At 53.1% G+C, this 55,094-nt stretch carries 53 protein-coding genes, 1 tRNA gene, 2 other RNA genes and 1 other annotated feature (1 of these 57 cut by a window edge); of the genes, 20 read left to right on the top strand and 36 right to left on the bottom strand.

Features of this window, described 5'->3' with window-relative positions; genetic code table 11:
• The 3 genes in view from HMPREF1144_RS19600 to HMPREF1144_RS19610 are tightly spaced (at most 59 nt apart) and all read right to left on the bottom strand, a layout consistent with a single transcriptional unit that may run on beyond the window.
• Positions 1-495: the beginning of a fimbria/pilus outer membrane usher protein gene (locus HMPREF1144_RS19600; RefSeq protein WP_042928093.1), read on the bottom strand. 2,043 nt of this gene lie to the left of the window's left edge; the window shows 495 of its 2,538 coding nt (coding positions 1-495); it begins with the start codon at positions 493-495; its stop codon lies off the left edge, out of view.
• A gap of 44 nt (positions 496-539) precedes the next feature.
• Positions 540-1,217 (bottom strand): molecular chaperone, encoded by a 678-nt coding sequence (locus tag HMPREF1144_RS19605; protein WP_009653728.1) that lies wholly within the window; start codon positions 1,215-1,217, stop codon positions 540-542.
• Positions 1,218-1,276: 59 nt separating this feature from the next.
• A complete protein-coding gene (locus HMPREF1144_RS19610) occupies positions 1,277-1,807 on the bottom strand; it encodes a fimbrial protein (RefSeq protein ID WP_004851756.1) in 531 nt (176 codons plus the stop codon).
• Between the two features lie 434 nt (positions 1,808-2,241).
• On the opposite strand from HMPREF1144_RS19610, the gene HMPREF1144_RS19615 reads away from it, so the two are divergent.
• Together HMPREF1144_RS19615 and HMPREF1144_RS19620 are read left to right on the top strand one after the other, a co-directional pair.
• The gene (locus HMPREF1144_RS19615; protein ID WP_004851758.1) at positions 2,242-2,901 is read left to right on the top strand and encodes a winged helix-turn-helix transcriptional regulator; all 660 of its coding nucleotides are present in this window, start codon (positions 2,242-2,244) and stop codon (positions 2,899-2,901) included.
• A 78-nt stretch (positions 2,902-2,979) separates the two neighbouring features.
• On the top strand, positions 2,980-3,609 hold the full coding sequence (locus tag HMPREF1144_RS19620; RefSeq protein ID WP_004851761.1) for a helix-turn-helix domain-containing protein: 630 nt from the start codon (positions 2,980-2,982) through the stop codon (positions 3,607-3,609).
• Between the two features lie 532 nt (positions 3,610-4,141).
• On the opposite strand, the gene HMPREF1144_RS19625 is transcribed toward HMPREF1144_RS19620, so the two are convergent.
• From HMPREF1144_RS19625 to HMPREF1144_RS19635, 3 genes are all read right to left on the bottom strand, one after another.
• The gene (locus tag HMPREF1144_RS19625) at positions 4,142-4,390 is read right to left on the bottom strand and encodes a GlsB/YeaQ/YmgE family stress response membrane protein (protein ID WP_004851762.1); all 249 of its coding nucleotides are present in this window, start codon (positions 4,388-4,390) and stop codon (positions 4,142-4,144) included.
• 289 nt (positions 4,391-4,679) lie between these two features.
• The gene (gene menI, locus HMPREF1144_RS19630; protein WP_004851764.1) at positions 4,680-5,090 is read right to left on the bottom strand and encodes a 1,4-dihydroxy-2-naphthoyl-CoA hydrolase; all 411 of its coding nucleotides are present in this window, start codon (positions 5,088-5,090) and stop codon (positions 4,680-4,682) included.
• Positions 5,087-8,143, bottom strand: a complete 3,057-nt coding sequence (locus HMPREF1144_RS19635; RefSeq protein WP_042928095.1) for an FAD-binding and (Fe-S)-binding domain-containing protein — start codon at positions 8,141-8,143, stop codon at positions 5,087-5,089. Before HMPREF1144_RS19635 ends, menI begins: the two co-directional genes overlap by 4 nt.
• Before the next feature lie 203 nt (positions 8,144-8,346).
• Here HMPREF1144_RS19635 and ydiK point away from each other — a divergent pair, with 203 nt between their 5' ends.
• On the top strand, positions 8,347-9,468 hold the full coding sequence (ydiK, locus tag HMPREF1144_RS19640; RefSeq protein ID WP_009653741.1) for an AI-2E family transporter YdiK: 1,122 nt from the start codon (positions 8,347-8,349) through the stop codon (positions 9,466-9,468).
• A 213-nt stretch (positions 9,469-9,681) separates the two neighbouring features.
• An RNA gene (gene rprA, locus HMPREF1144_RS31775) (antisense sRNA RprA) lies at positions 9,682-9,789 on the top strand.
• An 82-nt stretch (positions 9,790-9,871) separates the two neighbouring features.
• Here the strand turns inward: rprA and ppsA are convergent.
• Positions 9,872-12,250, bottom strand: a complete 2,379-nt coding sequence (gene ppsA, locus HMPREF1144_RS19645) for a phosphoenolpyruvate synthase (protein ID WP_009653737.1) — start codon at positions 12,248-12,250, stop codon at positions 9,872-9,874.
• A gap of 342 nt (positions 12,251-12,592) precedes the next feature.
• Between ppsA and HMPREF1144_RS19650 the strand changes: the two genes are divergently transcribed.
• The 3 genes from HMPREF1144_RS19650 (at position 12,593) to hemP (ending at position 14,968) form a co-directional block, all read left to right on the top strand.
• Positions 12,593-13,426 (top strand): pyruvate, water dikinase regulatory protein, encoded by an 834-nt coding sequence (locus HMPREF1144_RS19650; protein WP_004851771.1) that lies wholly within the window; start codon positions 12,593-12,595, stop codon positions 13,424-13,426.
• A 153-nt stretch (positions 13,427-13,579) separates the two neighbouring features.
• A complete protein-coding gene (aroH, locus tag HMPREF1144_RS19655) occupies positions 13,580-14,626 on the top strand; it encodes a 3-deoxy-7-phosphoheptulonate synthase AroH (RefSeq protein WP_004851774.1) in 1,047 nt (348 codons plus the stop codon).
• A gap of 162 nt (positions 14,627-14,788) precedes the next feature.
• Positions 14,789-14,968 carry a hemin uptake protein HemP gene (hemP, locus tag HMPREF1144_RS19660; RefSeq protein ID WP_160741222.1) on the top strand — a complete coding sequence of 60 codons (180 nt, stop codon included), beginning with the start codon at positions 14,789-14,791 and terminating at the stop codon, positions 14,966-14,968.
• Positions 14,969-15,002: 34 nt separating this feature from the next.
• Here hemP and selO read toward each other — a convergent pair whose 3' ends face one another.
• The 4 genes from selO to HMPREF1144_RS19680 all read right to left on the bottom strand — a co-directional run bounded on the left by selO (position 15,003) and on the right by HMPREF1144_RS19680 (position 18,453).
• Positions 15,003-16,445, bottom strand: a complete 1,443-nt coding sequence (gene selO / locus HMPREF1144_RS19665) for a protein adenylyltransferase SelO (RefSeq protein WP_009653765.1) — start codon at positions 16,443-16,445, stop codon at positions 15,003-15,005.
• A 161-nt stretch (positions 16,446-16,606) separates the two neighbouring features.
• The gene (locus tag HMPREF1144_RS19670) at positions 16,607-17,071 is read right to left on the bottom strand and encodes an NlpC/P60 family protein (protein ID WP_004851780.1); all 465 of its coding nucleotides are present in this window, start codon (positions 17,069-17,071) and stop codon (positions 16,607-16,609) included.
• An 81-nt stretch (positions 17,072-17,152) separates the two neighbouring features.
• Positions 17,153-17,902: a vitamin B12 ABC transporter ATP-binding protein BtuD gene (gene btuD, locus HMPREF1144_RS19675; RefSeq protein WP_004851782.1), complete on the bottom strand. Its 750-nt coding sequence runs from the start codon at positions 17,900-17,902 to the stop codon at positions 17,153-17,155.
• The gene (locus HMPREF1144_RS19680) at positions 17,902-18,453 is read right to left on the bottom strand and encodes a glutathione peroxidase (RefSeq protein ID WP_009653761.1); all 552 of its coding nucleotides are present in this window, start codon (positions 18,451-18,453) and stop codon (positions 17,902-17,904) included. Before HMPREF1144_RS19680 ends, btuD begins: the two co-directional genes overlap by 1 nt.
• A 224-nt stretch (positions 18,454-18,677) precedes the next feature.
• Here HMPREF1144_RS19680 and HMPREF1144_RS19685 point away from each other — a divergent pair, with 224 nt between their 5' ends.
• Positions 18,678-19,478 carry a MetQ/NlpA family ABC transporter substrate-binding protein gene (locus HMPREF1144_RS19685; protein WP_004851786.1) on the top strand — a complete coding sequence of 267 codons (801 nt, stop codon included), beginning with the start codon at positions 18,678-18,680 and terminating at the stop codon, positions 19,476-19,478.
• A 26-nt stretch (positions 19,479-19,504) separates the two neighbouring features.
• Here HMPREF1144_RS19685 and btuC read toward each other — a convergent pair whose 3' ends face one another.
• The 11 genes from btuC to HMPREF1144_RS19735 all read right to left on the bottom strand — a co-directional run bounded on the left by btuC (position 19,505) and on the right by HMPREF1144_RS19735 (position 29,567).
• Positions 19,505-20,491, bottom strand: a complete 987-nt coding sequence (gene btuC / locus HMPREF1144_RS19690; RefSeq protein WP_009653750.1) for a vitamin B12 ABC transporter permease BtuC — start codon at positions 20,489-20,491, stop codon at positions 19,505-19,507.
• A 100-nt stretch (positions 20,492-20,591) separates the two neighbouring features.
• Positions 20,592-20,891, bottom strand: coding sequence for an integration host factor subunit alpha (gene ihfA, locus HMPREF1144_RS19695; RefSeq protein ID WP_004851790.1), 300 nt, complete (start codon positions 20,889-20,891; stop codon positions 20,592-20,594).
• 4 nt (positions 20,892-20,895) lie between these two features.
• Positions 20,896-23,283, bottom strand: a complete 2,388-nt coding sequence (gene pheT, locus HMPREF1144_RS19700) for a phenylalanine--tRNA ligase subunit beta (RefSeq protein WP_004851792.1) — start codon at positions 23,281-23,283, stop codon at positions 20,896-20,898.
• Between the two features lie 15 nt (positions 23,284-23,298).
• Positions 23,299-24,282 (bottom strand): phenylalanine--tRNA ligase subunit alpha, encoded by a 984-nt coding sequence (gene pheS / locus HMPREF1144_RS19705; protein WP_004851795.1) that lies wholly within the window; start codon positions 24,280-24,282, stop codon positions 23,299-23,301.
• 153 nt (positions 24,283-24,435) lie between these two features.
• Positions 24,436-24,561: a sequence feature (Phe leader region), on the bottom strand.
• Complete coding sequence (pheM, locus tag HMPREF1144_RS33055; RefSeq protein ID WP_001386830.1) at positions 24,512-24,556, bottom strand: pheST operon leader peptide PheM; 45 nt, start codon at positions 24,554-24,556, stop codon at positions 24,512-24,514. Its footprint overlaps the feature before it by 45 nt.
• Before the next feature lie 118 nt (positions 24,562-24,679).
• Positions 24,680-25,036 (bottom strand): 50S ribosomal protein L20, encoded by a 357-nt coding sequence (rplT, locus tag HMPREF1144_RS19710; protein WP_004102963.1) that lies wholly within the window; start codon positions 25,034-25,036, stop codon positions 24,680-24,682.
• Between the two features lie 50 nt (positions 25,037-25,086).
• Entirely contained in the window at positions 25,087-25,284 is a 198-nt protein-coding gene (gene rpmI, locus HMPREF1144_RS19715) for a 50S ribosomal protein L35 (protein WP_001124225.1), read from the bottom strand.
• A 96-nt stretch (positions 25,285-25,380) separates the two neighbouring features.
• Positions 25,381-25,923 (bottom strand): translation initiation factor IF-3, encoded by a 543-nt coding sequence (gene infC / locus HMPREF1144_RS19720; protein WP_052746887.1) that lies wholly within the window; start codon positions 25,921-25,923, stop codon positions 25,381-25,383.
• A 3-nt stretch (positions 25,924-25,926) separates the two neighbouring features.
• Complete coding sequence (thrS, locus tag HMPREF1144_RS19725; protein WP_004102966.1) at positions 25,927-27,855, bottom strand: threonine--tRNA ligase; 1,929 nt, start codon at positions 27,853-27,855, stop codon at positions 25,927-25,929.
• Positions 27,856-28,304: 449 nt separating this feature from the next.
• Positions 28,305-28,538, bottom strand: a complete 234-nt coding sequence (locus HMPREF1144_RS19730; protein ID WP_009653767.1) for a hypothetical protein — start codon at positions 28,536-28,538, stop codon at positions 28,305-28,307.
• Positions 28,539-28,808: 270 nt separating this feature from the next.
• Entirely contained in the window at positions 28,809-29,567 is a 759-nt protein-coding gene (locus tag HMPREF1144_RS19735) for a YdiY family protein (protein ID WP_042928099.1), read from the bottom strand.
• A 289-nt stretch (positions 29,568-29,856) separates the two neighbouring features.
• Here HMPREF1144_RS19735 and pfkB point away from each other — a divergent pair, with 289 nt between their 5' ends.
• From pfkB to HMPREF1144_RS19750, 3 genes are all read left to right on the top strand, one after another.
• Positions 29,857-30,786: a 6-phosphofructokinase II gene (gene pfkB, locus HMPREF1144_RS19740; RefSeq protein WP_004851804.1), complete on the top strand. Its 930-nt coding sequence runs from the start codon at positions 29,857-29,859 to the stop codon at positions 30,784-30,786.
• Between the two features lie 94 nt (positions 30,787-30,880).
• Positions 30,881-31,165 (top strand): type V toxin-antitoxin system endoribonuclease antitoxin GhoS, encoded by a 285-nt coding sequence (ghoS, locus tag HMPREF1144_RS19745; RefSeq protein ID WP_009653733.1) that lies wholly within the window; start codon positions 30,881-30,883, stop codon positions 31,163-31,165.
• A gap of 106 nt (positions 31,166-31,271) precedes the next feature.
• A complete protein-coding gene (locus HMPREF1144_RS19750; protein WP_004851808.1) occupies positions 31,272-32,144 on the top strand; it encodes a fructosamine kinase family protein in 873 nt (290 codons plus the stop codon).
• A gap of 19 nt (positions 32,145-32,163) precedes the next feature.
• Here HMPREF1144_RS19750 and tonB read toward each other — a convergent pair whose 3' ends face one another.
• Entirely contained in the window at positions 32,164-32,901 is a 738-nt protein-coding gene (gene tonB, locus HMPREF1144_RS19755; protein ID WP_009653770.1) for a TonB system transport protein TonB, read from the bottom strand.
• A gap of 211 nt (positions 32,902-33,112) precedes the next feature.
• Between tonB and HMPREF1144_RS19760 the strand changes: the two genes are divergently transcribed.
• Entirely contained in the window at positions 33,113-33,409 is a 297-nt protein-coding gene (locus HMPREF1144_RS19760; protein ID WP_004103089.1) for a YciI family protein, read from the top strand.
• Positions 33,410-33,621: 212 nt separating this feature from the next.
• Here the strand turns inward: HMPREF1144_RS19760 and HMPREF1144_RS19765 are convergent, their stop codons facing one another.
• Together HMPREF1144_RS19765 and HMPREF1144_RS33060 are read right to left on the bottom strand one after the other, a co-directional pair.
• On the bottom strand, positions 33,622-34,722 hold the full coding sequence (locus tag HMPREF1144_RS19765) for an NADH:flavin oxidoreductase/NADH oxidase (RefSeq protein WP_004851814.1): 1,101 nt from the start codon (positions 34,720-34,722) through the stop codon (positions 33,622-33,624).
• Positions 34,723-35,004: 282 nt separating this feature from the next.
• Positions 35,005-35,178: a YciY family protein gene (locus HMPREF1144_RS33060; RefSeq protein ID WP_004851815.1), complete on the bottom strand. Its 174-nt coding sequence runs from the start codon at positions 35,176-35,178 to the stop codon at positions 35,005-35,007.
• 143 nt (positions 35,179-35,321) lie between these two features.
• On the opposite strand from HMPREF1144_RS33060, the gene cls reads away from it, so the two are divergent.
• The gene (cls, locus tag HMPREF1144_RS19775; protein WP_009653730.1) at positions 35,322-36,782 is read left to right on the top strand and encodes a cardiolipin synthase; all 1,461 of its coding nucleotides are present in this window, start codon (positions 35,322-35,324) and stop codon (positions 36,780-36,782) included.
• Positions 36,783-36,816: 34 nt separating this feature from the next.
• Positions 36,817-37,146: an HI1450 family dsDNA-mimic protein gene (locus tag HMPREF1144_RS19780; protein WP_004103097.1), complete on the top strand. Its 330-nt coding sequence runs from the start codon at positions 36,817-36,819 to the stop codon at positions 37,144-37,146.
• A 73-nt stretch (positions 37,147-37,219) separates the two neighbouring features.
• Here the strand turns inward: HMPREF1144_RS19780 and HMPREF1144_RS19785 are convergent, their stop codons facing one another.
• The 7 genes from HMPREF1144_RS19785 to HMPREF1144_RS19815 all read right to left on the bottom strand — a co-directional run bounded on the left by HMPREF1144_RS19785 (position 37,220) and on the right by HMPREF1144_RS19815 (position 45,080).
• On the bottom strand, positions 37,220-38,056 hold the full coding sequence (locus HMPREF1144_RS19785) for an ion transporter (protein WP_004851820.1): 837 nt from the start codon (positions 38,054-38,056) through the stop codon (positions 37,220-37,222).
• Between the two features lie 44 nt (positions 38,057-38,100).
• Complete coding sequence (oppF, locus tag HMPREF1144_RS19790) at positions 38,101-39,105, bottom strand: murein tripeptide/oligopeptide ABC transporter ATP-binding protein OppF (protein ID WP_009653716.1); 1,005 nt, start codon at positions 39,103-39,105, stop codon at positions 38,101-38,103.
• Positions 39,102-40,115: an ABC transporter ATP-binding protein gene (locus tag HMPREF1144_RS19795; RefSeq protein ID WP_004851823.1), complete on the bottom strand. Its 1,014-nt coding sequence runs from the start codon at positions 40,113-40,115 to the stop codon at positions 39,102-39,104. Before HMPREF1144_RS19795 ends, oppF begins: the two co-directional genes overlap by 4 nt.
• Before the next feature lie 11 nt (positions 40,116-40,126).
• Positions 40,127-41,035, bottom strand: coding sequence for an oligopeptide ABC transporter permease OppC (gene oppC, locus HMPREF1144_RS19800; RefSeq protein WP_004121697.1), 909 nt, complete (start codon positions 41,033-41,035; stop codon positions 40,127-40,129).
• Positions 41,036-41,049: 14 nt separating this feature from the next.
• Entirely contained in the window at positions 41,050-41,970 is a 921-nt protein-coding gene (gene oppB / locus HMPREF1144_RS19805; RefSeq protein WP_004851825.1) for an oligopeptide ABC transporter permease OppB, read from the bottom strand.
• An 88-nt stretch (positions 41,971-42,058) separates the two neighbouring features.
• Positions 42,059-43,690 carry an oligopeptide ABC transporter substrate-binding protein OppA gene (oppA, locus tag HMPREF1144_RS19810; RefSeq protein WP_004851828.1) on the bottom strand — a complete coding sequence of 544 codons (1,632 nt, stop codon included), beginning with the start codon at positions 43,688-43,690 and terminating at the stop codon, positions 42,059-42,061.
• A 742-nt stretch (positions 43,691-44,432) separates the two neighbouring features.
• Entirely contained in the window at positions 44,433-45,080 is a 648-nt protein-coding gene (locus HMPREF1144_RS19815) for a YchE family NAAT transporter (protein ID WP_004851832.1), read from the bottom strand.
• A gap of 480 nt (positions 45,081-45,560) precedes the next feature.
• Here HMPREF1144_RS19815 and adhE point away from each other — a divergent pair, with 480 nt between their 5' ends.
• Positions 45,561-48,236: a bifunctional acetaldehyde-CoA/alcohol dehydrogenase gene (adhE, locus tag HMPREF1144_RS19820; RefSeq protein ID WP_004132197.1), complete on the top strand. Its 2,676-nt coding sequence runs from the start codon at positions 45,561-45,563 to the stop codon at positions 48,234-48,236.
• Between the two features lie 178 nt (positions 48,237-48,414).
• On the opposite strand, the gene tdk is transcribed toward adhE, so the two are convergent.
• On the bottom strand, positions 48,415-49,032 hold the full coding sequence (gene tdk, locus HMPREF1144_RS19825; RefSeq protein WP_014229739.1) for a thymidine kinase: 618 nt from the start codon (positions 49,030-49,032) through the stop codon (positions 48,415-48,417).
• A 557-nt stretch (positions 49,033-49,589) separates the two neighbouring features.
• Here tdk and hns point away from each other — a divergent pair.
• The gene (hns, locus tag HMPREF1144_RS19830) at positions 49,590-49,997 is read left to right on the top strand and encodes a histone-like nucleoid-structuring protein H-NS (RefSeq protein WP_004121719.1); all 408 of its coding nucleotides are present in this window, start codon (positions 49,590-49,592) and stop codon (positions 49,995-49,997) included.
• Positions 49,998-50,131: 134 nt separating this feature from the next.
• On the opposite strand, the gene galU is transcribed toward hns, so the two are convergent.
• The 3 genes from galU to rssA all read right to left on the bottom strand — a co-directional run bounded on the left by galU (position 50,132) and on the right by rssA (position 53,234).
• On the bottom strand, positions 50,132-51,034 hold the full coding sequence (galU, locus tag HMPREF1144_RS19835; RefSeq protein ID WP_004851836.1) for a UTP--glucose-1-phosphate uridylyltransferase GalU: 903 nt from the start codon (positions 51,032-51,034) through the stop codon (positions 50,132-50,134).
• A 197-nt stretch (positions 51,035-51,231) separates the two neighbouring features.
• Complete coding sequence (rssB, locus tag HMPREF1144_RS19840; RefSeq protein WP_004851838.1) at positions 51,232-52,245, bottom strand: two-component system response regulator RssB; 1,014 nt, start codon at positions 52,243-52,245, stop codon at positions 51,232-51,234.
• A gap of 80 nt (positions 52,246-52,325) precedes the next feature.
• Positions 52,326-53,234, bottom strand: coding sequence for a patatin-like phospholipase RssA (gene rssA, locus HMPREF1144_RS19845; protein WP_009653720.1), 909 nt, complete (start codon positions 53,232-53,234; stop codon positions 52,326-52,328).
• Between the two features lie 112 nt (positions 53,235-53,346).
• On the opposite strand from rssA, the gene HMPREF1144_RS19850 reads away from it, so the two are divergent.
• From HMPREF1144_RS19850 to HMPREF1144_RS30760, 4 genes are all read left to right on the top strand, one after another.
• Positions 53,347-53,805, top strand: coding sequence for a YchJ family protein (locus HMPREF1144_RS19850; RefSeq protein WP_004851842.1), 459 nt, complete (start codon positions 53,347-53,349; stop codon positions 53,803-53,805).
• Between the two features lie 42 nt (positions 53,806-53,847).
• Complete coding sequence (purU, locus tag HMPREF1144_RS19855; protein ID WP_004121732.1) at positions 53,848-54,690, top strand: formyltetrahydrofolate deformylase; 843 nt, start codon at positions 53,848-53,850, stop codon at positions 54,688-54,690.
• 156 nt (positions 54,691-54,846) lie between these two features.
• Positions 54,847-54,931: transfer RNA gene (locus tag HMPREF1144_RS19860), tRNA-Tyr, on the top strand.
• A gap of 43 nt (positions 54,932-54,974) precedes the next feature.
• Positions 54,975-55,094, top strand: a non-coding RNA gene (locus tag HMPREF1144_RS30760) — RtT sRNA; the annotation flags it as partial.

Here is a 55,094-nt window from a genome sequence, read left to right on the forward strand (position 1 = left end):
CCACATTTCTGGCGGTACATAGTCCCTCGCAGGCAGGTCGATCGCCGCCTGGGGAATACTGATGACCAGCCGCTGGGCGCCAAACTGAAAATCAGCGCTGGCCTGTGGAATAGCCTGGAGATGGGCGCAATCACTATTTTCTACCGACAGCTGGGGAAAAAGTTCGGTTTTCACTCCCCACTGTTTTAATTGTTCCACGCTCAGACAGGGCTGTAATACCTCATTGCCACCCCCGGTCTTTGCCATCGCAAAAGGAATATCCCGGGTGTCCATTAACTGATCATCAAGAATAATATCCACATGGTATGTTCCCGGCGCCTGAGAGCCCGATTCAAAAGCCGATAAATCCGCTTTGCCCACGCCGGGATTATCCAGCTCTACCAGGGCCGTATTAAACGAATCACTGGCATACAGTTCCGTAGAGAAACCGGTCAACACTATGGCGATAAGCGTAGCCAGGCGAGCAGGTCGCAACTTATTATTTTTTATTATCATCGCTATTAACCTATTTAACGCTGGTTTTGCCATTTACTCAGAGATTACAAACTGGCTTGATGTGACGGACCGGGGCTACCGTAGTCATTAATGATTTTAAAAGTCAGGGCATTGCCGGAGGCCCCGTCCGGCAAGCGGAATCGGGCGGTCGACCCCGGCATGACGTAGGTCACCTGGGCAAGCATTTTTCCTCCCACGGTAATTTCATTGAAATTAATGACGTAAGCCGTTGGGTTATTAACCTGAAGTTCATTGCCGCTTCTTTGCCAGGTGAGTTTATTCGCCTGTTCCTCCGGCGCTGAGGCACGAAGCGTAGCGGGACGATAAATCAGCTTGATACGCGTTTTTACAGCAATTTGCAGGGAGTTCATCTGCTTTGATGCTGAGGGAATCGCTTTAATATTCACCCAAAATAAACTTTCTTGCGTTTGAGGCAGTGAACCTGTCGCGACAATTCGTTCAATATTCTTTTGTCCGCTGTCGAGGCGATACATCGGTGGTGTAATAATAAAAGGTGCTTTACCAGAACCCCCTTCCTGCTCATCTATCCATGACTGAATTAAATAAGGCGTCGCATCAGGATTATTAACGCTGATTGACGCTTCTTTTTTTGCACCATCGAAAATGATCCGCGTGCCGCCAATAATTACCCCGGCAGTGGCGGTTGCCTGCACCAGCGTAAACATTGTTATCGCCAGGCCAATTGTTCTGATAAAACGCATTTAATACCTCTTAAAACAAAGGGGCCGGGCCGGCCCCCCTACTGATTACTGCAAAAGACTTAGTTGTAAACTACGGAGAAATTCGCCACCGAGTTAGCTGGGCCGGCAACCACCGTCGAAGTGGTCGACACATACTGAGCATAGAAATTCAGCGTATTATCAGCGGTGCTGCTGAGCGGGTAGGAGTAACCGTTGCTGCCGTGCAGAGGCAGATCGGCTTTATCCGCCGTCATCAGATTAATCGCGACACCGGTTGCTGCGCCAGCGACCGACGAGTCAATGGCCAGCAGGCTGGCGTTGCTTAAATCAGGCGTACCATCAAAGCGGACCTTGGCATTGGTAACCGTCACCGGACAGTTCTTCAAAATAATATCGAATTTCGTCGCAGCGGTTCTCGAACCGGCCGCTGGAAATTCAGTTTTATAATAATCGCCCAAAACAACCACCTGGTCCTTTGACGCGACATCGATATCGCAGGCGGCATCTAAAATATTGCCATTAAAATTAACGGTACCCGCTGCTGCGAAAGCCTGAGTCATTGATAATGCAGAACCTGCTGCAAGCATCGCAATAACAATTTTCTTTTTCATAACGATACATCCTGTTTTATTTTATTTACATTCAGGCAAAATATTTAATAAACGCATTTTGCCATTGCTTTAATATATTGCCGGGAATCAGTGGCATATATCACACCACCGTTTCATTTTATTAAAACCGGATTACCCCTGCCGACGAGACAAAATTTATACAACATTTTTTCAGCGCACAATCTATTTCGCGGTCTAAATGTAGACTCGAAATTAACAAAAATAAAACATTCAAATTGAGATATTACTTAATCACACAAACCCCGGTCTACTTTTGGACTCGTGGTATAAAATAAATAAAATCAATAAATTACATACATAACCCACCCGGGTCTATTATTAGACCCGGCGCGAATGTTCCCTGACATGCTGTTTTTTAAGATAATTCCCAACATCGATCAAAAAAACGATCGCATAAGTTAGTGAGGTATCTTATGAATACGAGAATTATTCCTGAACTCGGCAACGAGCCAGCAGAAGTACTTGAGATAAAACCCTTTAAGCACATTGAGAAATTAATTGATAATGTCCTGCCGTACGCCGAGAGGCGAATAGTCTCGAAAGGAGACATTGTTCATTATTACGATAATGACGTTCGTCAGTGTTTTTTACTTATCCAGGGCAGCGTCGCGCTGCATCGTCGCGGGGACGGTATTGTTTTAAACTCAGAGTCATCGCCCTTTCTTCTCGGCGTATGTAGTCAGTTTTCTTCTGAACGTCTTTACGTCAGGGTACTGGAAACGTCGGAAATTGCGGCCGTTTCGCTGGAAACGTTTAATCGCGTGGTAGCGCAACAGAATTTATGGGAGCATTTTTCAAAGCTGCTGATCTATACCGCATCGCGGGTTTATGAGCACTGCTCCCAGATATCACAAATGTCCGCCTATGATATTATCCGTTTTCAACTTGTTGAATTAATGCAAGAGCCCGAAGCTATCCGGCAAAATATCACCGCGGCGGCCTATATCAAAAGTCGAACCTATCTTTCCCGCAGCGGCGTTATGCGCATCCTCGCAGAGCTACGAACGGGTAAATACATTACCATGGAGCGCGGAGTGCTGATTGACATCCACCACCTGCCGCGAAAGTATTGATTGTTCATGTATCTTCGGAGTGGCAAGAGATACGCGTGAGGTTATAATAATTCCGATCTCCTTAAGGATGTTCTGACTATGTCATCGGCTAATCAACCCTTCCGCGGCTCCCCTTACGCACAGGAATTTATTTCTCATTTGCAGCCCTACTGCACGACGTACCGAACGGGCCGCGGCGAGCAGTTTGATCTTCAGGTTAACGGTCAAGGGATGTGTTATCTCCTTCTTGAGGGGACGATAGCGATATACCGAAGAAGTGACAACATGATGCTTTCCACGGCGCTCAGTCCCGCTCTTTTCGGCCTCGCTAACCTGACGGATATTTACTTTGATGACTATTTTAAAACCGTCACGCCGTGTCAGATTGGCGTACTCACGGCCCGTCGCGTCGAGGAAATCATTAAAGAGAAGGCGCTATGGGGACTGCTCTCTAAACAACTGATGTTTGTCTATAACCGCCTCTATCATAACGTCATGCCCCAGGGCACGCCAACGGCATACGAGATGATTCGCCAGCAGCTGATCAAACTCATGGAGGAAGAAGTGGATTATCGCCACAGCGTGACGGCGGAAAAATATATCAGAGAGAAAACCCGGCTTTCCCGCAGCGGCGTAATGCGTATTCTGGCCGCTCTGAAAACCGGCGGTTTTATCGAAATGGAAGAGGGAAAACTCATAAAAATCAACAAACTTCCTGCTAAGTACTGATTATGCGGATTGGGCTTTCGGCTCTTTCGCGGTCCGGCCTGCGCGCCTGAATGCATTCATGCAACAAATTCTATTCGTTTTCATTATAAGTATTGTCATTTCACAGAAATAAAGATTTATTCACTGCTGACTGGCTCATGTAGAATGCGCTGCTAAATTTCCTTCATCTTTTATGCAATGTCGCCATGGCGACCGTTCGGGAACCTGTGTAGTACTGGATTATGGATATAGAAACAGATGTTATGTCGATGTGTATGGTCGTGTTGTTAATTATTAGCGTGTTGCTCGATTAACCTCTTCCCCCGTAAAATCAGTACGCCTCGCCGTCGCCGGAAAGGCCAGCCTATTCGCTACGAACCCGATCCGAATCGAAATCGTACCGTTCCCCCGCGCGGCCTGACCTGCCAGCGTATTCCGGGATAAGCGTTCAGAGAGGCGATATTGCCCTGTCGGGCATAGTGCGAATATAAAAAGGCTGCCAACGATGGTGGCAGCCTCTTCACTTTATGGCATTGCTGATGCGAAGAGCGAGTTAGCTCTTGATCTTCCTGTAGATAAACAGGACAACCAGCGCACCGATCACCGCCACGACAAAGCTGCCGAAATTAAAACCGTCTACACGGCCAAAGCCGAAGAAAGTACTAATCCAACCCCCGACAACTGCACCGATGACACCCAGAATTACGGTAACGATAAATCCGCCGCCGTCTTTCCCCGGCATAATCCACTTGGCTAAAATACCGGCAATAAGCCCAAAAATGATCCATGAAATGATACCCATAGCTAACTCCGTCCTCTTGTTACCTTGTAAATCTCTGGTATAGAAAGATTAGCATAAATATTAATGATGTTTCATAAATTAATATTTAATATACATATACTTGTCAGCACGAAGATAATGGTCTACGCCCTGAACGCGTACCGCACAAATAATCAGCAGGCGGAAGTATCGCGTCGCGGATAATTAAAACCTCGGGAGAGGCAGCGATAAGCCAGGATTTTTCTTATTAAAAGTGAAACTGGAAGCGGAATACAAAAGCAGCAAGGGGGACATTTCCCCCCTTGCTAACTTAGATGACTGCGGTTGTCAGCCGCGACGAACAGCAAAGGCGCCCCTGTTCATCAGTGATGTCGATTTGCCACACCTGATGACGGGAGCCGACGTGCAGCGCCCGGCACACGCCGCGAACCCTCCCGCTGCGCACCGAACGGATATGGTTGGCATTGACCTCCAGCCCCACCACCTTCTGCTCACCTTCGCTGCACAGATAGCCGGCCACCGAGCCTAAGGTTTCCGCTAACACCACCGACGCGCCGCCATGCAGCAGCCCAAACGGCTGATGGGTGCGGCTATCTACCGGCATGGTGGCCTCGATGGCGTCGTCGGTAAGGGCCTCGAAGCGAATATCCAGCAGGCCGACCATATTCCCGTCGCCCATGGTGTTCAGCTGTTCCAGGGTGCTCTGACGTTTCCAAATCATCCCATAATCTCCAGTAGCGCCTGCAGCGGATGGCGTACGCCGCTGCCTTCAATACGCTTCACCTGGCTACGACAGGAGTAGCCGGTAACCAGACAACGATTACGCGGCAGGCGCTGCATCGCCTGCTCCCAGGAGAGCGCGTAGATAGCCAGCGAGTTGGCGTGGTTCTTCACTTCATGACCGTAGGTACCGGCCATGCCGCAGCAGCCCACGTTAACGTTTTCCAGCTTCGCGCCAAAACGCGCGAAGATATCCGCCCACTGTTTGGTGGAAGCGGGAAGCGCCGTGACCTCGGTACAGTGGCCAAACAGATACCAGGACTCGCCGCCCTGCTCCTGCGCAGCGGTTGCCGACAGCGCCTGCGGCAGCCACTCATGCACCAGCATCACGCGGAAGTCGCCGCGCTTGTCGCCGAGCACCTGGTTGTATTCATCGCGATAGCAGAGCACCAGCGCCGGATCCACCCCCACCATCGGCATGCCGAGTTGGGCCACCCGGTTCAGGAAATCGGCGGTTTTCTGCGCGGTACGCGCGAATCGCGTCAGGAAGCCCTTAATATGCTGGGCTTTACCGTTTGGTGAAAATGGCAGCAGTACCGGCTGGTAGCCTAGCTTTTCGACCAGATGAACAAAATCGGCAACCACCTGCGCATCGTAATAGCTGGTGAACGGATCCTGAACCACCAGCACCCTTTTCGCTTTCTGCTCTGCGCTCAGCGCTTCCAGCTGCTCCAGCGTGGTATTCGCCGAACGATGGCCGACCATCTGCTGCTTCAGCGACGGGACGGAAAGCAGCGGGAGATCGACCATACCGATATGCTTTTCCGACAGCTTGCGCATCCACGGCTGATTAATAAAGAAGTTGAACGTCTTCGGCGCATGCGCCATCAGCGGCGCGTAGGATTCAACCGCCGCCACCAGATGATCGCGTACCGGCCGCAGGTAGCGGCTGTGGTAAAGCTGGAGGAAACGCGACCGGAACTCCGGAACGTCGATCTTAATCGGGCACTGGGTCGAGCAGGCTTTACAGGCCAGGCAGCCGGACATCGCCTCCTTAACCTCATGCGAGAAATCGTACTCTCCATTACGCGCGTGCCAGCTATTGCGGGTGCGCTCCACCAGGGTACGCAGGCTGGCGCGTTTTTCCGGCAGATCTTTTTCCAGCTGATTGGGGTCGATGCCGCGATCCGCCAGCAGGCGCAGCCATTCTCGCACCAGCGTTGCCCGCCCCTTCGGCGAGTGAATACGGTGGTTGCTGACCTTCATCGACGGACACATCGGGCTTTTGGCATCAAAGTTGAAGCACAGACCGTTGCCATTACACTCCATCGCGCCGCGCCACGAGCTGCGCACGGCAATGGGGATCTGCCGATCGAAGGTCCCGCGCTTAACCGCATCTACCTTCATCATTGGCGCATCCACGCCTTCCGGCGGGCATATTTTACCGGGGTTCAGGCGGTTATCCGGGTCAAACGCGGCTTTAATCTTGCGCAGCTCGCCAAACAGTTCTGCCCCAAAGAACGCCGGGCTATATTCGGCGCGAAAGCCTTTCCCGTGTTCCCCCCACAGAAGGCCGCCATACTTAGCGGTTAAGGCTACGACGTCATCGGAGATGCGTTTCATCAGCATCTCTTGCTGCGGATCGCACATATCCAGCGCCGGACGCACGTGCAGCACGCCGGCATCCACATGGCCAAACATGCCGTAGCTCAGGCCATGACCGTCAAGCAGCGCGCGAAATTCCACAATATAGTCAGCCAGATGCTCCGGCGGCACGCAGGTATCTTCGGCGAAGGGTATCGGTTTAGCGGCTCCTTTGGCATTCCCCAGCAGGCCAACGGCTTTTTTCCGCATCGCGTAGATGCGCTCAACGCCGTCCAGATCGTGGCAAACCTGCCAGCCGATAACGCCCGCTTCGCCGCGCGCCATCAGCTCATCCAGGCGCTGGCACAGGGTTGTCACCTGGCCGTCGATCAGTTCGGCGTCATCACCGGCGAACTCAACGATATTCAGCCCCAGCATCTCTTTATCCGCAACGTCGGTAATGAGCTCGCTGACCGAATGCCAGACAATATCTTCCCGCGCCAGATTAAGCACTTTTGAGTCGACGGTTTCGACCGACAGCGCCTTCGCGTCTACCATAAACGGCGCGTTACGCAGCGCGGAGTTAAAGGAATCGTACTTAACGTTAACCAGGCGGCGTACTTTCGGTAAGCGGGTAATATCCAGCCGCGCTTCGGTAATAAACGCCAGCGTTCCTTCTGAACCGGTCAGGATGCGGGTCAGATCGAATTCGCTCATCTCGTCATTAAAGACGTGGCGTAAATCGTAGCCCGTCAGGAAGCGGTTAAGTTTGGGGAATTTATCGATAACCAGCTGCCGCTGCGCTTTGCAGCGCTGATAGACCGTGCGGTAAATACGCCCAATCGCCGACTGTTCTGCGCCCAGCGTTTCAGCCAGCGCCGCCGGAATCGGCTGCGTATCCAGAATGTCGCCGCCGATCAGCACCGAGCGCACGCCGAGCACGTGATCGGAGGTTTTCCCGTAGACCAGCGAGCCCTGCCCGGAAGCATCGGTGTTGATCATCCCGCCAAGCGTGGCGCGGTTGCTGGTCGACAGTTCCGGCGCAAAAAAGTAGCCGTACGGTTTAAGGAACTGATTGAGCTGATCTTTAATGACCCCGGCTTCCACCCGCACCCACCCTTCTTCGGGGTTGATTTCAATAATGCGGTTCATATAGCGGGACATATCGACGATGATCCCGGCGTTGAGCGCCTGGCCGTTGGTGCCGGTACCGCCCCCGCGCGGGGTAAAGATCAGTGATTTAAAACGTTCTTCCGCCGCCAGTCTTGCCAGCAGAGCGACGTCTGCCGTGGAGCGGGGGAATAAAATCGCATCTGGCAACAGTTGATATACACTGTTATCAGTCGCCATCGTTAGCCTGTCGGCGTAGCTGGTGGCGGTATCGCCGGTAAAACCTTGTTGCTCCAGTACCTGCAAAAAATTCAGCACCAGTTGAACGACACCTGGCGCTTGAGAAATCTGTGGGATCATGACGCTCGACCCTGCCTGACTATGTTGTGTTGTAAGTGATTAAACGTTTGCGTAGTGCACACAACTTTTTATCACATTTTTTTCATATGCGCCCGCCAGAATTAAGGGCAAAATCAGGCACGCGAAGATATTGATATTATTATCAGTACATGGAATTACGCTGCGTCAGCCTTGTGACGCGACTGCAAAGGTAAAACTTTATCATGATTAACCCCAATCAGCCCCGGGACATACCGCAAGTTCTGCTGTCGGTGCTGTTTTTGTCCCTGATTATTATTTCCTGCCTGTGGGTCGTTCAGCCATTTATCCTGTCATTTGCCTGGGCCGGTACCGTGGTTATCGCCACCTGGCCGGTGCTTTTGCGCCTGCAGCGCCTGCTGTTCGGCAAGCGCGCGCTGGCGGTGCTGGTGATGACGCTGCTGCTCTTTTTACTGTTCGTTATCCCTATTGCACTGCTGGTCAACAGCCTGGTGGATAACAGCACGCCATTAATAAAAGTGATTACCAGCGGTAACTTTACGCCGCCGGATCTGGCGTGGCTAAATAGCGTTCCGCTGATTGGCGATAAGCTGTATACCGGCTGGCACAATTTACTGGAGATGGGGGGAACGGCGATTATGGTCAAAATTCGCCCCTATCTCGGCACCACCACCACGTGGTTTGTTGGCCAGGCGGCGCACATCGGCAAGCTGCTGGTCTATTGCGGACTCATGCTGCTGTTTAGCGCCCTGCTGTACTGGCGAGGCGAACAGGTTGCCTATGGCTTCCGTCACTTCGCCACACGCCTGGCGGCCAAACGCGGCGATGCGGCGGTGATCCTCGCCGGACAGGCGATTCGCGCTGTGGCGCTGGGGGTGGTCGTCACCGCGCTGGCCCAGGCGGTGCTTGGCGGTATTGGCCTTGCGGTCAGCGGCGTGCCCTACGCCGCGCTGCTCACCGTGGTGATGATCTTCACCTGCCTCGTGCAGCTGGGCCCCCTGCTGGTCCTGGTACCGTCAATTATCTGGCTGTACTGGAGCGGCGATACCACCTGGGGCACCGTGCTGCTGGTCTGGAGCTGCGTTGTCGGCACCATGGATAACTTTATCCGGCCGCTGCTGATTCGCATGGGTGCCGACCTGCCGATGATTCTGATCCTTTCCGGCGTTATCGGCGGCCTGGTGGCGTTCGGCATGATAGGACTGTTTATCGGTCCGGTACTGCTGGCGGTCTCCTGGCGGCTGTATGATGCGTGGGTTAACGAGGCGCCGCCGCCGCCGAAAGACCCCGATCTGGTGCTTGAGGAACTGAGCGAGCTGAATACGCGAGCCTCGCAGGATAAGTAAGCGAAAAGGCGGGGAAACCCGCCTTTCCCCATTACGCCCCTGATTACCGTCGGGCGGGACAATCTAAAATATTAAGAAATACTAATCTATCCCTCACCACATCCCGCATTCCTCTGCCTACTAACCCTATTTGCTGCACAGATTCTTTACCGTAATTTAACTATTGAGAGGAATCCGATCGACGCAAAAAGCCTCAGTGCCTAGTATTAGCACACGGTTATAAATCAACGCATTGATTTATAAGCATGGAAATCCCCTGAGTGAAACAACGAATTGCTGTGTGTAGTCTTTGCCCATCTCCCACGATGGGCTTTTTTTTGTCCGCTTTCTGTTCCCAAAAACAAAAAATCCCCGCCACTGCTGAGCTGACGGGGAGTATCCAGTTGCCTGTTTTAGCGAGAACTTACTTATTCAGCTCCGCCAGGCCGAGCCAGGTTTGCACGACCGTATCCGGGTTCAGGGACAGGCTATCGATCCCCTCTTCCATCAGCCAGGCGGCAAAATCTTCGTGGTCAGACGGACCCTGTCCGCAGATACCGACGTACTTGCCCTGCTTCTTCGCCGCGCGGATGGCCATCGACAGCAGCGCTTTCACCGCGTCGTTACGCTCATCGAACAGCTCGGAGACCACGCCGGAGTCGCGATCCAGCCCCAGGGCCAGCTGCGTCATATCGTTAGAACCAATAGAGAAGCCGTCGAAGTATTCGAGGAACTGTTCAGCCAGCAGCGCATTCGATGGAATTTCACACATCATAATCAGCTTCAGGCCGTTTTCGCCGCGCTTGAGGCCCTGGCGTTCCAGCTCTTCAACCACCGCTTTCGCCTGCGCAACGGTGCGGACAAACGGCACCATGATTTCGACGTTGGTCAGGCCCATGTCGTTACGCACCCGTTTAACCGCTTCACACTCCAGCGCGAAGCAATCGCGGAAGCTTTCGGACACATAGCGACCGGCCCCGCGGAAGCCCAGCATCGGGTTCTCTTCTTCCGGCTCGTAACGTTCGCCGCCGACCAGGTTGGCGTATTCGTTAGACTTAAAGTCGGAAAGACGCACAATCACCCGTTTCGGGAAAAATGCCGCGCCAAGGGTGGAGATCCCTTCGGTCAGGCGACCGACGTAGAACTCTTTCGGCGAGTCGTAGCCTTTCATCAGCTCGCGGATTTCATTCTGCAGCCCCGGCTCCTGATCGTCGAACTCCAGCAGCGCGCGCGGGTGGACGCCAATCATACGGTTGATAATGAACTCCAGACGCGCCAGGCCCACGCCTTCGTTCGGCAGGCAGGCAAAGTCGAAGGCGCGGTCCGGGTTACCGACGTTCATCATGATCTTCAGCGGCAGATCCGGCATATCGCCAACGGTGGAGCTCTTAACGCTGAAGTCGAGGATTTCGGCATACACGTAGCCGGTATCGCCCTCGGCACAAGAGACGGTCACGTTCTGGTTTTCCTGGATTCGATCGGTGGCGTTGCCGCAGCCCACTACCGCCGGTATCCCCAGCTCACGCGCGATAATCGCCGCATGACAGGTACGCCCGCCGCGGTTGGTGACGATCGCCGCCGCCTTTTTCATGATCGGCTCCCAGTCCGGGTCGGTCATGTCGGTCACCAGCACGTCGCCGGGCTCGATGCGGTTCATTTCGCTGATATCGTGAATGACCTTCACCGGACCCGCGCCGATGCGATGGCCGATCGCGCGCCCTTCGGAAATAATCTGTCCTTGCGCATGGAGGGTATAGCGCTCCATCACCTGGCCGCGGGAACGGACGGTTTCCGGACGGGCCTGCACGATAAATAGCTTACCGGTGTGACCATCCTTCGCCCACTCGATATCCATCGGGCGGTTGTAGTGCTTCTCGATTTGAACCGCTTGCTGCGCCAGCTCCTGCACTTCCGCGTCGGTTAACGAGAAGACGTCGCGCTGCGCCTGCGGCACGTCTTCGATACGCACCTGCTTGCCATGCTCCTGGGTGGGGGCATACACCATGCGGATCTTTTTCGACCCCATGGTGCGGCGTACGATTGCCGGCCGGCCCGCTTCCAGCGTTGGTTTATGGACGTAGAACTCATCGGGGTTCACCGCCCCCTGCACCACCATCTCGCCGAGCCCCCAGGCGGAGGTGATAAATACCACCTGATCAAAACCGGATTCGGTATCGATGGAGAACATCACGCCGGACGAGGCCAGATCGGAGCGCACCATCCTCTGCACCCCGGCGGAGAGCGCCACCCCGCGGTGATCGTACCCTTGATGCACGCGGTAGGAGATGGCGCGATCGTTAAACAGCGAAGCAAACACGTGCTTCACCGCGACGAGCACGGCGTCAAAGCCCTGCACGTTAAGGAATGTCTCCTGCTGACCGGCGAAAGAGGCGTCCGGCATATCTTCCGCTGTCGCGGAGGAGCGCACGGCAAAGGAGGCCTCAGCGTCATCGGCGGACAGCTGGGTATAGGCATCGCGAATCGCATTTTCCAGTTCGCTCTGGAACGGCGTATCAATGATCCACTGACGGATCTGTGCGCCCGCTTTCGCTAACGCGGAAACGTCGTCAATGTCGGTTTCATCCAGCAGTTCATAAATGCGCTGGTTAACACCGCTTTGGTCCAAAAACTGATTAAAGGCTTCAGCGGTGGTGGCAAACCCGTTCGGTACGGACACGCCCATACCCGACAGATTTGTAATCATTTCACCAAGGGAGGCATTTTTGCCCCCAACCCTGTCTACATCATTCATGCCGAGTTGGTTATACCAAAGCACCAGCGGTGACGAGCCATTGTTGGACATCGAGACAATCCTTTTGTGATTTAATACCAGTGATAAATAATTCACGATCGACTACGAGATTTATCCTGACATATTTATCCAGCTGAAAGAAACGGTGAATCGTTCAAGCAAATTATTTTTTCGTTTTTAGGATTCTTTGCCAGATATAGCTAAGCTAATGATTCTTCAGAAATCTGATGAAATTTGATACAAAAGATACGCAGTTGCGAAAAATGAACGCACCTTTTCATTAAAAATAAAAATAGCGTTTCATTTTTTTAATATGAGACAAAGCCTGGAGCGTTATGCTTAAATTTAATATCAGCTTTCAGACAATTAAACTCATTATACCGGATGGTCAAAATGGAAAGTGCTGTAGATCGCCACGTATTTTATATTTCCGACGGTACCGCTATTACGGCGGAAGTTCTGGGTCATGCGGTCATGTCGCAATTCCCGGTCGCCACCAGCAGCGTAACCCTGCCGTTTGTCGAAAATATTAGCCGCGCGCGCGCCGTGAAGGAGCAAATCGACGCGATTTTCCAGCAGACCGGCATTCGACCGCTGGTGTTCTATTCCATCGTGCTGCCGGAAATCCGCGACATCATCCTACAAAGCGAAGGCTTTTGTCAGGATATCGTCCAGGCGCTGGTGGCCCCCCTGCAGCAGGAGCTGCGCCTCGATCCAACGCCAATCGCTCACCGCACCCACGGCCTGACGCCCGGTAACCTGAACAAATACGACGCGCGTATCGCCGCTATCGACTACACCCTTGCCCACGATGACGGAATTTCTCTGCGTAATCTCGATCAGGCCCAGGTGATCCTCCTCGGCGTTTCGCGCTGCGGGAAAACCCCCACCAGCCTGTATCTGGCGATGCAGTACGGTATTCGCGCCGCCAACTACCCGTTTATCGCCGATGACATGGACAATCTGATTCTTCCGGCTTCACTTAAGCCGCTACAGCACAAACTCTTCGGCTTAACAATCAATCCGGAGCGCCTGGCGGCCATCCGCGAAGAGCGGCGGGAAAACAGCCGCTATGCTTCCATGCGCCAGTGCCGGATGGAAGTGACCGAAGTCGAGGCACTTTACCGCAAAAACAAGATACCTTGCCTGAACAGTACCAACTATTCCGTGGAAGAGATCGCCACCAAAATCATGGATATTATGGGGTTAAGCCGCAGAATGTACTAACACACTAGTACATTATTAAAAATTTGTTTATGCTATCACCTGAGCCCTATACAGGATCATGCCCTGCTCTTGCAATAAGCGGGGATTGGTTTATCGTGATGCGCATCACTTCCCGGCATTTTCGCCGCGGAAGAAACAGATTTTGAGACCCCAATGAATAAAACAGACGAATTGCGTACCGCGCGCATTGAAAGCCTGGTAACGCCTGCGGAACTGGCTCAGCGGCATCCAGTGTCTGCCGACGTTGCCGCACACGTTTCCGCCTCACGCCGCCGAATCGAGAAAATCCTCAATGGTGAAGATCGCCGCCTGCTGGTGGTGATCGGTCCCTGTTCCATTCACGATATTGATGCGGCGATGGAGTATGCGCGCCGCCTGCAGGGTATGCGCGAACGTTACCAGCCGCAGCTGGAAATCGTGATGCGTACCTATTTTGAGAAGCCGCGCACGGTGGTTGGCTGGAAGGGGCTGATCTCCGACCCCGACCTGAACGGCAGCTATCGGGTGAATCACGGCCTTGAGCTGGCGCGTAGCCTGCTGCTGCAGGTCAATGAACTGGGCGTACCGACCGCCACCGAGTTTCTCGATATGGTGACCGGGCAGTTTATTGCCGACCTGATAAGCTGGGGCGCTATCGGCGCGCGTACGACCGAGAGCCAGATCCACCGCGAAATGGCCTCGGCGCTCTCGTGCCCGGTAGGCTTTAAGAACGGTACCGATGGCAATACCCGTATCGCCGTTGATGCGATCCGCGCTTCCCGCGCCAGCCATATGTTCCTGTCGCCGGATAAGCAGGGACAGATGACCATCTACCAGACCAGCGGCAATCCGTACGGCCATATCATTATGCGCGGCGGTAAAAAGCCGAATTACCACGCCGCCGATATCGCCGCCGCCGGGGAAGCGCTGGCGGAGTTCGACCTGCCGGAACAGCTGGTAGTGGATTTTAGCCACGGCAATTGCCAGAAACAGCACCGCCGTCAGCTGGACGTTTGCGCCGATATCTGCCAGCAGATCCGCGCCGGCTCGACCGCCATCGCCGGGATCATGGCCGAGAGTTTCCTTCAGGAAGGCACGCAGAAGGTCGTCGCGGGCCAGCCGCTGACCTGGGGACAATCGATTACCGATCCCTGCCTGAGCTGGGACGATAGCGAACGGCTGCTGGATGAATTAGCCGCCGCCATCGCCACCCGCCTGTAGTTCCCTTCCCCGCCGAAACAGCGGCGGGGGTATTTCTCGACCTTCCTACCGCACACCCGCTAAATCTGGTATTTCGATAAATAATGCTTGCCGGGAAAAACAACATTATTGATAATGATTATCATTGTTACCTTGATTTTTATTTTTAGTGCTATGACGCGTATGGATAACACTGCCACAGCAGAAAAAACAACAGACAATGCCCCGTATCCGGTTCCGACGGACAAAGAGATAAGCAGCCGGACATTATTGGGCAGCGAGGGACGGGTGGTGATTGAACATCGCGGTCAGCGCTACCTGCTGCGTCAGACCCATTCGGGCAAGCTGATCCTGACCAAATAATTATCCCCGCCGATAAAGGCAGGGATAACGATCGCTAGCTGGAACAGCTTACTTCAAGACGCCTTCCCCAGTCCGGTGGACGCTGAATATATTCATCCGTCCGATCGGCAAAGGGGTGAGAGAGTGCGCTATGCAGGCTCTCCAGCTCGCTCATATCCCCCTGCTCCGCCTGTTCAATGGCACGCTGAGCCAGCCAGTTACGCAGCACGATCGCCGGGTTCACGCTGCGCATCCGCGCCTGCCTTTGCGCATCCTCAACCTGTTCATCGCGCAGGCGCGCGCGGTAAGCGGTAAACCAGCTATCGAACGTCTCGCGGTCGATAAACTCATCGCGTAGCGGCGAGGCGGCGCTCTCCTGCTCGCTGGCGCTGAGCATCCGGAAAGTCCGCGTATAGTCGCTGCCCTCGCGTTCCATCAGCGCAAACAGGCCGTCCAGCAGCTCGTTATCCCCTTTTTGCTGGGTAAACAATCCGAGCTTGTCGCGCATGCGGCGGCCATACGCCGTCAGCAGCGCTTGCTGGTAACTATCCAGCGCGCCGTTCAGCGCCTCAGCGCTGATAAACGGCGAGAGCGTCTGCGCCAGCCGTTGCAGGTTCCATAGCCCTACCGCCGGCTGATTATCAAAGCGGTAGCGCCCCTGATAATCGGAGTGGTTACAGATAAAGCCAGGCTGGAAATCATCAAGGAAACCGTACGGACCGTAGTCCATCGTCAGGCCGAGAATCGACATATTGTCGGTATTCATCACCCCGTGGGCAAAGCCCACCGTTTGCCAGCAGGCAATCATCTCCGCGGTTCGGGTGACAACGTCACTGAACCACAGAAGGTACCTATCCGCTTCATTTTGCAGATGCGGCCAGTGGTGACGAATCACGTAATCCGCCAGCTGCTGCACTTTCAAAGGCTCGCGACGGTAGTAAAAATGCTCAAAATGGCCGAAACGAACGTGGCTTTCCGCCAGCCGCATCAGCATTGCCCCGCGCTCGACGGTTTCGCGGTATACCGGCGTATCGCTGGCCACTATCGCCAGCGCGCGGGTGGTGGGAATGCCCAACGCATGCATCGCTTCCGAGGCCAGCGCCTCGCGGATCGTCGAGCGCAGCACCGCCCGCCCGTCGCCCATTCGCGAATAGGGAGTGAGCCCGGCGCCTTTAAGGTGCCAGTCAAAGCGACGACCATCAGCGAGCTGCTGTTCGCCGAGCAGAATACCGCGCCCGTCGCCGAGTTGCCCGGCCCAGGCGCCGAACTGGTGGCCGCTGTAAACCTGCGCCAGCGGCGACATTCCCGGCAGCAGCGTTTCGCCGCCCCATACGCCAGCGCCCTTCTGCGGGCTGAATAACGACGCGTCAACGCCCAACGTTCGCCCCAGCGGAGCGTTATGCCAGACAAGCCGCGCATTCTCCAGCGGCGTAGGGGTTAAAGCGGTATAAAAATCCGGCAGTTCATCACGCCAGTGGCTAGTAAAAGACAGGGTCATGGTTCCTCCTGCCTTCAGTGTAGTGCTTTCAACAAATTATTAACACGGAGGAATGGATGGGTTATTGCGATAAAAGACTAGACGGGCGTTGTGGCGCTGCCCGGTAAGGCGTTACCGCCGCCGGGCAAGAAAACGCCACGCTACGCTTTGACGTATCGAGGCTAGATCCTTCGCGCCTGCCAGAATTTTTTATGCCAGTAGACATTATCCAGCGACGAGCGCGTCACGCCCTGGCTGGTGGAGGCGTGGATAAACTGGTTATCCGTGTCGTAAATACCGACGTGCAGACCGCTCTCTCCGGAACCGGTCTTGAAGAAGACCAGATCGCCGGGCAGCAGTTCGCTCTTATCGATTTTTGTGCCAATCTCCGCCTGTTCACGCGTTTCGCGCGGCAGCTGCAAGGCGAACTTATCGCGGAAGGTCATCAGCACAAACCCGGAACAATCAACGCCGCGCGGCGACATACCGCCGTAGCGATACGGCGCTCCCCGCCAGTTCCTTAGCTGCTCATTCAGGTTAGCAACAACGGTAATCGAATCAGCAAGCCGTGGATTGGGCGGCGGCGCCCGATGGCTGCTACAACCCGCCAGAAATAACGCAATACACAAAACGAGCCAAAAACGCATCTCAGACGAATCCTCTATTCCCTATCCTGATAGCAGGATAATTTACCTTGTTTATCAATTCGCTGGCAAGCTGACTGCGTGCTACTGTGACGCAACGAGCATAAGATGACCCGCCACTTCGACCCGCTGGAAGTCGATGGCATACGCGGCGGTTAAATTTTCTTCGCTTAATACCTCGGCGGTGCTGCCGCAGGCGATCGTCTCCCCCCGGCAGATAAGCCAGGAGCGATGGGCGTGTCGGAGGGTATGATTCAGGTCGTGGCTGCTCATCACGACGGCAATCCCCGAGGCGCAGAGTTCGCTTAACAGTCGGTCCAGCGCGGCCTGCTGCGCCACGTCCAGGCTGTTCATCGGTTCATCCAGCAATAGCAACTGTCCGGACGTGTTAGCCTGACGATGAATCTGCAGTATTACCGCCGCCAGGCGCACGCGTTGCCACTCCCCGCCGGAGATGTGATTCACCTGGCGCCCAAGCTTGTCGCCTAAGCCCAGCTTCTCCGCGATGGTCGTCAGTAGCCCATTTTGCGCGTCGTCCTGGAGATGCAGCGACAGATAATGCCAGACCGGCATGGCGAAAGGCGGCATCTGGTGCTGGCTTAAATAGGCCCGATGACGCGCCAGCTCCTGCGCCAGCCAGTCATTCAGCGGGCGTCCATTCAGTTTTACCTGGCCCGGGCCGGTAGAGAGCCCCGCCATACGCGCCAGCAACGTGCTTTTCCCCGCCCCGTTTGGCCCCACCAGATGAACGATCTCTCCCGGCCTGATATCGGCTGAAAACGGCGCCAGCCGCCCCGCCTCTTCTACATCCTGTAGCTGCATCAAAAACGGCATTATTTGGCTAAAGCTCCTTTAATAGCGGCCACCAGCTGCGGATCATCCGGCGTCATATCCGGTGAGAAACGGCCGATGACCTGACCATCGCGGCCGATGAGGAATTTTTCAAAATTCCACAGAATATCATCCACGTACAGCGGCGCTCTTCCTTTGCTGGCCATGCGCTCATAAAAACCGCTGCCTTCCGGGGCGATAGCCTGCGGGGCGGCCTCAACCAGCTTCTGGTACAGAGGCGCGCGATGTTCACCGTTGACGTCAATTTTGCTGAACATCGGGAAAGTCACGCCGTAAGTCGTGCTACAGAACGTTTTAATCTCTTCTTCGCTACCCGGCTCCTGACCCAAAAACTGGTTGCACGGAAAGCCCAGTACGCTAAAACCTTCGCTTTCTAAATCTTTTTGCAGCGCCTCCAGCTGCTCATACTGCGGCGTCAGGCCGCATTTTGACGCGACGTTGACAATCAAAAGGACGTTGCCTGCCCACGGGGTGAGCGTTGTTTTCTCACCATCGATGGTGGTGACTTCAGTATTGAGAATATTGTGTTGCATAGCCTTCCCTCAGTGAATATACCGGTTACTGCTTCAGGTGATCCCTATCTACTGTAGCGGATTCAGACTGGGTCATTCTACTTTGAATCCCCCGGGAGTGTCTCTTGATGTAACAGGCAGCACAACATGAATTCATCTCAACACCGGGAGCGCCCAATTCAGTGTACAGTGGTGGATGGATGTAATAGCATTTCGTTACTTGTTAATTTAAGAGAGTTTTATTGATGAAGAAGATGTTTAGCGCGGTGTTAATCGCGGCCTCCGTTGCGCTGCTTTCGGCATGCTCGCCGGATGAAGATAATAAGATTAAAGTCGCCATTAATACCGGGCCGGATGAGGCTATCTGGAAAGTCGTAGAACAGGTGGCCAAAGAGAAATACAACCTCGACGTTGAGGTAATCTCATTTAATGATTACGTTCTGCCGAACGAAGCCCTGAACAATAAAGACGTCGATGCTAACGCCTTCCAGACGCTGCCTTACCTTGAGGCACAATCAAAAGAGCGCGGCTATAAGTTTGCCATTGTCGGTAAAACCTTCGTCTTCCCGATCGCCGCCTACTCGAAGAAAATCAAAAATATCAGCGAACTGCCTGACGGCGCGACGATTTCCATCTCTAACGAAACCACAACCCTGGGCCGCAGCCTGCTGCTGCTGCAGGCGCAAGGTTTAATCAAGCTGAAAGAGGGTACAGGCTACCTGCCGACGACGCTGGACATTATCGACAATCCTAAGCAGCTGAAAATCGTGGAAGTCGACACGCCGCAGCTGACCCGTACGCTTGATGACCCGAACGTCGCCTTGTCGATCATCAACACCAACTTCTCCGCTCAGGCCGGTCTCTCGGCTGCCCGCGATGGGCTATTTATGGAAGGCCCGGACTCGCCGTACGTCAACGCCATTGTTGCGCGCGAAGATAATAAAGACAGCAAAAAAGTCCAGGAGCTGAAAGAGGCCTTCCAGACTCAGCAGGTTGCCGACAAGGCAGCGGAAGTTTACAAAGGCGATGCGATTAAGGGCTGGTAATACTATCAACCGCTTACGGCCGCCCCTCACTGCGGGCGGCCTGATTTCAGCAATAACCAGATAAACACCGGCGCGCCCAGAGTGGCGGTGACCACGCCAATCGGCAATTCCGCCGCCGAAAGCGCCAGACGCGCGATAATATCCGCGCCCAGCAGCGCGCTGGCCCCCGCTAACAAACAGGCCGGAAGCAGCGCGCGGTGATCGCTTAAACCACATAAGCGCAGAATATGCGGGATAACCAGACCAATAAAGCCGATCGCGCCGGCCAGCGCCACGCTGACGCCCACCAGCCAGCCGGTGGCCACCACCAGCACTTTACGCCATAGCCACAGCGGTAGCCCCAGCTGGCGTGCGGAAACCTCCCCCAGCGCTAACAGATTAAGAGGCTGCGATTGCAGGCACACCCAGGCCAGCACCGGCAGCAGGGCCAGCATCAGCCACAGCTGCTGCCAGTCCACGCCGCCAAAGCCGCCCATCATCCAGTACATCAGCTGGCGGAGATCGAAAGAGGTTGAGAAGTAGACCGCCCAGGTCATCAGCGCGCTGCATATGATACCGAGCGCCACGCCCGCCAGCAGCAGACGGCTGGTCGAGAGATGCCGCCTGGCAAAACGCAGCAAAATAAAGGTAATGACCAGCGCGCCAGCGATGGCGCACAGCCCCAGCGCCCAGCCCGGAAGCAGCCCTTTTCCCAGCAACACGGCGGCTATCAGGCCAACCCCAGCGCCGTTTGATACCCCCAGCAGCCCGGGCTCCGCCAGCGGGTTTTCAAACAGTGCCTGCATAATCGCGCCGGACAGGGCCAGCGCCGCGCCCACCAGCAGGACGGCCAGGGTGCGCGGCAAACGAATCTGCCAGATAAACAGCTCGCCTTTGGCGCTAAACCATTCACCGGGGCCAATCCACTGGTCGCCCGCGCACAGGCTGATGGTCGACGTAACCAGCAGCAGCAACGTTAATACCGCAAGCCAGCGCCGGTTGCGGCGCCGTTGAGTTTGAGCAAAGGTCAGCATAGATTTCTGAGTTGAGAAAAAGGATGTGATTGATTTTACGATATTCGGCCAGGAAAAGAAAAAAGGCCGCATAGCGGCCTTTTTGATTAGTCAGTCCAGATCATTTCTCTCTGGGTGAAGCGTTTTCGACACGGCTTTTTAACTTCTGTCCGGGTCTGAAGGTCACCACACGCCGGGCTGTAATAGGAATATCCTCTCCCGTTTTCGGGTTACGGCCCGGGCGTTGGTTCTTATCTCGCAAATCGAAGTTGCCGAACCCGGAGAGTTTTACCTGCTCTCCGTTTTCCAGAGCGCGACGGACTTCTTCGAAAAACAACTCTACCAGCTCTTTGGCATCCCGCTTGCTAAGCCCAAGCTTATCAAACAGATATTCTGACATTTCAGCTTTTGTAAGCGCCATAGGTTCAATCCCTCAATGATGCCTGGAATCGCTCTTTCAATGCCTCTACACATTTGGCGACGGTAGCGGCAATCTCCTCTTCTTCGAGTGTACGGCTGGTATCCTGGAGGATAAGGCTGATAGCGAGGCTTTTGAAACCTTCCGCTACGCCCTTGCCGCGGTACACGTCAAATAAGTTTACGCCAACTACCTGATTTACGCCAACTTTCTTACACTCGGCTAAAACATCGGCTGCGGGAACGTTTTCTGCCACAACGACGGCGATGTCGCGACGGTTCGCCGGGAAGCGAGAAACTTCACGCGCCTGAGGCACCACGCGGTCTGCAAGCTTGTTCCACTCCAGCTCGAACACCAACGTGCGGCCGTTCAGATCCAGTTTACGTTCCAGCTCGGGATGAACAACCCCAATAAAACCAATACGTTCACCTTTCAGATAAATCGCCGCCGACTGGCCCGGATGAAGCGCATTATTGGCTTCGATGCGGAATTCGATGTCGGACAGTTTACCCGTGAGGTCGAGAACAGACTCCAGATCGCCTTTTAAATCATAGAAATCGACGGTTTCTTTTGCCAGGTTCCAGTGTTCTTCATAGCGGTTACCGCAGATGACGCCAGCCAGCATCACGTCCTGACGAATACCCAGCGGGGCCTGCGTATCGGGAACAAAGCGTAAGCCGCTCTCAAAGATGCGGACGCGACTCTGCTGGCGATTCTGGTTGTAGACCACCGTCCCGAGCAGACCGGTCCACAATGACAAACGCATCGCTGACATTTCGCTGGAGATCGGGCTCGGCAGAATCAGCGCTTCTTCACCGGCGTGGATCCACTGCTGTACTTTCGGATCAACAAAGCTGTAGGTAATCACTTCCTGATAGCCTTTGTCGTTGAGCAGCGTTTTCACGCGCTTAAGCGACAGATCCGCTTCGCGGTGGCTGCCCATGATCAGGCCCGCTTGCACCGGTTCGTCAGGAATATTGTTATAGCCATAAACGCGGGCAACCTCTTCGACCAGGTCTTCTTCGATCTCCATGTCGAAACGCCAGCTCGGCGCCACGGCATGCCACTCATCCTGGCCTTCGGTAACTTCACAGCCCAGACGACGCAGAATGTCGCTAACCTGCGCATCTTCAATGTGATGGCCAATCAGACGATCCAGTTTGCTGCGGCGAAGGCGGATGGTCGCAGGCTTCGGCAGAGTCGCTTCATTGGTCACGTCAATAATCGGGCCCGCTTCACCGCCGCAAATATCCATCAGCAGGCGGGTTGCGCGCTCCATTGCCTGATACTGCAGCGCGGAGTCCACGCCGCGCTCGTAGCGGTGGGAAGCATCGGTATGCAGACCATGACGGCGGGCGCGGCCGGTAATGGACAGCGGGCTGAAGAACGCGCATTCCAGCAGAACGTTTTGCGTTTCATCGTTTACGCCGGAGTGCTCGCCGCCGAAAATTCCGCCCATGGCCAGGGCTTTCTGGTGGTCAGCAATAACCAGAGTATCGGTATCCAGCTTCGCCTCGGAGCCGTCGAGCAGGACCAGGGTTTCGCCTTCATGCGCCATACGCACGATAATTCCGCCTTCAATGCGGTCTTTATCGAAGGCGTGCATCGGCTGGCCGAGCTCGAGCAGAACGTAGTTGGTCACGTCAACCACGGCATCGATGGAGCGAATACCGCAGCGGCGCAGCTTCTCTTTCATCCATAACGGCGTCGGCGCTTTGACATTAATGCCTTTTACCACACGGCCCAGGTAGCGCGGGCATGCTTCCGGCGCATCGACCTGAATTGGCAGAACGTCGTCGATGGACGCGGCCACCGGGGTCATTTCCGGGACATTCAATGGCGCCTTGTTGAGCACGGCGACATCGCGGGCAATGCCGATAATACCCAGGCAGTCGGCACGGTTTGGCGTGACGCTGATTTCGATAGTGTTATCGTCAAGCTTCAGGTATTCGCGAATATCGGTACCCAGCGGCGCGTCGGCAGGCAGTTCGATAATACCGCTGTGATCGTCGGAAATTCCCAGTTCGGAGAAGGAGCACAGCATGCCTTCCGACGGCTCGCCGCGCAGCTTTGCCGCTTTAATTTTAAAATCGCCCGGCAGTACGGCACCGATGGTTGCAACGGCAACCTTCAGGCCCTGACGGCAGTTTGGCGCGCCGCAGACGATGTCCAGCAGGCGTTCGCCGCCGACGTTAATTTTTGTGACGCGCAGTTTGTCAGCATTAGGGTGCTGAGCGCACTCAACCACTTCCCCAACGACAACGCCGTTGAAGCTGCCCGCAACCGGTTCAACGCCGTCAACCTCAAGGCCGGCCATCGTTATCTGGTCCGACAGCGCTTCGCTATCGATAGCTGGGTTAACCCACTCGCGTAACCACAGTTCACTGAATTTCATTGTTCTGTCCTGCCCTTATTTAAACTGTTTGAGGAAACGCAGATCGTTTTCGAAGAACGCGCGTAAGTCGGTCACGCCGTAGCGCAGCATGGTCAGACGCTCCATACCCATGCCGAAGGCAAAGCCGGAATAGATTTCCGGATCGATACCCACGTTGCGCAGTACGTTTGGATGCACCATCCCGCAGCCGAGCACTTCCAGCCATTTCCCGTTTTTCCCCATAACGTCGACTTCGGCCGACGGCTCGGTGAACGGGAAATAGGACGGACGAAAACGAATCTGCAGATCTTCTTCAAAGAAGTTACGCAGGAAATCGTGCAGCGTTCCCTTCAGGTTGGTAAAGCTGATGTTGGTATCAACGATCAGGCCTTCCATCTGATGGAACATTGGGGTGTGGGTCTGATCGTAGTCGTTACGATAGACGCGGCCTGGCGCAATAATGCGGATCGGCGGCTGCTGGTTAGCCATAGTGCGGATCTGCACGCCTGAGGTTTGCGTACGCAGCAGGCGCGTGGCATCAAACCAGAAAGTGTCGTGGTCAGCGCGTGCCGGATGGTGGCCAGGAATATTCAGCGCATCGAAGTTGTGGTAGTCATCTTCGATTTCCGGGCCAGTCGCGACGGTAAAGCCGAGCTCACCGAAGAAACTTTCAATACGATCGATGGTACGGGTCACCGGATGCAGGCCGCCGTTCTCAATACGACGCCCCGGCAGAGAGACATCGATGGTCTCCGAGGCCAGGCGCGCGTTAAGAGCGGCGCTTTCAAGATCTGACTTACGCGCGTTAAGCGCCTGCTGGACCTGCTCTTTCGCTTCGTTGATAACCGCGCCGGCTGCCGGGCGCTCTTCAGCAGGCAGCTCACGCAGGGTCGTCATCTGAAGGGTCAGGAGCCCTTTTTTACCCAGGTATTCCACGCGGACGTTGTCCAGCGCAGCAACATCTGATGCCTCGTTAATGGCTGCCTTCGCACTGGCAACCAGCTCTGCGAGATGTGACATGGTTTTCCTCATTATGTCGGTGCAGACACCGGTTATGGTTATTATTTTGCTTTCACTATTTCGAGCCGCAGACGGCGGGTCATTCGCCATTTGACCGAATGACCCGGTCAATCCGCACGTCTGGAGCTTGAAATAGAACAAGCCAGTTCAGATACAAAAAAAGCCTCCACAGTGGGAGGCTTTTTGGCGCTGTTTTCCGTTTCTTCTTTCACGCGCTAGCCTCCTGAGTTCAGGTGCTAAAGTAAAAAAAGAAGCGGAAAATAGCAGCATTCATGCTTGCATTACCTTGTCTGGTAAAAAACGTAAGATCGATATTGAAAAGCTTACGCGGATAAAAGTCAATGTATTGATAGTCTTGAAACGAAAAGAGGGAGACAAGCTCCCTCTTTCAACTGGCTTATGCCAGAGCTGCTTTCGCTTTTTCAACCAGCGCGGTGAACGCTAATTTGTCGAATACGGCGATGTCAGCCAGGATCTTACGGTCGATTTCAACAGAGGCTTTTTTCAGGCCGTTGATGAATTTGCTGTAAGAAATACCGTTCTGACGTGCTGCTGCGTTGATACGCGCAATCCACAGTTGACGGAACTGACGCTTTTTCTGACGACGGTCACGATAAGCGTACTGACCAGCTTTGATAACAGCCTGGAAGGCAACGCGGTATACGCGAGAACGCGCACCGTAGTAGCCTTTAGCTTGTTTCAAAATTTTCTTGTGACGTGCACGGGCAACTACACCACGTTTTACGCGAGCCATATGTGCTCTCCTGTATCTATTCTAATTAAAAAGTTAAAAGGGTTAACGACTTATGCGTACGGCAGGCACGCGATGACCAGGCCCAGATCGCCTTTAGAAACCATGGCTTTCGGACGCAGGTGACGTTTACGCTTGGTAGCTTTTTTGGTCAGAATGTGACGCAGGTTAGCGTGCTTGTGCTTAAAACCACCTTTACCGGTTTTTTTGAAGCGCTTAGCAGCACCGCGTACGGTCTTAATTTTTGGCATTTTAATAACTTCCACTTCGCATTGTTAATAAACGAAACATAGGCGAACAATGACTGCGGAACCCGCAGGCTCCACAGACATTGCTACTTGAAGGCCTTACTGTTTCTTCTTAGGAGCGAGCACCATGATCATCTGGCGGCCTTCGATCTTCGTTGGGAAGGATTCGACTACTGCCAGTTCACTCAGATCGTCACGGACGCGGGTAAGCACTTCCATACCGATCTGTTGGTGGGCCATCTCACGGCCGCGAAAACGCAGCGTGATCTTGGCCTTATCGCCATCTTCCAGAAAGCGAATCAGGCTGCGGAGTTTTACCTGATAATCGCCATCGTCGGTGCCAGGACGGAACTTAATTTCCTTAACCTGGATAACTTTTTGCTTTTTCTTCTGTTCCTTAGAAGACTTGCTCTTTTCATAAAGGAACTTGCCGTAGTCCATGATACGACAAACTGGCGGTTCGGCGTTAGGGCTGATTTCAACTAAATCTACTCCAGCTTCTTCAGCTTTTTCGATCGCTTCTCTCAGACTCACAATACCCAAAGCTTCGCCTTCCAGACCAGTTAAGCGAACTTCCAGGGCGCGAATCTCGCCATTAATACGATTCGGACGTGCCGTTTGAACTCGTTTTCCGCCTTTAATACCTTATTCCTCCAGTTGTTTTAGACTGCGGCTGCGAATCTCTTGTTGCAGCTTCTCGATAACTTCATTTACGTCCAGGCTGCCCAAGTCTTTGCCACGACGGGTACGCACGGCAACTTTGCCGGCTTCTACCTCTTTGTCGCCACAGACCAACATGTAAGGGACACGACGTAAAGTGTGCTCGCGGATTTTAAAGCCTATCTTCTCATTTCTCAAGTCTGCTTTTACGCGAATGCCCGCATTTTGTAGTTTACGCGTCAATTCGTTAACGTATTCAGCCTGAGAATCAGTAATATTCATGACCACAACCTGCACCGGCGCCAGCCAGCTCGGGAAGAAGCCCGCAAACTCTTCGGTCAGGATGCCAATAAAGCGCTCCAGCGAACCAAGAATCGCGCGGTGAATCATTACCGGTACCTGTCGTTCGTTATTTTCACCCACATAAGAGGCGCTTAAACGCTGCGGCAGGGAGAAGTCCAGCTGTACAGTACCGCACTGCCATGCACGATCGAGGCAGTCATACAGGGTAAATTCAATTTTCGGACCGTAGAACGCGCCTTCACCCAGCTGATACTCAAACGGGATGTTGTTCTCTTCCAGCGCCACGGCCAGATCCGCTTCAGCACGATCCCATGTCTCATCGCTGCCGATGCGTTTTTCCGGGCGAGTCGACAGCTTGACGACGATTTTCTCGAAGCCAAAGGTGCTGTACATATCGTAGACCATGCGAATACAGGCGTTCACTTCATCGCGAACCTGATCTTCAGTACAGAAGATATGGGCGTCGTCCTGAGTAAAGCCACGTACGCGCATCAGGCCATGCAGCGCGCCTGACGGCTCATTACGATGGCAGCTACCGAATTCAGCCATACGCAGCGGCAGATCGCGGTAGGATTTCAGCCCCTGGTTGAAGATCTGCACGTGGCCCGGGCAGTTCATCGGCTTGATGCAGTATTCACGGTTCTCGGAAGAGGTGGTGAACATCGCATCTTTATAGTTGTCCCAGTGGCCGGTTTTTTCCCACAGCACGCGGTCCATCATAAACGGGCCTTTAACTTCCTGATACTGGTACTCTTTCAGCTTAGAACGCACAAAAGTTTCCAGTTCGCGGAAGATAGTCCAGCCGTCGTTATGCCAGAACACCATGCCCGGCGCCTCTTCCTGCATATGATACAGGTCGAGCTGCTTACCGATTTTACGGTGATCGCGCTTAGCGGCTTCTTCCAGACGCTGCAGATAGGCATTTAAGGCTTTTTTATCTGCCCATGCGGTTCCGTAGATGCGCTGCAGCATTTTATTGTTGCTATCGCCGCGCCAGTAAGCGCCAGCGGTCTTCATCAGTTTGAAATGATGACAGAAACGCATATTCGGCACATGCGGCCCACGGCACATGTCGACATACTCTTCATGATGATACAAACCGGGTTTGTCATCATGCGCAATGTTTTCATCAAGAATGGAGACTTTATAGCTCTCGCCGCGCTTCACGAAGGTTTCACGCGCTTCGTGCCAGCTGACTTTCTTCTTAATGACGTCGTAGTTTTTCTCGGCGAGCTCGTGCATACGTTTTTCGAGCGCGTCGATATCTTCCTGGGTCAGGGTATGGTCCAGATCGACATCATAGTAGAAACCGTTGTCGACAACCGGGCCGATCGCCATCTTGGTATTTGGCCACAGCTGTTTAATCGCGTGCCCCAAAAGGTGCGCACAGGAGTGACGAATAATCTCAAGTCCATCTTCATCTTTCGCGGTGATGATAGAGAGCGTCGCGTCGTTTTCAATTAAGTCGCAGGCGTCAACCAGCTCGCCGTTGACGCGGCCGGCAATGGTGGCTTTCGCCAGACCGGGGCCAATATCCAGAGCGACGTCCATCGGGCTCACAGCGTGATCAAAATGGCGTTGGCTGCCATCAGGAAGCGTAATTACAGGCATTTCATGTCCTTATTTGCAGTGGTGCCCCGCACGAAAGAGCACATACAAAACAATATAATCATAATTATCAACACGTTCAGGCCCAGTTCCCGCTTCACTCTGCGAAAATATGTGCACGCTCGTTCACCGACGCGTACCCACCTGCAGCCGCCTGTTGATAACACCGACGGTTAGTTTACACATCATTAGTGCGTGATAAAAGTCACATGAGACTTAAATGGTTATTGCTGATGGAAAAAAAGGTCGCGGCGCAACAAATCCAGCGTAATTGCTGCGGAACCGTGCGGCAAAAGAGCGCGGCAGGACGATATGACGCATAAAGAATATTTATGCTTTCACATCAATTATGCATGTTTAACACAAAGTGCGGAAAGCAAAACCGGTACGGCATTACCCGGTTTGCTGCTTCACGAAATAATTAAAAGATGATGTTCAAGAACAATGAAATATCAGGACCATTCGCCGGCGACAAGTTTATGAACATCAAAAGCATCATTCATTGACTGCCCGGTAGTCTGTGAGCCCGGCGCTATGTTGGAGCCTGCTTCGACATCGGTAGCTTTGGCGATGCCAACTTGGGTATGCTCGTTATTACCCGGCTGCGGTGCGGGAGCGGCGGCAAATGCGCCAAAAGACAGCGTGCACAGCATCACGGCCGCGAGTGCGATTTTGCTATTTCTCATGATAGTCATTCTCTTATTTGTTTCGGATAAATAGAACGGCGTCGTTATCGCCGCCTGTGTGCAACAGTATAGATCCAGATCACATTTTTGTCCGACCCAATATTTATCTTTTCGTGTCAAATTAACTGCATATTTGTCAGCAAAATAGCAATTGTGGGGAAATTATGAAGACGATTTCTTTTTATAAAAAACAAAACGAGAGACCAAAAATAATAATGCCACTTATTGCCAAATTTAAAACAATCAGGCCAGAATATCTGGCCTGAAATATTACATTTTATAACCGAGCGATAGCGTGGTACGGCGATCGGTGTGTTCCGGCGCCGATGACGGCGGCTCAGAGTTCCACGTCAGGTTATAGGCGACCTTGAGGGCAAAGTGAGCATTAATGGCAACGTTCAGCGCGCTTTCGGAGTTCAGCGTCGTATCTTCCGCGCCGAATACAGAAACACCTTGCGTAAATTTGGCGTTATCGGTCATCTGCCAGGCGTAAGTGCCGGAAGCATAGCCCAACGGCTGAGTATCAGTATCGCCGTCGGTATACTCGTCGTAGCGTACGCCAGGACCAAATTCAAAACGCAGGCTGTGTACCGGTCCGTTCATAATCTGTCGACCATAACCTGCGGTAAACACATCACGCTGCTGATAACCATTGTAACGATCCGTCAGCCAGCTGGCCTGGCCAAATATATAGTTCTGGTCAGTCAGGTTGTAACGGCTACGTCCCCCCACCGCGTACCTTTCCGAAGAGCGCTGATCGTTTGACGACGTATTGCTGGCATTTCCCCACAGCGACCAGGCGGTGATATTGCCATACCAGGTCAACGTGGAATCGGCGGTCATTGAGGAACTTTTCGTATTGCCGGACTGCGCCAGATAACCGGCGTTAACAGTACCTTCGAAAGGTTTTTTAGCAGAAGATGGGTCATCCATGACAGTAAAAACGGAATCATCGGCCATTGCGCACGCAGACGCAAAAAGCCCTCCCGCGAGCGACACCGCTGCGGGTACTGTCTTCAAAAGCTTCATTTAATTTTAAGTCCGTACAACCTATAAGGAGACCTGGATGGTCCCGGGAGCTTTCGCGAGGATCGCGGATAGCCGGTCCTAAGAAAGGGAGTAAATTATAAAAAAGCACGATTAACTTAGCAATCAATTACTCTTTCGTTTTTTGTATAAGACGCTTCTCAAAACAATTTTTATTTCATAAAGATAAAAAGAGGTTGCGTTGTATAAGTGGCGCGTCGCTTCCCCTTCCCTCCTTTAAGTGCCATGCTTAAAACCAGAGCAGCTAAATTCGTATTATGGAGGAAACTGGATGACCAAAATCTATACGCTCACGTTAGCCCCCTCGCTCGATAGCGCAACCCAGACCCCGCAAATTTACCCGGAAGGCAAACTGCGCTGTAGCGCTCCCGTGTTTGAACCCGGCGGCGGCGGAATTAACGTTGCGCGAGCCATCACTTTTCTTGGCGGCAGCGCCACAGCCATCTTTCCCGTCGGCGGGGCGACAGGCGAACACCTGACGGCGCTGCTGACGGATGAACATGTTCCCGTCGATACGGTAGAGACCCATGACTGGACGCGGCAGAATCTTCACGTGCATGTGAACGCCAGCGGCGAGCAATATCGTTTCGTGATGCCGGGCGCAGCGTTAACTAAGGAGGAGCTCCAGCTCCTTGAGGAAAAAGTCCTCGCCATCGCCCCGGGTTCCCTGCTGGTGATTAGCGGAAGTCTCCCGCCCGGCATCAGCGTCGATAATCTGACGCAGCTGGTCAAAAACGCTCAGCAGCATGGATTGCGCTGTATTGTTGATAGTTCCGGTGACGCGCTCGCCGCAGCGCTTGATGTCGGCAATATCGAGCTGGTTAAGCCAAACCAGAAAGAGCTTAGCGCGCTGGTACAGCGCGATCTGACCCAGCCGGATGATGTGCGTCTTGCGGCGCAGGAGCTCATTCGGTCGGGCAAAGTCCAGCGCGTCGTCGTCTCCCTCGGCGCCCAGGGTGCGCTCGGCGTTGATGCCCAGGGTAGCGTTCAGGTAGTACCGCCGCCGATGAAAAGCCAGAGCACCGTCGGCGCCGGTGACAGTATGGTCGGCGCAATGACCTTAAGGCTGGCGGAAAACGCCTCGCTTGAAGATATGGTTCGCTTTGGCGTTGCGGCGGGTAGTGCGGCAACCATCAATCAGGGCACCCGCCTTTGCTCGCTGGATAATACGCAAAAAATCTACCACTATCTGCGCGGTTGATAACGCCTTCGCTCCCTCTGGGAAGACAGAGGGAGTCGCCAAATCAGCATGATGGTCTATGCTAAAAATGCCATGGATAACAACGGGGTGAAAAATGAGTAGCGAAATTATTGCCTGGGTCGTCACGGTTCGTTTTCACGAAGAGACGTTAACGGAAATTAACGAACTCAGTAATCACCTCACCCGCGCCGGATTTACCCTCGTCTTAAACGATGATGAAGGGAACGTCCACGAGCTCGGCACCAACACCTTCGGCCTGCTTTCCATGCAGAATGCCGAGGAAGTCAACGCCTTAAGCGCAGGTTTAGCCGAAACCGCGCTGGGAAGACCCGTCGACGTCACCGTGGTCACATTCAGCGAGTGGTTAAAAGCTCAATAAGTGCGATTGACGCAACGGAAAACGTCCAGTTGTGCGTCAGTTCGAATTTTACGCCGGGGTTATGCGCTAACCTTATGAAATGTTGGAAAACATGGGGAGAGACGGCATGTGGCAAGCTATCAGCAATTTGTTACGCGATTTGCATACCGAAGCAGCTGAAATCGAACTGCGAAACGAACTACCCGGTGGAGAGATACACGCTGCCTGGCATTTACGCTATGGCGGGCGAGATTACTTCGTAAAATGCGACGAACGCGAGCTGTTACCCATCTTCACGGCCGAGGCTGACCAGCTTGAACTCCTGTCGCGCAGTAAAACGGTGAACGTACCGCAGGTTTTTGCCGTGGGCAGCGATCGAGATTACAGCTTTCTGGTGATGGAATACCTCCCTCCTCGCCCGCTGGATGCGCACAACGCTTTCCTGTTAGGCCAGCAAATCGCCCATTTACATCAATGGAGCGATCAACCGCAGTTTGGTCTGGATTTTGACAACGATCTCTCCACCACTCCCCAGCCGAACGCCTGGCAGCGTCGCTGGTCCACGTTCTTTGCCGAACAGCGCATCGGCTGGCAGCTGGAACTCGCCGCCGAGAAAGGCCTGCATTTTGGTGATATCGATCATCTTGTTGATATTGTTCAGCAACGGCTGAGCAGTCATCAGCCGCAGCCATCGCTGCTTCACGGTGACTTATGGTCCGGTAACTGCGCGCTCGGGCCAAACGGGCCCTATATTTTCGACCCCGCCTGCTACTGGGGCGATCGCGAATGCGATTTGGCGATGCTCCCGCTGCATCCGGAACAGCCGCCGCAAATCTATGACGGCTATCAGTCCGTATCGCCGCTGCCGTCCGGCTTTCTCGAGCGGCAGCCCATCTACCAGCTCTATACGCTGCTGAATCGGGCGATTCTGTTTGGCGGACAGCACTTGGTGACGGCGCAGAAAGCGCTTGATGAGGTGTTCATGGATAAGGCCCCTTAAGGGGCCTTGTTTTTGAGGATTAGCTAATTTGTACGCCTTTCAGACGGAACTGAATGGTCATGGTAATGCCGGTTCCCGGTTTACCCGGTTCATAGCGCCACTTACGTAAAGCGTTTTTCACTTCACGCTCAAACATATTGGCAGGCTGGGCGGAGAGGATCTGCACGTTGTCCACGCGCCCGTCCGGCGTGACGTCAAACTTAACCCGTACGCTTCCTTCAATACGCAGCGCCTGGGCACGAGCCGGATAGCTCGGCTCTCCGCGGCTTAGCGCCCGCGGCCCGGAAGGCGCCGTCACGGTGGGTTTAGCGGTCGCGGCTGAGGTGCTCGGCGCGGTGCGCGCCGGCGCCGTATTTGTATTTTCAAACGGCGAGGCCGGGCGCGTTTCCACCGGTTTTACATCACGCTTCGGTTGTTCGACCTTTTTTTCCGGCTTCGGTTTAGGCTTTGGCTTCGGTTTTGGCTTCGGTTTATGGATAACAACCGGCGCCTCTTTTGGCGGTTCAGGCATCACTTCCGGTTCCGGTTCTGGCTCCGGTTCAACAACGGGCTCAACGACCGGCTGAGCCGCCTGAGGCGGTTCCAGATCTGCCGGGGCCACCATAGTGATTTCAATGGGCTGTGAGGGTGCCGGCCGTTCAATAACCTGATGTACCGAAGTATAGAGCAACCCCGCGATAACACTGCCGTGGATAACCACAGACAGTAGCGTAGGCCACGGAAAGCGGCGAGGTAAATCAAAGGTCATTGCGCTCATAGTCGTTTCTGTTGAAAAATGATGCCCCGATTTTAAATGCAAATAGCAATCATATTCAACTAGGGTTGTTGGCTTGTATCAAAATTTGCCCTGTTTTCTGACAAAAAGCCCCCGGGACGTGGCATTCTGGGGATCGTGATCATCTTTGCATTGCAGTCAACGACGGTTTCACTTAACGTGATTCGCCAATTTATTGATAAGGAGCCATGCCGTGCTTTACGTTATCTACGCTGAAGATATCGCCGACTCTCTGGAAAAACGGACATCGGTACGTCCCGCCCATCTGGCGCGTTTGCAATTATTACATGATGAAGGTCGTTTACTGACCGCCGGCCCAATGCCTGCCGTAGACAGTAATGAACCCGGCGCGGCGGGCTTCACCGGCTCAACGGTCATTGCGGAATTTGAATCGCTGGAAGCGGCGCAATCATGGGCCAATGACGATCCCTATATCGCCGCAGGGGTTTATCAGAAAGTCTCGGTGAAACCGTATAAAAAGGTTTTTTAGCCTATAAAATGCTTAAGCAATAAGAACGCGTTAAAATTTTAATCTATGGCGATCGTTCATTAGAGGACATTTCTAATGTACGCGAGTACGGAATGGTCGCCATCCTTATGTCTCTCCACATCCCCGGTTCTGCATTCCGATCTCTTTAGGTCGCGCCCTGATGATAGCCATTTGCCGGCAGTGTATCAGCACCGCCGACTTTCTATGGTTAATTACCTGTTGGACTTCAGCGTTCCCTTAAGACCATGCGGTTCTGAGCGAAGATACTGCGGCGGAACGCTCACCTGAGCGCCCAGGGCTGCCGCGGCATGCCATGGCCAGTGCGGATTGTAGAGCACGGCGCGGGCAATGGCGATGAGGTCGGCGTCGCCATTTTGTAGCGCCTCTTCCGCCTGCTGCGCTTCCGTCACCAGACCCACACCGATCACCGGGATATTCACCTTCTCGCGGATTTCACGCGCGAACGGCAGCTGATAGCCGGGGCCCACCTGAATTGCCTGATGAGGCGACAGACCGCCGCTGGAAACATGAATATAGTCGCAGCCAAGCGCCTCAAGCTGCTGGCTGAAGATAATCGATTGAGCGTTATCCCAGCCGCCATCCACCCAGTCTGTTGCTGAAAGTCGGACGCCCACCGCGATGTCCTGACTGACGGCCTCACGGATGGACCGGAATATCTCGAGCGGAAAACGCAAACGGTTCTCCAGCGAGCCGCCGTATTCATCGGTACGCTGGTTACTGAGCGGTGAAAGGAACTGGTGCAACAGGTAACCATGCGCGGCATGCAGTTCAATCAATTCAATACCCATCCGCTCAGCGCGTCTGGCACTGTCTACGAATGACTGCTTGATGCGTTTCATGTGGTCCTGAGTAAGTTCAACCGGAGGTCGTTCACCTTCACCATAGGCCAGCGCTGATGGCGCAACCGTGTCCCATCCGCCAGAATCATGCGCCAGCTGGTGTCCCCCCAGCCAGGGAGCTGCGGAAGAGGCTTTTCGTCCGGCATGGCCCAGCTGGATACCGATGGGGATTGAAGCGTACTGGCGGATATCGGTCAGCACGGTGCGTAATGCGGCTTCCGTTTCGTCATTCCATAAGCCCAGATCAGCCGGGGTAATGCGTCCGGCGGGCTCTACAGCGCTGGCTTCGATAATCAGTAAGCCCGCGCCGGAAAAAGCCAGTTGTCCGAGATGGATACGATGCCATGCCGTCGCCTTGCCATTGTCGGCGGAGTACTGGCACATTGGCGCAATGACAATACGGTTCTCAAGTTCCAGCTTACCGATTCGCACCGGACTAAAAAGTTGACTCATAGATACCTCTCAATAATATAAGCCTTACGGACATTATAAGTAGCATGTGTTGATGCATGGCACTTCCCGTTTTTTGCGTTTATACGCGTTGGGCCAGTCTGATGAGGTATGGCGCGATGCGACTTCCTGCCCGCCGCTGCTGATGCAAACAATAACGCAGGAGCCCGCGAGAAACCGGGTTTCGCCGGCAGAAGAAAGAGAGATGACAGTATAAGAATGTATGCTAAGAACAAAACGCTGATAAAACAGAGGCACCGCGAGCGGTGCCTTTTGTTTCGACTCTCAACATTCAGAGAAGGTGAACAGCAGAGAGTGACGTTGCCGTTTAACCAGCTCCTTTCTGATGGAGAGGATGCGCATATTACGACGCGACTGGCCTTCCAGCCAGCGTGCTTTACGGCGACTCACCTGCCGAAGCATGCGCCAGCGCCCTACTTCCGTTCTACTACGCTTCATTGCAACTACTCTACAAGTAAAAACAGCCTGCATTATAGACCGATGAATCTGGCTAACCAACGCTTTCGCTGCGTTTTTATTTGCCAGATGGATGATGATGCGTAAACTCATGTCATCAAGTCATTCAAAAGGATTTTTCATCTATGACAACCTTTTACACGGTGGTGAACTGGCTGGTTATACTCGGTTACTGGCTACTTATCGCCGGTGTAACATTACGGATATTAATGAAAAGACGCGCGGTCCCGTCAGCGATGGCGTGGCTGCTTGTCATTTATATTCTTCCCCTGGTGGGCATTATCGCCTATCTCTCGTTTGGCGAACTGCATCTGGGTAAACGCCGCGCCGAACGCGCGCGGGCCATGTGGCCCTCAACGGCCAAGTGGTTAAAGGACCTCAAAGCCTGCAAGCATATCTTTGCCGAGGAGAATAGTCCGGTCGCGGAATCCTTGTTCAAGCTCTGCGAACGTCGGCAGGGCATTGGCGGCGTCAAAGGCAATCAGCTCCAGCTGCTCACCGAATCCGATGACGTCATGCAGGCGCTCATCCGCGATATCCAGCTCGCTCGTCACAATATTGAGATGGTGTTCTATATCTGGCAGCCCGGCGGCATGGCCGATCAGGTCGCCGAATCATTGATGGCGGCGGCAAGGCGCGGCGTACACTGCCGGCTGATGCTCGACTCCGCCGGGAGCGTGGCGTTTTTCCGTAGCCCCTGGGCCGCCATGATGCGTAATGCCGGCATTGAAGTCGTCGAAGCCCTGAAGGTCAACCTGATGCGCGTCTTTCTGCGCCGTATGGACCTGCGTCAGCATCGTAAAATGGTCATGATCGATAACTATATTGCCTATACCGGCAGTATGAATCTGGTCGACCCGCGTTTCTTTAAGCAGGACTCCGGCGTTGGCCAGTGGATCGATCTGATGGCGCGAATGGAAGGTCCGGTAGCGACAGCGATGGGCATTGTCTACTCCTGCGACTGGGAGATTGAAACCGGCAAACGTATTTTACCGCCGCCGCCGGACGCGAACATTATGCCGTTCGAAGAGGCCAGCGGGCACACAATTCACACTATCGCCTCGGGTCCGGGTTTTCCGGAAGATTTGATCCATCAGGCTCTGCTGACTGCCGCCTACGCGGCCAAAGAGCATTTGATCATGACGACCCCCTACTTTGTGCCCAGCGACGACCTTTTGCATGCCATCTGTACCGCTGCCCAGCGCGGCGTCGATGTCAGCATCATTCTGCCGCGCAAGAACGATTCGCTGCTGGTGGGCTGGGCCAGTCGCGCCTTCTTTACCGAGCTGCTGGCTGCCGGGGTAAAGATTTACCAGTTTGAAGGCGGTCTGCTGCATACTAAGAGCGTGCTGGTTGACGGCGAACTTAGCCTTGTGGGCACCGTAAACCTCGATATGCGCAGCCTGTGGCTCAACTTCGAGATTACGCTGGTGATTGACGATGCCGGATTTGGCAGCGATCTGGCTGCGGTGCAGGACGATTACATCTCCCGCTCGCGCCTGCTGGACGCCAGGCTGTGGTTAAAACGTCCGCTGTGGCAGCGGATCGCCGAGCGACTGTTTTACTTCTTCAGTCCGTTGCTGTAAAACGTGCCAATCAGATGTTTAATGGGTAGCAATCATGGATATGGATTTAAACAATCGCCTGACCGAAGACGAAACGCTTGAACAGGCTTACGACATTTTCCTCGAACTGGCCGTCGACAACCTCGATCCGGCGGATGTCATTCTGTTCAACCTGCAGTTTGAAGAACGCGGCGGCGCCGAGCTCTTCGATCCGGCGCCTGACTGGGAAGAGCACGTCGATTTTGACCTTAACCCTGACTTCTTTGCTGAAGTGGTCATTGGTCTGGCCGATGAAGATGGCGGCGAAATTAACGATATTTTTGCGCGCGTGCTGCTGTGTCGTGAAAAAGACCACAAGCTCTGTCATATCCTGTGGCGCGAATAAGCTCTTTCTTAAGCAAATAGCTTATATATAAAAGTAGAAGCCTGCCTGAGTTAACCGGGGCAGGCTTTTTTAGTTATTCAGGCAGTTCGCTGCCGCAGGCGTTGCAGTAGCGAGCGTCTTTTTCATGAACGTTATGCTGGCAATGCGGGCACTGGCGCTGAGTCCGGCGACTCTGAAATGCGGTGGTCATATGGCTGGTAATTAAGCCGGTGGGAATCGCAATAATCGAGTAGCCAATTAAGATAAGAATGGAGGCCAAAATTCGCCCCAGCGGCGTATGCGGCGTAATATCGCCATACCCTACCGTGGTTATCGTCACTATCGCCCAGTAAACCGACGCGTTCAGCGTAGTAAAACCGTATCGCGGCCCCTCAACCAGATACATCAGGGAGCCAAAGATCACCATGACGATGGCAATAAAAGAATAGAACAGGATCAGCTGGTGGCGAGCGCTGACGATAGCGGCCCAGAAAATATTCAACGACGGCATAAAGCGCAGCAGCTTAAGGATACGCAACGCCCGAATAGCGCGCATGGCCCGCCAGGCAAACACGTACTCAATACTGATCTCGGGCCACAGCCACATAACGTAAAGCGGTAAAATGGTGGCTAGGTCAATAATGCCCCAAAAGCTGAAAATATACTTTAGCGGATTCGGCCAGCTGATAATGCGCAGAAAATACTCAAAGGTAAAAACCGCCGTCACGACAAGTTCGAGCCAGACGAAAATATGCCATTCGTCTAAGGTCAGATGATATTGCGTTCCGAGCCCGGACTCGATAAATATCACCAGCACGCTAAGCAGGGCAAATACGCCGCAAAGTCCCTCGAAATGCCGACCGGATCGTCGGTTTTGATCGAAGAGTAAATGATACAGCCGCAGACGAGCGGCATGAATATGAAAAGCCACGTTAACCTCGCTAAAAAAAGGCTGACTAACGTCAGCCCCTGAGATTATAACGGGTCCACCTTCAGGCAGGAAACCGCATGGCGGAAACTGCCCTCCAGCACCGGTCGCGTCTTAGCGCACTCCGGCCCGGCAATCGGACATCTGGTGCGGAATACGCATCCCGACGGCGGGTTAATCGGCGATGGCAATTCTCCCTCCAGAAGCTGGATCGTTTTATTCTTTTCCTTATCAGGGTCCGGAACCGGCACTGCCGACATCAGCGCTTTGGTATAGGGATGCAGCGGATTATGATACACCTCATCATAGGTGCCGAGCTCCACGGCATGGCCAAGATACATCACCAGCACGCGATCGGAGATATGCTTCACGACCGCCAGATCATGGGCGATAAAAATCAGCGACAGTCCCATTTCCCGCTGCAGCTGCTGCAGCAGATTCACTACCTGCGCCTGAATCGACACGTCCAGCGCTGACACCGGCTCATCGCAGATAATGAGCTTCGGTTCAAGAATTAGCGCACGGGCAATACCGATGCGCTGGCACTGGCCGCCGGAGAATTCATGCGGATAGCGGTTAATCAGGTTCGGCAGCAGCCCCACTTTCATCATCATCGCCTTAACGCGATCGCGAACTTCCTGACGCGGCATTTTGGGATGATAGGTGCGCAGCGGCTCGGCGATGATTTCCCCGATCGTCATGCGCGGGTTTAGCGACGCCAGCGGATCCTGAAAGATCATCTGAATATCGCTGCGCACGTCGCGCCATTCGTCGGCTTTCATCCCCAGCAAATCTCTACCTAACCAGGCGACTTTACCGTCGGTAGCCTTCACCAGACCGATGATGGCGCGCGCGAAGGTCGATTTTCCGCAGCCGGACTCCCCGACCACGCCCAGCGTTTCCCCTGCATACAGACGCAGCGTTACGCCATCTACCGCTTTCAGCGTTTTCGACGGCTGCCAGAACCACTGTTTGCCGTCTTTGATATCAAAATGCACTTTCAGATCGGCGATTTCGAGCAGGACTTTTCTTTGTTCCGTTACGGCGTTCATAGCAAATCCCCCACCGGTTGAAAGCAGGCGCGCAGGCGGCCCGGCGCAAACTCCTCCAGAGGCGGAGCGCTATTGCAAATCTCCATCGCGTGCGGGCAACGCGGCTGGAATGGACAGCCTTTCGGCAAACGCAGCAGGTTCGGCGGGTTGCCCGGAATCGTTAACAGGGCGTCGCCTTCCGCATCCAGGCGCGGGACCGCATTGAGCAGGCCAATAGAATAAGGATGAGAGGGGTGGTAGAAGACGTCGCGCGCCTGACCATATTCCATCGTGCGTCCGGCGTACATCACCAGCACCTTATCGCAGATCCCGGCGACGACGCCGAGATCGTGGGTAATCATAATGATCGCCGTATTGAACTCGCGCTTGAGCTCATTAAGCAATGTCATTATTTGCGCCTGCACGGTTACGTCCAGCGCCGTTGTCGGCTCATCGGCAATCAGCAGCTTAGGCCGGCACAACAGCGCCATCGCAATCATGACGCGCTGGCGCATCCCGCCGGAAAACTCGTGCGGATACATTTTCATCCGTTTGCGCGCCTCGGGCATTTTGACCGCATCCAGCATTTTCACCGACTCTTCAAAGGCTTCGGCTTTGCTCAGCGCTTTATGCAGCATCAGGACTTCCATCAGCTGTTCGCCTACCCGCATATACGGATTAAGCGACGTCATCGGATCCTGAAAAATCATTGAGATCTGCTCGGCGCGCAGCTTATTCAGTTCGCGCTCCGGGAGGTTAAGGATCTGCTTCCCGTTAAAGGTCGCTGACCCCCCGATACGGCCGTTGGCGGCCAGCAGGCCCATCAGCGCAAAAGCGGTTTGCGACTTACCGGAACCGGACTCGCCTACGATGCCTAAGGTTTCCCCCGCCCGTAGATTAAAATTGAGATCGTTGACCGCAGTCACATCGCCATCGGGAGTCGCAAAGGTGACGCGGAGATCTTTCACATCCAGAAGCAATCCGGATTGTTGTGCTGCCTGCGGCGCTTTCGCCGTTTCCATCGTACTCATGTCGGCGCTCCTTAGCGGTCTTTCGGGTCGAGGGCATCACGCAGGCCATCGCCGATAAAGTTAAAACAAAACAGCGTTACCACCAGAAAACCGGCAGGAAACAGCAGCAGCCACGGCGATACTTCCATTGAGTTCGCGCCATCGCTGAGCAGCGCGCCCCAGCTACTTAACGGCTCCTGGGTACCCAGGCCGAGGAAGCTTAAGAAGGATTCAAACAGAATCATGCTCGGGACCAGCAGGGAGGCGTACACTACGACCACGCCAAGCACGTTAGGCACGATATGGCGGATTACGATATTGCCGGTTGAAACACCGCCGACCTGCGCGGCTTCAATAAACTCTTTTCGCTTCAGGCTTAGGGTCTGACCGCGAACGATACGCGCCATATCCAGCCAGGAGACCATCCCAATGGCAACAAAAATCAGCAGGATATTCTGGCCAAAGAAGGTCACCAGCAGGATGACGAAGAACATAAACGGAAAGGAGTTGAGGATTTCCAGCAGGCGCATCATCACTGAATCCACCTTGCCGCCCAGATAGCCGGAAAGCGACCCGTAAAGCGTTCCCAGAATCACCGCCACCAGCGCTGCAGCCACGCCGACCATCAGCGAGATACGTCCGCCGATCGCCACCCGCACCAGCAGGTCGCGACCTGAGGAGTCGGTCCCAAAGTAGTGTCCGGACTCCATATCGGGGGCGCTGGACATCATGCCCCAGTCGGTATCGTAATAGGAAAACTGCGATACCATCGGCGCGATGGTGACAAAGAGCGCGATGATCACCAGCACAATCAGGCTGGCAACCGCAGCACGGTTATGCATAAAGCGGCGGCGGGCGTCCTGCCAGAGGCTGCGCCCCTCGACTTCCAGCTTTTCACTGAAGTTTTCCAGCGCCTCGTTGTTTTTCTTACTTAACATCATGGCGAACCCCAGCGTTAGTAACGGATCTTCGGATCGATAACGGCATACAGCACGTCAACAATCGCATTAAACAGAATGGTCAATGCGCCAACCAGAATGGTCAGACTAAGTACCAGCGAGTAGTCGCGGTTCAGCGCGCCGTTGACGAACAGTTGACCAATTCCCGGCAGGCCATAAATGGTTTCAATGACCATCGAGCCGGTAATAATGCCGACAAACGCGGGCCCCATATAGGAGAGCACCGGCAGCAGCGCGGGCTTTAACGCGTGACGCAGAATAATGCGGCGCATCGGTAAGCCTTTTGCCCGGGCGGTGCGAATGAAGTTAGAGTGCAGCACTTCGATCATCGAACCGCGGGTAATACGCGCGATACTGGCGATATAGGCCAGGGAGAGGGCCACCATAGGCAAAATCATATATTGCAGCGCCCCACCGTTCCATCCGCCGCCCGGCAGCCAGTGCAGCGTAATGGCAAATATCATGACCAGTAAGGGCGCGACCACGAAACTCGGTATCACAACCCCGGTCATTGCCACCCCCATTACGGCAAAGTCCCATTTCGTATTTTGCTTCAATGCCGCAATCACTCCGGCACTCACGCCAAGCACCACCGCGAGAAAAAATGCGGCGAAGCCTAATTTGGCGGACACCGGGAAGCTGGACGCTACCAGATCGTTGACCGAGTAATCTTTATATTTAAAGGATGGACCGAAATCACCGTGCGCCAGCTGCTTCAGATAATTGAAGTATTGGGTCATGATGGGGTCATTTAAATGATATTTTGCTTCAATATTCGCCATGACTTCTGGCGGCAGCGTGCGTTCACCGGTAAAGGGGCTTCCCGGCGCAAGACGCATCATGAAGAAAGAGATAGTAATAAGAATAAATAGCGTCGGAATCGCTTCCAGACAGCGACGTAAGATAAATTTTAACATTGCCCGTACCTTCTGGCGTGTGCCTTCAATAGTGCGATGAAATAAGACACCGTGAGGCAAGCGGTAACGCCTGCCCCACGTATTGCCATTAGTGCTTCACAATGTACATATTTCTTGTATACGTATTATCCAGCGGATCTTTGCCGGTATAGCCACCAACCCACGGTTTAACCAAACGGGCGTTGACATAATAGAAGACCGGTACGATGACGGAGTCTTTATCCAGCTGCTGCTCAGATTGCGCGTAAAGGTCCGCACGTTTCGCGTCATCACTGGTTTTCAGCGTTTCAGCGATAATCTTGTCGAAAGCCGGGCTCTTATAATGCGAGGTATTGTTTGAGCTGTCGCTCAGCATCGTATTAAGGAAGGAGGTCGGTTCGTTGTAGTCCGCACACCAGCCAGCGCGCGCAACATCAAAGGTGCCCTGATGGCGATTATCGAGGAAGGTTTTCCATTCCTGGTTTTCCAGCTTCACGTTTACGCCGAGGTTTTTCTTCCAGATAGACGCCACCGCGATAGCCAGTTTTTTGTGCAGATCGGACGTGTTATAGAGCAGATTGAAAGTCAGCGGCTTATCAGCGCTATAGCCAGCCTCGGCCAGCAATTTTTTCGCTTCTTCATTACGTTTTTCCTGCGACCACTTGAACCATTCAGGCTCAATCAGCTTCATGCCATCGGTGTACGGCGGCGTATAGCTGTAGGCTGGCAGGTCGCCCTGATTCTTCACTTTATTGACAATAATGTCGCGATCCAGCGCCATCTTCAGCGCAGTACGCACGCGAACGTCGGTAAACGGCGCTTTCTGGTTATTGATTTCGTAATAATAAGTGCACAGATACGGATCGACGTGAACTTCTTTCGGGATCTCTTTTTTCAGTTTCTGGAACAGTTCGATCGGCATGTTGTTATAGGTCATATCGATTTCGCCGCTGCGGTAGCGGTTGACGTCGGTGACTTCAGAAGAAATCGGCAGGAAGGTGACCTGATTAATCACGGTTTTGGCGTTATCCCAGTAGTTGGTATTACGCTCCAGAACAATGCGTTCGTTAACAACCCAATCTTTTAATTTATACGCACCATTGCTGACGATATTGGCCGGCTGGGTCCATTTGTCACCAAATTTCTCAATAGCGGATTTAGGTACGGGTGAAACGGATGGGTGAACGAGCAGTTTGTAGAAATACGGCACCGGCTCGCTGAGGGTCACCTCAAAGGTATGATCGTCCAGCGCTTTTACGCCCAGATCGGTCGCAGGTTTTTTCCCGGCGATAATGTCATCAACGTTGGCTAGATGGCCATACTGCAGATAGCTTGCATAAGGAGACGCGGTTTTCGGATCCGCCAGACGCTGCCAGCTATAAACAAAATCTTGTGCCGTGACCGGCGTGCCGTCGGACCACTTTGCATCTTTACGCAGATGGAAGGTCCAGACTTTAAAATCTTTGTTGTCCCATTTTTCCGCAACGCCCGCGACCGGATGGCCGTCGAGGTCGCTCACCAGCAGCCCTTCAAACAAATCGCGGTTAATATTGGACTCCGGCACGCCTTCAATTTTGTGTGGATCGAGAGACTGCACTTCGGAGCCATTGTTACGTACCAGCGTTTGTTTGTCCGCCAGCTGTACCCCTGCCGGTACATCTGCCGCAACGGCGGCGTTGATGGTCATTAACGCAGAGAGGACTCCTGCGGCAACCAGGCTTTTTTTCGTGATGATGGTCATGTGTTTGTTACTCCAATCATTATAATTACTGGCTATTTAACCAGCCTGTTCTCTTTTCTGGATTCTGAACAGTGCAGGAGTTTATGCTGCTGTCAGAGAGTACTGCTTGCTATCACCGACTTATTTATTACGACTGCTCAAAACGGCAGCCTTGACGTCGATTCTTGCCCCCTGTCCAGGGGCGATGTAGTCCCGATGGGCTATATAATAAAAATTCTCATTTGCGTACATATTCCGCTAAAGATCACGCCGGAAAGTACCAAAACGCTTTATTGTCCGCCAATGCAATTTGCAAATATGTTACCGGATTCTCTTTTGTGGCCTTCTGGCGGCGAAGATTTATCACCCCTCACGCATGCCAGAAATAATTAACATGCTATTTATCAATCAATTAGTATAAACATCTCACACGATGTGCCCTGCATCGCCGAATAGACGTTTTTTTGTACGAAAATTTAACAATCGCTTATTATTTAGCACATTCATCTGCTTCATGAGTGAAATTACTAATATCATTTCGATTATCAGACGGCAAGTACCAGAGAATGGTGTGAGGAAAATAACAGTGATTAATGTGGGTAAAAGGCCGCGCCTGTGGCAAATGAAATGGATAACTTCTTGATAATAAATAATAATATCAAAGTATTAAAAAATAGTATCGCAGTTCGATAAATCACTTTTTTGATATGTTTTGCTGATAATGCGCAAACGCGGAACACGTTGTTCCGCGCGGCAACACAGGTTAATTCACAAGGCCAGGAAAGAGCGCCTTTATCCCGGTAACGATGAACTCGATGCCGAGAGCCATCAGCAACAGCCCCATAATACGGGTAATCACGTTAATGCCGGTTTGCCCAAGCAGGCGAACCAGCCAGGGGGCCATACGGAAAATGCCCCAGCAGCACAGCGCGAAAAGCGCAATCGCGACTGAAAACCCCACAAAGTGGGCGATGCTATGGTAACGCGTGCCCCAGACAATGGTTGAACTGATGGCCCCGGGTCCCGCCATCAGGGGCAGCGCCAGCGGCACGACGCCGATACTTTCACGAATGGCCGTTTCTGATTTTTCTTGCTTGTTCTGTTTATCCTCGCCAAGCTTGCCGCTGATCATCGACATGGCGATGGTGACCACCAGAATCCCACCCGCAATACGGAAGGAATCAATGGAAATGCCGAAGATCTGGAGGATCGCATCGCCTAAAAACAGCGACGTGAGCAAGATAATGGCGACCGACAGGTTGGCTGTCAGGTTGGTTTTATTACGCACCGCGGCCGTCTGGTAGCTGGTCATACTGATAAAAACCGGGATAATGCCAACCGGGTTTACCAGCGCAAATAGCCCAATGAAAAATTTAAAGTAGGCTGAAAAATCAAACAATGATTGAATCACAGGGTGCTCCGCAGCATCATTAAAAATGGCTGTTGACAGTTACCAGCATAAAATATCCGCGAGAAGATACGCTGTTTGAAAGCATAATTCATCCCTGTTGACGCATAAGTGCATAATTTAAGTTCGGATGTTAGTTATTTGTTTCCGCAATGCTATTTAAGTCTTCAATTAGCATACCGTATCATTACACTTGATCAAACAGGTCAAAAAATGAACTGCTGAAAGGTATCAGCTTGGCTGATTATTGATTTAGATCACATAAATTGTACTCAGAAGTGAGTAACCTTGTTTACACACAGAAGAGGAGGCAAAGCAGCGGTACCTGAAAGGAAAAACAAAAGCTTTTTTAGTCAATCGGTGAAGTCAGAAGCACAAAATTCTTTACGTTAACATTTAAATGCAACTCGTTAACACACTGTCTATACTGTCGAATCGAGCTACTGATTCACTAAAAAAGTTTAACATTATCAGGAGAGCATTATGGCTGTTACTAATGTCGCTGAACTTAACGCACTCGTCGAGCGCGTAAAAAAAGCCCAGCGTGAATATGCCAGTTTCACTCAAGAACAAGTAGACAAAATCTTCCGCGCCGCCGCTCTGGCCGCTGCAGATGCTCGAATCCCTCTCGCCAAGATGGCCGTTGCCGAATCCGGCATGGGCATCGTCGAAGATAAAGTGATCAAAAACCACTTTGCTTCCGAATACATTTATAACGCCTATAAAGATGAAAAGACCTGCGGCGTCCTGTCTGAAGATGACACCTTCGGTACCATCACCATCGCTGAGCCGATTGGTATTATCTGCGGTATCGTCCCGACCACTAACCCAACTTCAACCGCTATCTTTAAATCTCTGATTAGCCTGAAGACCCGTAACGCCATCATCTTCTCTCCGCATCCGCGTGCTAAAGATGCGACCAACAAAGCGGCTGATATCGTACTGCAGGCAGCTATCGCAGCCGGTGCGCCGAAAGATCTGATTGGTTGGATTGACCAGCCTTCCGTTGAACTGTCAAATGCGCTGATGCACCATCCGGATATCAACCTGATCCTTGCGACCGGCGGTCCGGGCATGGTTAAAGCGGCGTACAGCTCCGGTAAACCTGCCATCGGCGTAGGCGCTGGTAACACGCCTGTTGTTATCGACGAAACGGCTGATATCAAGCGTGCCGTTGCTTCCGTCCTGATGTCTAAAACCTTCGATAACGGCGTTATCTGTGCTTCTGAGCAATCCGTTGTGGTTGTAGATTCCGTATACGATGCCGTTCGCGAACGTTTCTCCAGCCACGGCGGCTATCTGCTGCAGGGCCAGGAGCTGAAGGCTGTTCAGAATATCATCCTGAAAAACGGCGCCCTGAACGCCGCGATCGTAGGTCAACCGGCGTATAAAATCGCTGAACTGGCCGGCTTCACCGTCCCTGTTTCCACCAAAATTCTGATTGGTGAAGTCACCGACGTTGATGAAAGCGAACCGTTTGCCCACGAAAAACTGTCTCCGACGCTGGCAATGTACCGTGCGAAGAACTTCGAAGACGCGGTTGATAAAGCTGAAAAACTGGTGGCAATGGGCGGTATCGGTCATACCTCCTGCCTGTATACCGACCAGGACAACCAGCCAGAACGCGTTGCTTACTTCGGTCAGCTGATGAAAACCGCACGTATCCTGATCAACACCCCTGCTTCTCAGGGTGGTATCGGTGACCTGTATAACTTCAAACTCGCACCTTCCCTGACTCTGGGTTGTGGTTCATGGGGTGGTAACTCCATCTCTGAAAACGTTGGTCCTAAGCACCTGATCAACAAGAAAACCGTTGCTAAGCGAGCTGAAAACATGTTGTGGCACAAACTTCCGAAATCTATCTACTTCCGTCGTGGCTCACTGCCAATCGCGCTGGATGAAGTGATTACTGATGGTCACAAACGCGCGCTGATCGTGACCGACCGCTTCCTGTTCAACAACGGCTATGCAGACCAGATCACCTCTGTGCTGAAAGCGGCTGGCGTTGAAACTGAAGTATTCTTTGAAGTAGAAGCTGACCCGACGCTGACCATCGTCCGTAAAGGCGCTGAGCTGGCGAACTCGTTCAAACCAGACGTGATTATCGCGCTGGGCGGCGGTTCCCCGATGGATGCGGCGAAAATCATGTGGGTTATGTACGAGCACCCGGAAACCCACTTCGAAGAACTGGCGCTGCGCTTTATGGATATCCGTAAACGTATCTACAAGTTCCCGAAAATGGGCGTGAAAGCCAAAATGGTCGCCATCACCACGACTTCCGGTACCGGCTCTGAAGTTACGCCGTTCGCTGTTGTTACCGATGACGCAACCGGTCAGAAATACCCGCTGGCAGACTATGCCCTGACTCCGGATATGGCGATTGTTGATGCCAACCTGGTTATGGAAATGCCGAAGTCACTGTGTGCTTTCGGTGGTCTGGATGCGGTGACTCATGCCCTGGAAGCTTACGTTTCCGTACTGGCTTCCGAGTTCTCTGACGGCCAGGCGCTGCAGGCTCTGAAACTGCTGAAAGAAAACCTGCCAGCGTCCTACCACGAAGGTTCCAAGAACCCGGTAGCGCGTGAGCGTGTGCACAGTGCTGCGACCATCGCCGGTATCGCGTTTGCGAACGCCTTCCTCGGGGTATGTCACTCAATGGCGCACAAGCTGGGCTCTCAGTTCCACATTCCTCACGGTCTGGCGAACGCCCTGCTGATCAGCAACGTTATTCGCTATAACGCGAACGACAACCCGACCAAACAGACAGCATTCAGCCAGTACGACCGCCCTCAGGCACGTCGTCGCTACGCTGAAATCGCGGACCATCTGGGTCTGACTGCACCGGGTGACCGCACCGCAGCGAAAATCGAAAAACTGCTTGGCTGGTTGGACGAAATCAAAGCTGAGCTGGGTATTCCTAAGTCTATCCGCGAAGCTGGCGTGCAGGAAGCTGACTTCCTGGCCCACGTTGACAAGCTGTCTGAAGACGCATTTGACGACCAGTGCACCGGCGCTAACCCGCGCTACCCGCTGATCGCTGAGCTGAAGCAGATTCTGCTGGATACCTTCTACGGACGTAATTACGTTGAAGGCGGCGTGGAAGAGAAAAAAGAAGCCGCGCCGGCTAAAGCTGAGAAGAAAGCGAAAAAATCCGCTTAATTCCACAGCCGTAAAACCAGTAACGCTGAGCCCCATCTTTTGATGGGGCTTTTTTGTCTCTGTCGTTCAGCAGCCGACAAAACGCCTCAGACAGCCGAAACGTACCATCAAGGGCCAAAGGCTTAGCAAATGAAAAAAGGCGCTGTAAAAGCGCCTGAGACGATTTAAAGGGTGGGTATTAGCAGCTGCGCTGTTTGTTCTGCACAGCGGTCAGAGAGCCTTCGCTCAGCGCCTCTTTATAATGTTTACGGCATACGGATACATAGCGCTCATTACCGCCAATCACCACCTGTTCCCCCTCATTGTACGGCCGCCCCTCCTGATCGAGACGCAAAACCATACTCGCCTTACGGCCGCAGAAACAGATAGTTTTTAATTCAACCAGCTTATCGGACCACGCGAGCAAATATTGACTGCCCGTAAATAGTTCGCCGCGAAAATCTGTCCGCAATCCATAGCACAATACGGGAATATCGAGCTGGTCCACCACCTCAGACAGCTCGCGCACCTGTTCCCGCGTTAAGAACTGGCTCTCATCAACTAATACGCAGTGGATGGGTTGACGCTTATGTTCGTCTGCAATGTCGGCAAATAAGGCAGTTTGGGTATTATACAACCGCGCCGGCGATGAGAGACCGATCCTTGAACTCACTTTCCCGGAACCAAAGCGGTCATCAATTTCTGCCGTATAAACCACCGTGCGCATCCCTCGCTCCTGGTAATTGTATGATGACTGCAACAGAGCGGTGGACTTGCCTGCATTCATTGCTGAATAGTAGAAATAAAGTTGTGCCATCGGCCGCGTAACCCCAATCAATGTGTTTTTTAGCAGTAAAATTGTATCATATATTCGCGCGCTATCAGCCCTCGCCGTGTGGGTATTGTCGGGAACGCTCACTCGGCGGAGACCTGAAAGATTAAGCCTGTTAATTGAATGGTAATGCCTGCTATTCGTACGACCCAGACGGCCACGCAGACGCCACTATTGCCCTTTTGTGCTTATCAGCCATTTTTCGGATAGCTATAACCACCCTGGACAAGTGTTTTATATTAAACATCATCGTCACTGCTGCGCTAATACCCACAATGATATTTATCCATGCAAAGTATAATTTTTCCCACCGCGCATCGGAAAAAGCATACTATCTCAGGGTTTTAGCTTATCCTCTCCATCATCCTATAAGCGAAAAAGATGTGAACCCGCACATAAAATTTAAGTTAAATGAATTAATTCCCGAGACAAATAACAAGTTATTTTGACTTCCTTACATTCCCCCCTATTGCACATCTGAATTTATCGCTCTATTATTAGTCCAACAAACCACCCCACAATATAAGTTTGAGATTACTACAATGAGCGAAGCACTTAAAATTTTGAACAACATCCGTACTCTTCGTGCGCAGGCAAGAGAATGCACCCTTGAAACGCTCGAAGAAATGCTGGAAAAATTAGAAGTTGTCGTTAACGAACGTCGTGAAGAAGAAAGCGCTGCGGCTGCGGAAATTGAAGAACGCACTCGTAAACTGCAGCAATACCGTGAAATGCTGATCGCTGACGGTATTGATCCTAATGAACTGCTGAGCACCATGGCGGCAGTTAAAGCGGGAACTAAAACCAAGCGCGCTGCACGTCCGGCTAAATACAGCTACGTTGACGAAAATGGCGAAACTAAAACCTGGACTGGTCAGGGTCGTACTCCGGCAGTGATCAAGAAAGCGATGGATGAGCAAGGTAAATCCCTGGACGATTTCCTGCTGTAATAAACCATCCTGTTCGTTTAAAAATCCCGCTGCGGCGGGATTTTTTTTATCCGTTATTCGGGACCGGTTCCGGGCGGGCATAAAAAAACCGGGAAACGAATCTCGCTCCCGGTTTCACATTCTGCCGCGAATGATTACTTCGCTACGGCTTTATCCAGCCAGGCTTTAAATTCAGCGCCCAGGGACTTGTGGCGTACGCCATATTCAACAAAAGCCTGCATATACCCCAGCTTATTACCGCAGTCGTGGCTCTTGCCTTTCATATGATAGGCTTCTACCGTTTCTTTTTCGATCAGCATATCGATGGCGTCGGTCAGTTGAATCTCATCGCCGGCTCCCGGAGGGGTTTTGGCCAGCAGCGGCCAAATATCCGCGCTCAGCACGTAACGACCGACAACCGCCAGATTAGAAGGCGCTACGTCCGCTTTCGGTTTCTCGACGACACCAACCATCGGTACGCTCTCACCCGGCTGCAGGGCCAGGCCCTTGCAATCGACAACGCCGTATGCGGTAACGTCAGCAACCGGTTCAACCATGATCTGGCTTGCGCCGGTCTCATCGAAACGAGCGATCATTTCGGCCAGGTTGTCGCGAGACAGATCGGATTCATATTCATCAAGAATCACGTCCGGTAAAATAACCGCGACCGGCTCATCACCCACTACCGGGTGTGCGCACAGCACAGCGTGGCCCAGACCTTTAGCCAGCCCCTGACGGACTTGCATAATAGTCACGTGCGGCGGACAAATAGATTGGACTTCTTCCAGCAGCTGGCGTTTTACACGTTTTTCCAGCATCGCTTCCAGTTCAAAACTGGTATCGAAATGGTTTTCAATAGAGTTTTTCGAAGAGTGCGTAACCAGAACAATTTCGGTAATCCCGGCGGCAATACATTCGTTAACAACATATTGAATTAATGGCTTATCTACCAGCGGCAGCATTTCTTTCGGAATAGCCTTAGTAGCGGGCAACATCCTGGTGCCTAATCCCGCAACCGGGATGACAGCTTTTCTTACTTTTGAATTAAGCGCAGCCATTGAAATCTCCTGGACTGTTCGTTTTTTAAACTTCTCGTTAATAATATGGTATCGAGTATATCAGCCTGCTCAGTCAAAGCTGTTCCGAAAAGGATTAGATATCTTCGAATTAGGAATTTTACGCATTAAACCCGGCGATAGTACCACCACAAAAGATCGCGTGGTAATCCCACGAGCCTAAAAATAAGCACAATTGTTCACTCCGTGGTCAACATCAGGCGTAAACGTCCGCCAGCCCCCCAAATTTGGCACTGCCATGATGCGCAGCGTTGACTAATTTGGTTGAGGTATGCATTACCTAAAGTGCCTAACGGAACGCCATTACTAATCTGAATTTGATGTTCTCCCGTATTCAAGGTGCCATTCAAACCCGCGGAGACTAAAATTAAATTCTTCAAGCCGCTGTGGTAATACCCTACCAATAATGGGAATTGCCCGGGTAAGTTTGCCTGCCGCAGCAATTGGTTAACCTGTTTTAGCAGACTGCCCATCTCCGGCAAACGCTGCCCCTGATGAGCGAGCTGCTCCTGCAGTAACCCATTAAACAGCGCGCGCAGCAATAGGGCCGCCAGAACGCCATTATCACCTGCCCGTGTGACATCCAGACAATAAAACGCCAGATCGTTTTCTGATAGCGGCGCAATATCGAGCACGAGTCCCGGCTTATCGACAGAGACAAGCTGGCGATAGTGAATACGGCAACGCGACATCTCCTGCTGCACCGGCGGCTGGAGCTCCTGAAGCAGCCTCGACGCCGCGCTAGGATCGCTTACCAGCGCATCCCAGTCCTCAAACAGGCGCTCTTCTTCTTCGACACGCGAATTAAACATATTGGGATAGAGGCAGGCATACACGGTTTCTCGCAGGCGATCGAAATCCTTAACCGGTTTAAGCAGGATATCCTGAACGCCCAGGCGCAACGCTTTGGCGATATCCGCCATGTTTTCCGTCGCTGAAATCATCAGAATCGGCAACTGCTCGCCCTGGTTACGCACATGTTCTACCAGCTGCAGGCCGTTCATTCGCGGCATGGAGATATCGCAAATCATCAAATCGGGTTTTGACTCCGCCATTTTTTGCAGTGCATCCATACCATCTTCCGCCTGTACGATGGTCGCACCAAGTGAAGCTAACCATGTGTGCATAAGAGAGCGGAAAACGGGTTCGTCTTCAACTATCAGAATCTGTTTTCCCGCCAATGGCTGCGTCATGATCTCTCCCCTGACTGACGATAATTTAATAGTGGCATGATATTCACGCTACCGCCTGTCAGAATTTACTTAAGTATGCATCAAATGCGCTCCACGGGGGTACGCACTAAAGGTAATAGTTCATCCATTTTCTTTTCCACTGCCAGATGTCCGGCGGCGATAGCTTCGCCGGCCCGGTGGAAGTCAAGCGTGGAGATTTGTGGGCAAAAGGGCTGAATCAGGATATCAGGCGGGTCGCCCGCCATACGGTTTCGCTTGAGGCGATTCTCCAGAACCTGAATTGACGTCGACATGATTTCCATCGCCGTTGGCGACCTCGTCGCCCGACGTGACGTCATACGCGCCAGGCGCGTGCGCAGCCGTGAATGCCACGAAAAATCTTCCTCGCTCTCCGGACGAGGCATTTCCATTGACAGCAAATCCTGCTGCATCAGATGCGCATCGTGCTGCAAATCAACGGCAATGACGATATCCGCGCCCATGGCGCGAGCCAGAGACACCGGCACGGGGTTAACCACCGCGCCATCCACCAGCCAATAGCCATTATGCATCACCGGCGCCATCAAACCCGGCATACTGCAGGACGCACGGATCGCCAGATGCAGATCCCCTTCCGTAAACCACAGTTCACGACCGGTGCTTAAATTCGTTGTGACCGCTGCGAACGGACGTTCGCAGCGCTCAATCTCGCTGACGGGCATGAGTTTGCGGTATTGACTAAACACGCGCTCTCCCCGCAGCAGGCCACCCCGTTGCCAGGAGAGATCCATTAACTTCAGTACGTCCCAGTTGCTAAAGGAGCATACCCATTTCTCCAGGGCCGGAAGCCGATTGCAGGCGTACGCCGCCCCGACCAGCGAGCCAATGGAGCACCCTGCGATAACATCGACGTCGATACCCGTCCGCCGTAAGGCATTAATCACGCCGATATGCGACCACCCGCGAGCGGCGCCAGCCCCTAACGCCAGGCCAATTTTAAGCTTTCTCATGAGTAACGAAACATATCCTTCCACTCCGGGCATGGCATCATCGCCATACCTCAGTTAACATAATGCGCTTTGGCGGCGTAGCGCCGTCTTCCTTTTTCCTGTGGAGGCCGTTTTGTCGCCATTATGCCCCTGTGGCAGCGCTCTGGAGTATAGCTCATGTTGTCAGCCTTATCTGGCTGGCGCGCAGCTGGCGCCAGATCCGTCACAGCTGATGCGCTCCCGCTATAGCGCGTTTGTTATGAAAAACGCCGACTATCTGATTAAAACCTGGCACCCCTCCTGTCAAGCGCAGCAGTTTCGCGCAGACCTGGAAAACGGTTTTACCCGCACACAGTGGCAGGGCCTCACCGTCTTTGCCTCCGAGACGGGCAAGAACCCGGATGAGGGCTTTGTCAGCTTTATCGCTCGTTACGCTGACGATAACCGCTCCGGAGCCATTATTGAACGATCCCGATTCTTAAAAGAAAACGGACAGTGGTATTATATTGACGGCACGCGACCGCTAATCGGTCGTAACGATCCCTGCCCTTGCGGTTCAGGTAAAAAATTTAAAAAATGCTGCGGTCAGTAAGCCAGCAGCAGAAATAGCAAACACTACAGGATTTTCCCCGCGATGCATTCACAACAACGTAAAGTACTGCGCACTATTTGCCCTGATCAGAAAGGCCTCATCGCGCGTATCACTAATATCTGCTACAAGCACGAGCTGAATATCGTGCAGAACAATGAGTTTGTTGACCACCGAACCGGCCGCTTCTTTATGCGCACCGAGCTCGAGGGTATTTTCAATGATTCAATCCTGCTGGCGGACCTCGACAGCGCGCTGCCGGAAGGTTCAATTCGTGAACTCAATCCAGCAGGGCGCCGCAGGGTCGTCATTCTGGTCACCAAAGAGGCGCACTGCCTCGGCGATCTGCTGATGAAAGCTAATTACGGCGGCCTGGACGTAGAAATCGCCGCCGTCATCGGCAATCACGAAACGCTGCGCTCGCTGGTTGAACGGTTTGATATTCCCTTCCAGCTGGTGAGCCATGAGGGTTTAACTCGCGAAGAGCATGATAAACAGATGGGCGACGCGATCGCCGCCCTTGAGCCGGATTATGTTGTGCTGGCGAAATACATGCGGGTCTTGACCCCAGAGTTTGTCTCTCGTTTCCCGAATAAAATTATTAATATTCATCACTCATTCCTGCCGGCTTTTATCGGCGCGCGTCCGTATCACCAGGCCTATGACCGCGGAGTGAAGATTATTGGCGCCACCGCACACTACGTGAACGATAATCTGGATGAAGGCCCAATCATTATGCAGGACGTCATTCACGTCGATCATACCTACACCGCGGAAGATATGATGCGCGCTGGCCGCGACGTCGAGAAAAACGTTCTGAGCCGCGCGCTGTATCAGGTTCTTGCTCAGCGGGTATTTGTTTACGGTAACCGTACGATTATTCTTTAATCTCAGGGAAATGAATTGATTAGCTTTGCACCTTTACGGATAAAAAGCAGGCAAACAGCTTCATTTTCCTAAAGGAATGCTTTACAGGGGCGTCTCATTTGATATGATGCGCCCCGCTTCCGGCAGGAAGCAGGCCAGTAAATAGCATTACCCCGTGGTGGGGTTCCCGAGCGGCCAAAGGGAGCAGACTGTAAATCTGCCGTCATCGACTTCGAAGGTTCGAATCCTTCCCCCACCACCATTCTTTACCACGTTGTTGTGGTAATACCGATGAATGTAAACGATGTTTGCACTTATCGGGAAGGGTGAGAATCTTCGACCAAGGTTCGAGTCGAGCGAAAGCGAGACAACGTTGCCGCAGGCAACGGCCCGAAGTGTGAGGAGCGAAGCGACGAATAATCCTT

The sequence above is a fragment of the Klebsiella sp. OBRC7 genome, assembly GCF_000293135.1.
Classification (GTDB): Bacteria; Pseudomonadota; Gammaproteobacteria; order Enterobacterales; family Enterobacteriaceae; genus Klebsiella; species Klebsiella michiganensis.

Coding starts and splice junctions, on each gene's coding strand:
- oppF (WP_009653716.1), bottom strand. CDS start 39,105: ATGAACGCCGTAACGGAACAAAGAAAAGTCCTGCTCGAAATCGCCGAT.
- HMPREF1144_RS19650 (WP_004851771.1), top strand. CDS start 12,593: ATGGAAAGTGCTGTAGATCGCCACGTATTTTATATTTCCGACGGTACC.
- oppC (WP_004121697.1), bottom strand. CDS start 41,035: ATGATGTTAAGTAAGAAAAACAACGAGGCGCTGGAAAACTTCAGTGAA.
- menI (WP_004851764.1), bottom strand. CDS start 5,090: ATGATTTGGAAACGTCAGAGCACCCTGGAACAGCTGAACACCATGGGC.
- hns (WP_004121719.1), top strand. CDS start 49,590: ATGAGCGAAGCACTTAAAATTTTGAACAACATCCGTACTCTTCGTGCG.
- aroH (WP_004851774.1), top strand. CDS start 13,580: ATGAATAAAACAGACGAATTGCGTACCGCGCGCATTGAAAGCCTGGTA.
- HMPREF1144_RS19750 (WP_004851808.1), top strand. CDS start 31,272: ATGTGGCAAGCTATCAGCAATTTGTTACGCGATTTGCATACCGAAGCA.
- HMPREF1144_RS19635 (WP_042928095.1), bottom strand. CDS start 8,143: ATGATCCCACAGATTTCTCAAGCGCCAGGTGTCGTTCAACTGGTGCTG.
- pfkB (WP_004851804.1), top strand. CDS start 29,857: ATGACCAAAATCTATACGCTCACGTTAGCCCCCTCGCTCGATAGCGCA.
- HMPREF1144_RS19735 (WP_042928099.1), bottom strand. CDS start 29,567: ATGAAGCTTTTGAAGACAGTACCCGCAGCGGTGTCGCTCGCGGGAGGG.
- pheT (WP_004851792.1), bottom strand. CDS start 23,283: ATGAAATTCAGTGAACTGTGGTTACGCGAGTGGGTTAACCCAGCTATC.
- HMPREF1144_RS19605 (WP_009653728.1), bottom strand. CDS start 1,217: ATGCGTTTTATCAGAACAATTGGCCTGGCGATAACAATGTTTACGCTG.
- ppsA (WP_009653737.1), bottom strand. CDS start 12,250: ATGTCCAACAATGGCTCGTCACCGCTGGTGCTTTGGTATAACCAACTC.
- rpmI (WP_001124225.1), bottom strand. CDS start 25,284: ATGCCAAAAATTAAGACCGTACGCGGTGCTGCTAAGCGCTTCAAAAAA.
- HMPREF1144_RS19610 (WP_004851756.1), bottom strand. CDS start 1,807: ATGAAAAAGAAAATTGTTATTGCGATGCTTGCAGCAGGTTCTGCATTA.
- HMPREF1144_RS19780 (WP_004103097.1), top strand. CDS start 36,817: ATGGATATGGATTTAAACAATCGCCTGACCGAAGACGAAACGCTTGAA.
- btuD (WP_004851782.1), bottom strand. CDS start 17,902: ATGCCGTTTTTGATGCAGCTACAGGATGTAGAAGAGGCGGGGCGGCTG.
- HMPREF1144_RS19620 (WP_004851761.1), top strand. CDS start 2,980: ATGTCATCGGCTAATCAACCCTTCCGCGGCTCCCCTTACGCACAGGAA.
- HMPREF1144_RS19615 (WP_004851758.1), top strand. CDS start 2,242: ATGAATACGAGAATTATTCCTGAACTCGGCAACGAGCCAGCAGAAGTA.
- HMPREF1144_RS33060 (WP_004851815.1), bottom strand. CDS start 35,178: ATGAAGCGTAGTAGAACGGAAGTAGGGCGCTGGCGCATGCTTCGGCAG.
- pheS (WP_004851795.1), bottom strand. CDS start 24,282: ATGTCACATCTCGCAGAGCTGGTTGCCAGTGCGAAGGCAGCCATTAAC.
- oppA (WP_004851828.1), bottom strand. CDS start 43,690: ATGACCATCATCACGAAAAAAAGCCTGGTTGCCGCAGGAGTCCTCTCT.
- HMPREF1144_RS19765 (WP_004851814.1), bottom strand. CDS start 34,722: ATGAGTCAACTTTTTAGTCCGGTGCGAATCGGTAAGCTGGAACTTGAG.
- purU (WP_004121732.1), top strand. CDS start 53,848: ATGCATTCACAACAACGTAAAGTACTGCGCACTATTTGCCCTGATCAG.
- ydiK (WP_009653741.1), top strand. CDS start 8,347: ATGATTAACCCCAATCAGCCCCGGGACATACCGCAAGTTCTGCTGTCG.
- hemP (WP_160741222.1), top strand. CDS start 14,789: ATGGATAACACTGCCACAGCAGAAAAAACAACAGACAATGCCCCGTAT.
- ihfA (WP_004851790.1), bottom strand. CDS start 20,891: ATGGCGCTTACAAAAGCTGAAATGTCAGAATATCTGTTTGATAAGCTT.
- oppB (WP_004851825.1), bottom strand. CDS start 41,970: ATGTTAAAATTTATCTTACGTCGCTGTCTGGAAGCGATTCCGACGCTA.
- HMPREF1144_RS19685 (WP_004851786.1), top strand. CDS start 18,678: ATGAAGAAGATGTTTAGCGCGGTGTTAATCGCGGCCTCCGTTGCGCTG.
- HMPREF1144_RS19680 (WP_009653761.1), bottom strand. CDS start 18,453: ATGCAACACAATATTCTCAATACTGAAGTCACCACCATCGATGGTGAG.
- HMPREF1144_RS19730 (WP_009653767.1), bottom strand. CDS start 28,538: ATGAGAAATAGCAAAATCGCACTCGCGGCCGTGATGCTGTGCACGCTG.
- HMPREF1144_RS19795 (WP_004851823.1), bottom strand. CDS start 40,115: ATGAGTACGATGGAAACGGCGAAAGCGCCGCAGGCAGCACAACAATCC.
- cls (WP_009653730.1), top strand. CDS start 35,322: ATGACAACCTTTTACACGGTGGTGAACTGGCTGGTTATACTCGGTTAC.
- rplT (WP_004102963.1), bottom strand. CDS start 25,036: ATGGCTCGCGTAAAACGTGGTGTAGTTGCCCGTGCACGTCACAAGAAA.
- btuC (WP_009653750.1), bottom strand. CDS start 20,491: ATGCTGACCTTTGCTCAAACTCAACGGCGCCGCAACCGGCGCTGGCTT.
- selO (WP_009653765.1), bottom strand. CDS start 16,445: ATGACCCTGTCTTTTACTAGCCACTGGCGTGATGAACTGCCGGATTTT.
- adhE (WP_004132197.1), top strand. CDS start 45,561: ATGGCTGTTACTAATGTCGCTGAACTTAACGCACTCGTCGAGCGCGTA.
- thrS (WP_004102966.1), bottom strand. CDS start 27,855: ATGCCTGTAATTACGCTTCCTGATGGCAGCCAACGCCATTTTGATCAC.
- galU (WP_004851836.1), bottom strand. CDS start 51,034: ATGGCTGCGCTTAATTCAAAAGTAAGAAAAGCTGTCATCCCGGTTGCG.
- rssB (WP_004851838.1), bottom strand. CDS start 52,245: ATGACGCAGCCATTGGCGGGAAAACAGATTCTGATAGTTGAAGACGAA.
- HMPREF1144_RS19670 (WP_004851780.1), bottom strand. CDS start 17,071: ATGCGTTTTTGGCTCGTTTTGTGTATTGCGTTATTTCTGGCGGGTTGT.
- tonB (WP_009653770.1), bottom strand. CDS start 32,901: ATGAGCGCAATGACCTTTGATTTACCTCGCCGCTTTCCGTGGCCTACG.
- tdk (WP_014229739.1), bottom strand. CDS start 49,032: ATGGCACAACTTTATTTCTACTATTCAGCAATGAATGCAGGCAAGTCC.
- rssA (WP_009653720.1), bottom strand. CDS start 53,234: ATGAGAAAGCTTAAAATTGGCCTGGCGTTAGGGGCTGGCGCCGCTCGC.
- HMPREF1144_RS19625 (WP_004851762.1), bottom strand. CDS start 4,390: ATGGGTATCATTTCATGGATCATTTTTGGGCTTATTGCCGGTATTTTA.
- ghoS (WP_009653733.1), top strand. CDS start 30,881: ATGAGTAGCGAAATTATTGCCTGGGTCGTCACGGTTCGTTTTCACGAA.